Origin of the sequence: Nocardia alni (assembly GCF_019038435.1) — a bacterium.
GTDB lineage: Bacteria > Actinomycetota > Actinomycetes > Mycobacteriales > Mycobacteriaceae > Nocardia > Nocardia alni.
Map to the genome: position 1 here is coordinate 113,659 of NZ_JAGPOX010000003.1, position 57,465 is coordinate 171,123.

At 66.6% G+C, this 57,465-nt stretch carries 52 protein-coding genes and 1 tRNA gene (1 of these 53 only partly in view); 30 read left to right on the top strand and 23 right to left on the bottom strand.

The features are described 5' to 3' along the window. Window positions 1–107 precede the first annotated feature (107 nt). A complete protein-coding gene (locus JZ791_RS02500; protein WP_216892461.1) occupies window positions 108–1,493 on the bottom strand; it encodes an ABC1 kinase family protein in 1,386 nt (461 codons plus the stop codon). 123 nt (window positions 1,494–1,616) lie between these two features. Between JZ791_RS02500 and JZ791_RS02505 the strand changes: the two genes are divergently transcribed. The 7 genes from JZ791_RS02505 to JZ791_RS02535 all read left to right on the top strand — a co-directional run bounded on the left by JZ791_RS02505 (window position 1,617) and on the right by JZ791_RS02535 (window position 8,464). Beyond that, entirely contained in the window at window positions 1,617–2,012 is a 396-nt protein-coding gene (locus JZ791_RS02505; protein ID WP_308162728.1) for a VOC family protein, read from the top strand. A 508-nt stretch (window positions 2,013–2,520) separates the two neighbouring features. Then, window positions 2,521–3,423, top strand: a complete 903-nt coding sequence (locus JZ791_RS02510) for an NADP-dependent oxidoreductase (protein WP_216892463.1) — start codon at window positions 2,521–2,523, stop codon at window positions 3,421–3,423. A 115-nt stretch (window positions 3,424–3,538) separates the two neighbouring features. Further along, entirely contained in the window at window positions 3,539–4,084 is a 546-nt protein-coding gene (locus JZ791_RS02515; RefSeq protein WP_216892464.1) for a hypothetical protein, read from the top strand. Window positions 4,085–4,712: 628 nt separating this feature from the next. Continuing rightward, complete coding sequence (locus JZ791_RS02520) at window positions 4,713–5,363, top strand: GntR family transcriptional regulator (protein ID WP_216892465.1); 651 nt, start codon at window positions 4,713–4,715, stop codon at window positions 5,361–5,363. After that, window positions 5,363–6,601: an MFS transporter gene (locus JZ791_RS02525; RefSeq protein ID WP_216892466.1), complete on the top strand. Its 1,239-nt coding sequence runs from the start codon at window positions 5,363–5,365 to the stop codon at window positions 6,599–6,601. Before JZ791_RS02520 ends, JZ791_RS02525 begins: the two co-directional genes overlap by 1 nt. Window positions 6,602–6,675: 74 nt before the next feature. After that, window positions 6,676–7,380, top strand: coding sequence for an LmeA family phospholipid-binding protein (locus JZ791_RS02530; RefSeq protein WP_216892467.1), 705 nt, complete (start codon window positions 6,676–6,678; stop codon window positions 7,378–7,380). A gap of 298 nt (window positions 7,381–7,678) precedes the next feature. After that, window positions 7,679–8,464: a hypothetical protein gene (locus JZ791_RS02535; protein ID WP_216892468.1), complete on the top strand. Its 786-nt coding sequence runs from the start codon at window positions 7,679–7,681 to the stop codon at window positions 8,462–8,464. A 45-nt stretch (window positions 8,465–8,509) separates the two neighbouring features. Here the strand turns inward: JZ791_RS02535 and JZ791_RS02540 are convergent, their stop codons facing one another. Further along, the gene (locus tag JZ791_RS02540) at window positions 8,510–9,190 is read right to left on the bottom strand and encodes a TetR family transcriptional regulator (RefSeq protein WP_216892469.1); all 681 of its coding nucleotides are present in this window, start codon (window positions 9,188–9,190) and stop codon (window positions 8,510–8,512) included. Between the two features lie 79 nt (window positions 9,191–9,269). Here JZ791_RS02540 and JZ791_RS02545 point away from each other — a divergent pair, with 79 nt between their 5' ends. Beyond that, window positions 9,270–10,130, top strand: a complete 861-nt coding sequence (locus tag JZ791_RS02545) for an SDR family NAD(P)-dependent oxidoreductase (RefSeq protein ID WP_216892470.1) — start codon at window positions 9,270–9,272, stop codon at window positions 10,128–10,130. A gap of 114 nt (window positions 10,131–10,244) precedes the next feature. Further along, window positions 10,245–11,030 (top strand): alpha/beta fold hydrolase, encoded by a 786-nt coding sequence (locus JZ791_RS02550; protein WP_216892471.1) that lies wholly within the window; start codon window positions 10,245–10,247, stop codon window positions 11,028–11,030. Between the two features lie 171 nt (window positions 11,031–11,201). Here JZ791_RS02550 and JZ791_RS02555 read toward each other — a convergent pair whose 3' ends face one another. Continuing rightward, window positions 11,202–12,020 (bottom strand): alpha/beta fold hydrolase, encoded by an 819-nt coding sequence (locus tag JZ791_RS02555; protein WP_216892472.1) that lies wholly within the window; start codon window positions 12,018–12,020, stop codon window positions 11,202–11,204. Window positions 12,021–12,403: 383 nt separating this feature from the next. Here JZ791_RS02555 and JZ791_RS02560 point away from each other — a divergent pair, with 383 nt between their 5' ends. After that, window positions 12,404–13,507 (top strand): NmrA family NAD(P)-binding protein, encoded by a 1,104-nt coding sequence (locus JZ791_RS02560; protein ID WP_216892473.1) that lies wholly within the window; start codon window positions 12,404–12,406, stop codon window positions 13,505–13,507. Between the two features lie 209 nt (window positions 13,508–13,716). Here the strand turns inward: JZ791_RS02560 and JZ791_RS02565 are convergent, their stop codons facing one another. Beyond that, window positions 13,717–14,319 (bottom strand): TetR/AcrR family transcriptional regulator, encoded by a 603-nt coding sequence (locus JZ791_RS02565; protein ID WP_216892474.1) that lies wholly within the window; start codon window positions 14,317–14,319, stop codon window positions 13,717–13,719. A 194-nt stretch (window positions 14,320–14,513) separates the two neighbouring features. On the opposite strand from JZ791_RS02565, the gene JZ791_RS02570 reads away from it, so the two are divergent. Beyond that, window positions 14,514–14,900: a hypothetical protein gene (locus JZ791_RS02570; protein WP_216892475.1), complete on the top strand. Its 387-nt coding sequence runs from the start codon at window positions 14,514–14,516 to the stop codon at window positions 14,898–14,900. Between the two features lie 325 nt (window positions 14,901–15,225). Here the strand turns inward: JZ791_RS02570 and JZ791_RS02575 are convergent. After that, window positions 15,226–15,299 (bottom strand) — tRNA-Arg (locus tag JZ791_RS02575). 187 nt (window positions 15,300–15,486) lie between these two features. Here JZ791_RS02575 and JZ791_RS02580 point away from each other — a divergent pair. The 7 genes from JZ791_RS02580 to JZ791_RS02610 all read left to right on the top strand — a co-directional run bounded on the left by JZ791_RS02580 (window position 15,487) and on the right by JZ791_RS02610 (window position 27,745). After that, window positions 15,487–17,526, top strand: coding sequence for a bifunctional copper resistance protein CopD/cytochrome c oxidase assembly protein (locus JZ791_RS02580; protein WP_216892476.1), 2,040 nt, complete (start codon window positions 15,487–15,489; stop codon window positions 17,524–17,526). Further along, complete coding sequence (locus JZ791_RS02585; RefSeq protein WP_254205094.1) at window positions 17,523–18,470, top strand: serine/threonine dehydratase; 948 nt, start codon at window positions 17,523–17,525, stop codon at window positions 18,468–18,470. The genes JZ791_RS02580 and JZ791_RS02585 overlap by 4 nt, the downstream gene beginning before the upstream one ends. Window positions 18,471–18,636: 166 nt before the next feature. Next, entirely contained in the window at window positions 18,637–19,092 is a 456-nt protein-coding gene (locus JZ791_RS02590) for a single-stranded DNA-binding protein (protein WP_216892477.1), read from the top strand. Between the two features lie 258 nt (window positions 19,093–19,350). Beyond that, window positions 19,351–21,027 (top strand): energy-dependent translational throttle protein EttA, encoded by a 1,677-nt coding sequence (gene ettA, locus JZ791_RS02595; RefSeq protein ID WP_216892478.1) that lies wholly within the window; start codon window positions 19,351–19,353, stop codon window positions 21,025–21,027. A gap of 291 nt (window positions 21,028–21,318) precedes the next feature. After that, entirely contained in the window at window positions 21,319–26,190 is a 4,872-nt protein-coding gene (locus JZ791_RS02600) for an NAD-glutamate dehydrogenase (protein ID WP_216892479.1), read from the top strand. Window positions 26,191–26,648: 458 nt separating this feature from the next. Continuing rightward, window positions 26,649–27,077: an acyl-CoA thioesterase gene (locus JZ791_RS02605; RefSeq protein ID WP_308162729.1), complete on the top strand. Its 429-nt coding sequence runs from the start codon at window positions 26,649–26,651 to the stop codon at window positions 27,075–27,077. After that, window positions 27,077–27,745: a DUF8185 domain-containing protein gene (locus tag JZ791_RS02610; RefSeq protein ID WP_216892480.1), complete on the top strand. Its 669-nt coding sequence runs from the start codon at window positions 27,077–27,079 to the stop codon at window positions 27,743–27,745. The genes JZ791_RS02605 and JZ791_RS02610 overlap by 1 nt, the downstream gene beginning before the upstream one ends. 13 nt (window positions 27,746–27,758) lie before the next feature. Here the strand turns inward: JZ791_RS02610 and JZ791_RS02615 are convergent, their stop codons facing one another. The 3 genes from JZ791_RS02615 to JZ791_RS02625 all read right to left on the bottom strand — a co-directional run bounded on the left by JZ791_RS02615 (window position 27,759) and on the right by JZ791_RS02625 (window position 29,736). Continuing rightward, a complete protein-coding gene (locus JZ791_RS02615; RefSeq protein ID WP_216892481.1) occupies window positions 27,759–28,397 on the bottom strand; it encodes a phosphatase PAP2 family protein in 639 nt (212 codons plus the stop codon). 113 nt (window positions 28,398–28,510) lie between these two features. Continuing rightward, a complete protein-coding gene (locus JZ791_RS02620; protein ID WP_438804476.1) occupies window positions 28,511–28,825 on the bottom strand; it encodes an AzlD domain-containing protein in 315 nt (104 codons plus the stop codon). Then, on the bottom strand, window positions 28,822–29,736 hold the full coding sequence (locus tag JZ791_RS02625) for an AzlC family ABC transporter permease (RefSeq protein ID WP_216892483.1): 915 nt from the start codon (window positions 29,734–29,736) through the stop codon (window positions 28,822–28,824). The genes JZ791_RS02620 and JZ791_RS02625 overlap by 4 nt, the downstream gene beginning before the upstream one ends. 836 nt (window positions 29,737–30,572) lie before the next feature. On the opposite strand from JZ791_RS02625, the gene JZ791_RS02630 reads away from it, so the two are divergent. After that, window positions 30,573–31,145 carry a helix-turn-helix domain-containing protein gene (locus JZ791_RS02630; RefSeq protein ID WP_254205095.1) on the top strand — a complete coding sequence of 191 codons (573 nt, stop codon included), beginning with the start codon at window positions 30,573–30,575 and terminating at the stop codon, window positions 31,143–31,145. On the opposite strand, the gene JZ791_RS02635 is transcribed toward JZ791_RS02630, so the two are convergent. The 3 genes from JZ791_RS02635 to JZ791_RS02645 all read right to left on the bottom strand — a co-directional run bounded on the left by JZ791_RS02635 (window position 31,136) and on the right by JZ791_RS02645 (window position 33,357). Then, window positions 31,136–32,065: an NAD-dependent epimerase/dehydratase family protein gene (locus tag JZ791_RS02635; RefSeq protein ID WP_216892484.1), complete on the bottom strand. Its 930-nt coding sequence runs from the start codon at window positions 32,063–32,065 to the stop codon at window positions 31,136–31,138. The two genes, JZ791_RS02630 and JZ791_RS02635, sit on opposite strands and share 10 nt — an antisense overlap. A gap of 111 nt (window positions 32,066–32,176) precedes the next feature. After that, window positions 32,177–32,539, bottom strand: coding sequence for a hypothetical protein (locus JZ791_RS02640; RefSeq protein WP_216892485.1), 363 nt, complete (start codon window positions 32,537–32,539; stop codon window positions 32,177–32,179). A gap of 104 nt (window positions 32,540–32,643) precedes the next feature. Then, the gene (locus JZ791_RS02645) at window positions 32,644–33,357 is read right to left on the bottom strand and encodes an HNH endonuclease (RefSeq protein WP_216892523.1); all 714 of its coding nucleotides are present in this window, start codon (window positions 33,355–33,357) and stop codon (window positions 32,644–32,646) included. A 412-nt stretch (window positions 33,358–33,769) separates the two neighbouring features. On the opposite strand from JZ791_RS02645, the gene JZ791_RS02650 reads away from it, so the two are divergent. From JZ791_RS02650 to JZ791_RS02670, 5 genes are all read left to right on the top strand, one after another. Beyond that, window positions 33,770–34,162, top strand: coding sequence for a globin (locus tag JZ791_RS02650; RefSeq protein ID WP_216892524.1), 393 nt, complete (start codon window positions 33,770–33,772; stop codon window positions 34,160–34,162). A 228-nt stretch (window positions 34,163–34,390) separates the two neighbouring features. Next, window positions 34,391–35,929, top strand: a complete 1,539-nt coding sequence (locus JZ791_RS02655; RefSeq protein ID WP_308162734.1) for a glycoside hydrolase family 13 protein — start codon at window positions 34,391–34,393, stop codon at window positions 35,927–35,929. Between the two features lie 90 nt (window positions 35,930–36,019). After that, entirely contained in the window at window positions 36,020–36,292 is a 273-nt protein-coding gene (gene ctaJ / locus JZ791_RS02660; protein WP_216892486.1) for an aa3-type cytochrome oxidase subunit CtaJ, read from the top strand. After that, window positions 36,279–36,752, top strand: a complete 474-nt coding sequence (locus JZ791_RS02665; protein WP_308162730.1) for a DUF5130 domain-containing protein — start codon at window positions 36,279–36,281, stop codon at window positions 36,750–36,752. The genes ctaJ and JZ791_RS02665 overlap by 14 nt, the downstream gene beginning before the upstream one ends. A gap of 344 nt (window positions 36,753–37,096) precedes the next feature. Next, window positions 37,097–37,537, top strand: a complete 441-nt coding sequence (locus JZ791_RS02670) for a helix-turn-helix domain-containing protein (RefSeq protein ID WP_216892487.1) — start codon at window positions 37,097–37,099, stop codon at window positions 37,535–37,537. Window positions 37,538–37,567: 30 nt separating this feature from the next. Here the strand turns inward: JZ791_RS02670 and JZ791_RS02675 are convergent, their stop codons facing one another. The 3 genes from JZ791_RS02675 to pepN form a co-directional block, all read right to left on the bottom strand. Next, window positions 37,568–38,158, bottom strand: coding sequence for a ClpP family protease (locus JZ791_RS02675; protein ID WP_216892488.1), 591 nt, complete (start codon window positions 38,156–38,158; stop codon window positions 37,568–37,570). Beyond that, on the bottom strand, window positions 38,155–38,757 hold the full coding sequence (locus JZ791_RS02680; RefSeq protein WP_216892489.1) for a ClpP family protease: 603 nt from the start codon (window positions 38,755–38,757) through the stop codon (window positions 38,155–38,157). The genes JZ791_RS02675 and JZ791_RS02680 overlap by 4 nt, the downstream gene beginning before the upstream one ends. A gap of 413 nt (window positions 38,758–39,170) precedes the next feature. Beyond that, a complete protein-coding gene (pepN, locus tag JZ791_RS02685; RefSeq protein WP_216892490.1) occupies window positions 39,171–41,735 on the bottom strand; it encodes an aminopeptidase N in 2,565 nt (854 codons plus the stop codon). 453 nt (window positions 41,736–42,188) lie between these two features. Here pepN and JZ791_RS02690 point away from each other — a divergent pair, with 453 nt between their 5' ends. Next, entirely contained in the window at window positions 42,189–43,025 is an 837-nt protein-coding gene (locus tag JZ791_RS02690; protein ID WP_216892491.1) for a phosphoribosylaminoimidazolesuccinocarboxamide synthase, read from the top strand. A gap of 588 nt (window positions 43,026–43,613) precedes the next feature. Here JZ791_RS02690 and JZ791_RS02695 read toward each other — a convergent pair. The 3 genes from JZ791_RS02695 to JZ791_RS02705 all read right to left on the bottom strand — a co-directional run bounded on the left by JZ791_RS02695 (window position 43,614) and on the right by JZ791_RS02705 (window position 46,931). Then, complete coding sequence (locus JZ791_RS02695; RefSeq protein ID WP_254205097.1) at window positions 43,614–44,861, bottom strand: RNA polymerase sigma factor; 1,248 nt, start codon at window positions 44,859–44,861, stop codon at window positions 43,614–43,616. Window positions 44,862–45,134: 273 nt separating this feature from the next. After that, window positions 45,135–45,536 (bottom strand): YciI family protein, encoded by a 402-nt coding sequence (locus tag JZ791_RS02700; protein WP_216892493.1) that lies wholly within the window; start codon window positions 45,534–45,536, stop codon window positions 45,135–45,137. 174 nt (window positions 45,537–45,710) lie between these two features. Continuing rightward, entirely contained in the window at window positions 45,711–46,931 is a 1,221-nt protein-coding gene (locus JZ791_RS02705) for an NAD(P)/FAD-dependent oxidoreductase (protein WP_216892494.1), read from the bottom strand. A gap of 227 nt (window positions 46,932–47,158) precedes the next feature. On the opposite strand from JZ791_RS02705, the gene JZ791_RS02710 reads away from it, so the two are divergent. The 5 genes from JZ791_RS02710 (at window position 47,159) to JZ791_RS02730 (ending at window position 51,698) form a co-directional block, all read left to right on the top strand. Then, window positions 47,159–47,800, top strand: a complete 642-nt coding sequence (locus JZ791_RS02710) for a mycothiol-dependent nitroreductase Rv2466c family protein (protein ID WP_438804477.1) — start codon at window positions 47,159–47,161, stop codon at window positions 47,798–47,800. 287 nt (window positions 47,801–48,087) lie between these two features. Next, window positions 48,088–49,224: a lactonase family protein gene (locus JZ791_RS02715; protein WP_216892496.1), complete on the top strand. Its 1,137-nt coding sequence runs from the start codon at window positions 48,088–48,090 to the stop codon at window positions 49,222–49,224. A 201-nt stretch (window positions 49,225–49,425) separates the two neighbouring features. Further along, window positions 49,426–49,629, top strand: a complete 204-nt coding sequence (locus JZ791_RS02720) for a hypothetical protein (RefSeq protein ID WP_216892497.1) — start codon at window positions 49,426–49,428, stop codon at window positions 49,627–49,629. A 124-nt stretch (window positions 49,630–49,753) separates the two neighbouring features. Beyond that, window positions 49,754–51,145, top strand: a complete 1,392-nt coding sequence (locus JZ791_RS02725) for an MFS transporter (protein ID WP_216892498.1) — start codon at window positions 49,754–49,756, stop codon at window positions 51,143–51,145. A 79-nt stretch (window positions 51,146–51,224) separates the two neighbouring features. Continuing rightward, window positions 51,225–51,698, top strand: a complete 474-nt coding sequence (locus JZ791_RS02730) for a ribose-5-phosphate isomerase (RefSeq protein WP_216892499.1) — start codon at window positions 51,225–51,227, stop codon at window positions 51,696–51,698. Window positions 51,699–51,719: 21 nt separating this feature from the next. On the opposite strand, the gene JZ791_RS02735 is transcribed toward JZ791_RS02730, so the two are convergent. From JZ791_RS02735 to JZ791_RS02760, 6 genes are all read right to left on the bottom strand, one after another. Then, window positions 51,720–51,938 carry a hypothetical protein gene (locus tag JZ791_RS02735; protein WP_216892500.1) on the bottom strand — a complete coding sequence of 73 codons (219 nt, stop codon included), beginning with the start codon at window positions 51,936–51,938 and terminating at the stop codon, window positions 51,720–51,722. 52 nt (window positions 51,939–51,990) lie between these two features. Beyond that, window positions 51,991–53,232 carry an NAD(P)-binding domain-containing protein gene (locus JZ791_RS02740; protein ID WP_216892501.1) on the bottom strand — a complete coding sequence of 414 codons (1,242 nt, stop codon included), beginning with the start codon at window positions 53,230–53,232 and terminating at the stop codon, window positions 51,991–51,993. Next, entirely contained in the window at window positions 53,232–53,798 is a 567-nt protein-coding gene (locus JZ791_RS02745; RefSeq protein WP_216892502.1) for an OsmC family protein, read from the bottom strand. Before JZ791_RS02745 ends, JZ791_RS02740 begins: the two co-directional genes overlap by 1 nt. A 45-nt stretch (window positions 53,799–53,843) precedes the next feature. Further along, window positions 53,844–54,419 carry a CoA-binding protein gene (locus JZ791_RS02750; RefSeq protein ID WP_216892503.1) on the bottom strand — a complete coding sequence of 192 codons (576 nt, stop codon included), beginning with the start codon at window positions 54,417–54,419 and terminating at the stop codon, window positions 53,844–53,846. Then, a complete protein-coding gene (locus JZ791_RS02755) occupies window positions 54,416–55,777 on the bottom strand; it encodes an O-acetylhomoserine aminocarboxypropyltransferase/cysteine synthase family protein (RefSeq protein ID WP_216892504.1) in 1,362 nt (453 codons plus the stop codon). The genes JZ791_RS02750 and JZ791_RS02755 overlap by 4 nt, the downstream gene beginning before the upstream one ends. 225 nt (window positions 55,778–56,002) lie before the next feature. Next, on the bottom strand, window positions 56,003–57,465 hold the 3' portion of the coding sequence (locus JZ791_RS02760) for an acyl-CoA carboxylase subunit beta (protein ID WP_216892505.1). 85 nt of this gene lie beyond the right edge of the window; the window shows 1,463 of its 1,548 coding nt (coding positions 86–1,548); its start codon lies off the right edge, out of view; it ends in the stop codon at window positions 56,003–56,005.

A 57,465-nucleotide genomic window follows, 5' to 3' on the forward strand; every position in this document is an offset into this window, starting at 1 on the left:
ACTTTGCTGCGGCTGCAACGCATCTGGTGGTTCTGCATTTGGATGGTTCGGTGCGTGTACGGCGTGGGGCGGCGGACTCGCTCCCGGAGGGTGCACAGGAATAACGCTCAGACCTTCCGGGACGGGTTGCGGCTCGCCCAGGCTTGGTGCTGGCGGCCCAGTTCGGTGGCCGGCTCGTCGCCGTAGAGCCATTCGCGGGAGATTCGGTGCCAGTTCGCGGTGGCGCGTAGTTGGCCGAGGGTGGCGCAGGTCCACAGGTCGACTCTGCGGGAGAACAGGTGTTCCGGCGGCATGTTCTGGTGACGCATTTCGGTGAACTCTTTGACTCGTGGATCGATGATCTGGAGGAAGGCGTCGCAGGCCAGTTCGGGAGTGATCGGCAGGTCGTCGTCGACCAGGCACCATTCTGTCGCGGACAGCAGGTAGGTGTAGCAGTCCTCGGCAGTCACGGTGGATTGGTCCTGGATGACGCCGCGGTTCACCATCAACTGGTAGAGGTCGTCGTATCGGTCCTCGGCGGCGGCGCGTAGACAGGTGGCCTCGAAATCTATGTGCGCCTTGTCCATTCGCTTGTACATGCCGAAATCCACGAATACCACCCGGCCGTCGGGGGCCAGTAGCACATTGCCCGGATGCGGGTCGCCGCAGAATTCGGTGAGCCGGAACATCGAGCCGACGTAGAAGCGGTAGATGATCTCGCCGATGCGGTCGCGGTCGGCTTCCGGAAGCGTGCGTATCGAGTCGAAGCTGATGCCGGGCGAGTATTCGGTCACCAGCACACGGCGGCTGCTGTGCTCCGGAAACGCTTGCGGCACAGTGATGAACGGGTGGTCGGCAAAGATGTTGGCGACGTGGCGCTGGGTCTGCGCCTCGGCGGTGTAGTCGATTTCCCCCTCGAACTGCATGCGAAGTTCGTTGAGCACCCCGGGGGTGAAACCCGGGAGCGCCTGATGCAACATCATCCGCAGCATGCCGAGGTTTCGCAGATCCGCGCGTACGGCCGCGTCGATCCCGGGGTACTGCACCTTGACCGCCACTTCGGTGCCGTCGTGCAGCCTGCCCCAGTAGACCTGTCCGATCGATGCCGCGGCGACGGGTTCCGGATCGAACTCGGCGAACAACGTCCCCAGCGGTGCGTCGAGATCCTCCTCGATGACCTGGCGCATCGCGTCGAACTCGACCGCGGGCGCCTGGTCGAACAGCGCCGACAGCGTGCGCTGAAACGACTCGCGGCGAGAAGGGGGCACGAGATCCATGTCGAACAGCGACAGCAACTGCCCCAGTTTCATCACCAGACCCTTCATCTCGCCGAGCACCTGGACCAGCTGTTCGGCCATTTCCAGGGCCGACTCGTCGGCGAGGCGCGCGCGCACCTGTTCGGACCGGCCGATCATGGACAGTCGGGTACGGCGTTTGCGGACGGCCTGGGCGGCGGCCACGATTCCCACCTTCGACCCGCGGGCCAGTCGTGACGTCGGAACCTGTTTCGCCATATGCGGCGCTCCCCTCGAGCCCTGATTCGTCCGGGCGATGCTACCTCGTTCGCATCGAAAATACCGGCCGCCCTTCGATATTGGAACGATAGAACCGGAATTCTCGAGGTGTACGGTCACGTTGTGCACCTGGAACTGATCGCCATCGTAGTGGCGGAGTACGACCCCGCGATCGACTTCTTCGTCCGGGTCCTCGGTTTCGAGCTGATCGAGGATTCGCCCGCCTTGACGACGAACGACGGCCGGCCGAAGCGATGGGTCGTCGTACGACCACCGGGCGCGACCACCGGCATCCTGCTCGCCCGAGCCGACGGTGACCGGCAACTTCGCGCGGTGGGCGATCAGGTCGCCGGTCGCGTCGGATTCTTCCTCCGGGTAGACGATTTCGACGCGGAGTACCATCGAATGGCAAGTGCGGGTGTGGAATTCGTCGGCGAACCCCGCACCGAGCCATATGGGCGAGTCGTGGTCTTCCTCGACATCGCCGGTAACAGATGGGATCTCCTCGGACCGGCGTGAGCCGGATCAGGAACGAACCGCCCTCCCTCGCTGATCGGACCGTGCGCATCGACGGCTTGATCCACTAGTCGCGCTGGTTCATCCGAGTCGGACAGGTCGCCATCGCGCAGTGCGAATACGGAAATAGTCTGTGCACGTGCATATTTCGCGATATTTACGCCGTTGGCGGCTGTCGCGTCGGGATAGCGGCGGGCGCGGTCGTCTTCGTTCATGGCCGCGCCGATTCCTCCTGGTCTGCTGACGCCGGTGATCAGGATGCGGTGTTCCGCGATCTTCGCGACATGATCGCGCGAGGTAAGGAGTTGACGCCCCAGCGGCAGGTCGAGACGATGCGCCACTACGCCACCGAACCCGTCGCCGATTCGCTCTGATTCCGCCGAGGCGCTCGAGCCGGAAGCAGGCGTCATTCGCGACACGCGGAGCATTGGCGGGGTGCGTGCGGATGGCTGGCAGACTGACGGCGGCCGGCTGTGCCGACGCCGTCCTCGAGTCCAGATCGGAGCGAATCATGAAGGCAGTCCGCTTTACCCGGTTCGGAGGGCCGGAGGTCTTGGAGATCGTTGATCTCCCCGATCGGCATCCAGGACCCGGCGAGGTCCGGATCGCGGTGTGCGCGGCCGGTGTCAACGCCAGCGACTGGAAGAAGCGCCAAGGGCTGATGGACCCGGATCTTCCGCAGACGCTGGGGCACGAGGCGGCCGGCGTGGTCGACGAGCTCGGCGAGGGTGTTATGGATGTGGCCATCGGCGATCGCGTATTCGGCGTCAACGCCGAGGGGATCGCGCAGGCCGAGCTGGCGGTGCTGTCCTATTACGCGCCGATCCCGCCGTCGCTCGACTTCGCCGCGGCTGCCGCGTTGCCCGCGGCCGTGGAGACGGCCACTCGCGCGCTCGACCAGCTCGGCGTCGGGAGTGCTCGTACGGTGCTGATCAACGGCGCGTCCGGGAGCGTCGGTGGTGCCGCGGTCCAGCTCGCGGTCGTGCGCGGGGCGCGGGTGATCGGCACCGCCGGTCCGGCGAACCATGAATACCTTCGCTCATTGGGGGCCGAGCCCGTCGCCTACGGCGAGGGCATGGTCGAGCGGGTTCGCGCGTTTGCGCCCGACGGTGTCGACTTGGCGCTCGACGTCGCCGGAAGCGGGGTCCTGCCCGAGCTCATCGAGCTCGCGGGTGGTGCGGAGCATGTCATCACCATCGCCGACTTCGGCGGCGCTCAGGAGTACGGAGTGCGGTTCAGCCGTGGGGATTCCGGCCGCGCGCTCCACGCGCTGGGCCAGATCGGTGAGTTGATCGATTCCGGACGTTTCTCGCTCCCGGTCGGGCAGACCTTCCCGCTCGCCGAGGTCGCCGAGGCGCACCGGGTGGGTGAACAGGGCGGCGTGCGCGGGAAGCTCGTGCTGCTGGTGGGCTGAGGCGGCGCTACAGCTGATTCCAAGCTGGGACCTAACGGCGACATAGCGTTCGCCGGTTGGCTGGTCATCGGAACATTCCCTACTTGGAAAGGTGTTTCCATGACACAAAACCGCGGTGTCCGCCTCGCGGCGCGAATCGCTGTCGCGGGTGCGCTGGTTGTTACCCCGATCGCGGCGCTGGCTGCTCCGGCGCTGGCTGCTCCGGTATCCCCGGGGTATCAGCAGCAGGGCCCGCAGCCTGGTGGTTGCCAGGGTGCTCCGAACTGCCAGCCCGGTCAGCCGGGTGGGCCGGGGCAAGGACGTCCCGGTCAGCCTGGTGGTCCCGGTCAGGGGCGTCCCGGTCAGCCCGGTGGGCCTGGCCAAGGACATCCCGGTGGGCCCGGGCAGAATCAGCCTGGTCGTCCCGGTCAGCCGGGTCAGCCGGGTCAGCCCGGTGGGCCTGGTCAAGGGCGTCCGGGTCAGCCGGGTGGTCCGGGTCAGGGGCGTCCGGGTCAGCCTGGTGGTCCCGGTCAAGGTCAGCCTGGTGGACCCGGTCACGGTCAGCCGGGTCAGCCCGGTGGTCCCGGTCAGGGACGTCCCGGTCAGCCCGGCGACACCAACCCGCTGCTGCCCCCGGGTAACTGATCTCGTAAGTGCGATCCGCACGTCAACGACTGGGTGAAAGTTCAATGCCGACAACAGCTTCGGTGCTCGTTGTCGGCGCTTACCCTCCAGCGCCGGGTCGATGACGGAGCGACCGCGCACAGTCCGGACCGGTCTTCGGGGAGACCGGTCCTCGACCTGTTCCGCTAACCTTTATGCAGCGCAGGGTAATCAATCGGCTACGAAGCCAGTCACCCTTAGCGACACAATCATTCGTCGAGCAGAACCTGGCCTGAATCGTCGCTCTCGACAGCCTGATTCCCAGTACACGGCCTCGACCAGGCACAGCGGTCACGGCAATTTCGTGATCGGACCGGACCGTCGATAGACCGTTCCGGTTGATGCCATAGCAGTCGGTTCGTCCGTATCCGTCGCGCGCCGGTCTCGATTCAGTGCGCGGCCCCTCGTAGTCCACCGGAAAATCCTTGCTCCAGCAATCCCGAGCGCAGACGCTCGGTATCACCGAGGCGGCAGATGATCGGCGGGCAGGGTGCAGTGTCGGCGAACATGCCAGCCGGATCGGCCTCGCATGTGCCCGCATCCCGTGCAGGACGGTCGTTGTGGGTAGGTACGCAGAGGTAGCGGCCGTTTCGAGGCCGCCGACGGCCGCAACCCCGAAGGATCACCGCAACCTCCCAGCGTCTAAGATGCATCTTGTGTCTAAGACGTATTCATCGGCCGAGCGAGCCTATCGAGAGGTCAAGGAGCGGATCCTGGCCGGGGCGCTGCCGGGCGGGGAGCTGGTCAGCGAGGGGGAGATCGCGGCGGATCTGGGTACTTCGCGTACTCCGGTGCGGGAGGCGTTTCTGCGGCTGGAGACCGAGGGGTGGATGAAGCTGTACCCCAAGCGGGGCGCGTTGGTGGTGCCGGTTCCGATGGGGGAGGCCGAACATGTGCTGCACGCCCGGTATGTGGTGGAGACGGCCGCCGTGCGGGCGCTGGTCGAGGCGGAGCGCGGCACGGTTGCCGGGGCGATGCGCGAGGTTGTCGCGCACCAGCGCGAGCTGGCCGCCGCCGGTGATCTCGACGAGTTCGCCGCGATGGACACCGAATTCCATCGCGTGCTCGTCGTCGCGGCGGGAAATCCATTGCTGACGGGCTTCTACGACTCCCTGCGGGAGCGGCAGCGACGCATGAACAGTGTTGCCTTGCACAGTCATTCGAGCAGCGCCGACCATATCGTGGAGCAGCATTCCCGCCTGGCGGATCAGGTCGCGGCCGGTGATGCCGACGGCTTCGCCGCGTCGCTCGCCGAGCATCTGTCGGGTGTGCACAAGGTGGAATTGAAGGGGTTGTGATGACGAGATCGGCGATCCTGGCCGAGCAACCGGCCGAATCGGGTGTTGCGGCGCGCACATGGTGGGGCGCGGCCGCGGCGATGTTCGCGATCGCTTGGGGCGGAAACGAATTCACGCCGCTGCTGGTGATGTACAAGAGTCACGGGCTGTCGGTGACCACCGTGGATGTGCTGCTGTTCGACTACGTTCTCGGCATCGTGCCCGCGCTGCTGATCGGCGGGCCGCTGTCGGACCGTTTCGGGCGCCGCCGGCTCATGCGCCCGGCGCCGCTGATCGGTGCGGCCGGGTCGGTGTTGCTGGCCGTCGGCGCCGATTCGGTGGCGCTGCTGTCGCTGGGGCGGGTGTTGTGCGGTGTGGCTCTGGGATTGGCGATGGCCGTGGGCGGTAGCTGGGTGAAGGAGTTGTCCCAGCCGCCGTACGCATCCGCGGGCGTCGTCGGCAGCGGCGCGCGCCGGTCGGCGATGAGCCTGACCGCGGGGTTCGCGCTGGGTGCGGGCGCCGCCGGGGTCCTGGCACAGTGGGCGCCCTGGCCGAATACGCTCGCGTACCTGGTCAACGTGGTGTTGTGCGTGATCGCCGCGGTGTGGGTGACGCGTGTTCCGGAGACGGTGTCGCGGCCGTCGAATCCGGGTCGCCTGATCGACGATCTGAAGATTCCGGTATCGGGTCATCGCCGGTTCCTGTGTGTGGCTCTGCCGGTCGCGGTGTGGGTGTTCGCCTCGGTGGGCACGGCGTACGCGGTCCTGCCGACGTTGCTGATGGGCAAGGTCCGTGGGGTGCCGATCGCGTTCTCCGCCGTGCTCACCGTGCTCACCCTGGGCTGCGGGTTCACCGTTCAATCGGTGGCCCGGCGCATCGACCGCCCCGGCACGGCTCGCATCGCGGTGATCGCGCTGACCCTGGTGACCGTCGGAATGGCCGTCGCCGCGTGCGCCGCCGCCACGCTGACGCTGTGGGTGGCGCTGATCGCGGCGGTGATGCTGGGGTGCGGAAACGGCATCGGTCTGGTCGCCGGGCTGCAGGAGATCGAACGCCTCGCGGGTCCCGCCGACCTGGCCGGGCTGAACGCGGTCTTCTACTCGGTCAGCTATATCGGATTCGGCCTGCCCGCTCTGTTCGCGTACCTGAACCAGAGCGCGGGCATCGGATATCCGGTGATGCTGGTGGCCGGCGCGTTGGTGGCAATCGCCTGCCTGACCGTGGTGGCACGCAATTACCGTGCTGTGTCGCATGAGTGACAGACGATCTCCCCGCGCCGCTCGCCGGTCGGTGCAAGACGGCATGATGGGGGAATGGCTGAGCGGGTGAGTGCATGCGTGGATTACTGACATTGATCGTTGTGCTGGCGATTGCGCTGGTTGTCGGCGATCGGGTCGGGGTCGTGCTGGCGCAGAACGAGATCGGCCGCAAGGTCGCCGCCGAGTACAACCTGGCGCGGCAACCGAGTGTGAGCATCCGCGGCATCCCGTTCCTGACGCAGGCGGTCAGCGGCAAGTATCACGACATCGACATCCGGGTCGGCGATTGGAGCGGGCAGGGGATCTCCGTCCATGACCTCGATGTCACGCTGACCGACGTTTCCGCGCCGCTGAGCGACGTCATTCACAACCGGACGTCGAACCTTGTCGCGGCCACGGCGTCGGCGACTGCCCTGGTTCCCTACGACACCGTGCGCGGCTACGCGCCATCGGGAGTGGAGTCGATCACCAACGGCTCGGACGGGTTGCACGTCAGCGGGACGTTCAAGGTCGAGGGGATCCCGGTGCCCGCGACGGTCGTCGTCACCGTCGCACCGACCGACGACGGCATCAAGGTCACTCCGGTCTCGGTGCAGGCCAGGGCCGGCGGGCCGACGTTGTCTCTGTCGGCGCTGCGCCAGGCCCTCACCTTCACCGTGCCGCTGCAGCGACTGCCGCTCGGCGCGCGGTTGACGGCCATCCAGCCGAGCGCCGACGGTCTCGAGGTGACCGCCGTGGCTCACGACGTGCACTTCTCCGACCTACCGGCGGCGTCCTAACCGTCATCGGTTGTCCGCGCGGACAATTGCCGGCTGGTCTCGTGACCCACATGCGCCACACGTACAGATCCGCGCTACCTTGACAGGCGTGCAGCCAGGAGAGGGCGTCGGCGGGGAGTCTGGTCGACATGCGACGCCGGAAGAGGCCCCCTTTTTTCTCGAAGAATGATGGAGTATGGACGGCGTATTCGCGTTGTGGTCGGCACCGAGAGGGACGGATCGGCCCGAGCTTTCCCGGTTGGAACTGCTCGCACTGTGTATGTCGGTATCGGAATGGCGCCGGCACCATGGACCGGCGATGTTGTACTGCGATGAACCGTATGCCCGCTATCTGGAACAACTCGGTCTGATCGACCTGTGGGACAACGTCGATGTTCAGTTGTTCACCTCGATGCGATCGTTGGATGTCGATCCGAAAGCGTATTTCAGCCTGGCACGCATACTCGCCGTCGGCGCCGCCCGGATTCCGTTCACGTCGCTCGACTGCGACTTGATCGTATGGCGAAGCCTGGCACAGGAATTCGATCCCCAAGGCATCGCATTCACCCACTGGGAATCGACCTGGCCTTCCACCTGGTACCCACCGCTGGACGAACTGCGAACGCCGGACGCCTACACTCTCGACCCCGGACGCGACTGGACCCTCAACGCCGCCAACGTAAGCCTGCTCCATTTCGGTGATAAAGCCACCCGGGTACGCGACGCCTACGTCGAGGAGGCGACGCGGTTCATCGTGGGCAACCCGGGCCGAACTCACCACGAGGTCGGCCTGGCGCGAGAGCTGTTGTTCGCCGAACAACGCATTCTCCCGGTCATCGCGCGCGAGCACGGCATCACCCCGACCCCGATAATCAACGCCGTCCATTCACCGCGAGCCGGTGAATTCATCACCCACGACCCGCGATACGGCGAATGGAACAATCTCCACATCGTCAGACAGCCCACCGGGATTACCCATCTGTGGTATCACAAAGCCTGGCGTGAGGATCCCCGGCTGCACGCGGTGGAGTACATTCTCGCCACCAAGCTGAAGTCCGATCACCCGAAAGCCGCCGATATGCTGGCCGCAGCATTGATTCGGTAAGCATCGAACCCTGGTCGAAAGCCATTGCCTTGCAGTCGAAGTCGGCTACCGACCGGCCGCCGCCGGATCCGGTTGTGACTCGTCCGTGCGGCCCATTCCGAGCAAGACGATGTCCACTCGCGTACGTAATGTCTGTCGCAACCAGGCCGCGGAGCGGTCTCCCGCCCCCCAGCGAATGATCGCGTCCACCGTCACGGCCGACAGCATCGCCGCACCCTCTTCCACGTCGACCGCGGTACTCAGCTCGCCGGATTCCTGGCCGTAGCGCACGAGCGCTTCGAAGGCGCTGCTGACTCGGGGCCTCGAGAGGGTGACCTCACCCGCCCGTGCCCTGAAGCCCAAGGCGCCCGCGCGCAACGCGGCTGCCCGCGGCGCACGAACGATGCGCCGGGCCATCGAGGCCGTGGTTTGCTCGATCAGCGAGTGCAGCGGGACGCCGCGCCGAATACCGGTCGCGACCTGGTCCATCATGGCCTCGGCCGTCGCGGCGCTCATCTCGAGCAGGACATCCTCCTTACCGGCGAAGTGGAAGTAGAAGGTCCCCTTGCTGACTCCCGCGGCGCGTGCGATGTCGGCGGCGGTGCTCACCTCGTACGCCTCGTCGAAATCACCCTCGCTCCAGAGCTGCACGGCCGCGCGAATGAGTGCGCGCCGGGTCTCCCGCGATCTCGCGTTGACAAGCGTCGCCCGCTGACGGGGCGCAGGGCGCGTTCGGGCGGGCTCCATTGCGGAAATGATACGCAGCCGTCCCACCGTGCTATCTTCAATTTGAACTCAGTTCAAATAAGAAAGCGGGTGCCGCACCATGGAACGACAGCAAGAACTGGATCTGACCGGCAAGGTTGTGATCATCACGGGGGCCAGCCGAGGCATCGGCGCAACGGCGGCGCTCATGTTCGCCCGCCGCGGCGCGAACGTGGTGCTGGCCGCGCGGACCGTCGAACCCGACAGTTGGTTGCCCGGCACTCTGAACGAGACGCTGGCCAAGATCGAAGAGCTGGGATCCAGCGCGCTGGCCGTGCAGACCGATCTGGCCAGCGAGGCGGATCTCCGGCATCTCGTGGACGCCACGGTCGAGCGGTTCGGCGGGGTGGACGTGCTGGTCAACAACGCCGCGGCCACCGCGGGCGGGTTCTGGGACAAGGGGTTCCTGGAGTTGAGCCGCGAGGATTGGATGTACCAGTTCGACGTCAACGTGCATGCGCCCTTCACGCTCATGCAGTTGGTGGTGCCGATCATGGAAAGCCGCGGCGGCGGGCGCATCGTCAATGTCACCACGGGCAGCGGAGAGGTCTTCCGGCAGCCGGAGGAGCCCCCGAAGCCCGAGAAAGTCGGCGAGTTCAGCCTCGCCGTGCCCGGCTACTACGCCAGTAAGCGGGCTCTGGACCGGCTCGGCAATGTCCTAGCTCCCGAACTCGGGAGGAAGAACATCTTCGTCATCGGCCTGATGCCGGGTCTGGTGGCCACCGAGATCGTGATGCGGCGCGTCGAGGAGTCCGGCCTGGACGACAGCGTGGCCGTGCCCATGAAGGTCCCCGCGCGCATGCTGACCTACTTCTCTTCCTGCGCCGAGCCCCGCGAGTACACCGGCCGCCTGTTCTGGGCCGAGCGTGAACTCGCGGACCTGGGCCTCGATCCGGATGACCGAGCGACGCTGCCGGCCTGAGCGAAACAGGTTGTCGGGCAGACTCTGTGTTGATCACCGGCGATCGGCCCGGTGTGGCCGATCGCTTCCGGTGGTACGCGCCCGGGCGGCGCTCTCACTCGAGAAAGGGCTCAGATGATCACGACCGGAGGCGAGGACGGGCCTGGCGACGATGAGACCTCCGTTTTCGTCGACAATGCCGAGGTGCGCCTCCACGTGCTCGACAACGGCAGACGGTCCGCCGCGCCGCCTGCCGTGGTGATCCCCGGAATGGGCGAGTACGCCGATGAATACGCGTGGCTGCTCGACAGGCTCGGCGACCGCCGGGTCCTCGTGATCGACCTGCGTGGACGGGGCCGCAGCGACACGCCGGGCACCGGCTACACGTGGGAGGACCACATCGGTGACCTACGTGCCGTCATCACCTCGCTCGACCTGGAACAACCGATCCTGGTGGCGTTTTCGCGCGGCTCGTCCTATGCCCTTGGCTACGCATTGCACCATCCGGGCCAGGTCAGCGGTCTGGTCGTCGGCGACTACCACGCGCGACATGTCGGGCTGCGGCCGGAATTCGCCGAGCAGCAGTTGCGATCGGAGATCCGCGGGGTTCCGGTCGCCAGCCGCATGCCCGAGCGCGCCGTCCGCGGCGTGGTCGCGCAGAGCCGTGAGGTGCCTCTTTGGGATCGGCTGCGCGAGCTCCGCTGCCCCGTACTCGTGATCCGCGGCACCCGACGCGGCCGCATCGTTACCGATGAACTCGCCCAACGATGGCAGACCTCCCTGCCCACGGTCGAGATCGCGACCGTCCCCGGCGCAGGCCACGACCTGTGGAGCCGTGATCCCGACTCCTACCTGGCCGCCCTCATCCCTTTCCTGAACCGGTTCCCGACACCACCTTCCGAGGCGGGCCACCAGGCCTGATGTACTCCCAGGTGGCCGAAGCTCCCGAAGGTGAAGTCTTCAGCGAGATAGATGTGGTAGTCGTCGTTGGTCCGGGCTATCAGTCCCGGACTGCACTGGTCGGCCTGGCGACGCAGACACCAACACCACCCAGAGGTTTGTCGCGCTCGGCGATGACTCCGGTTCAATGAGCTATCGTTCGACGAAGTCGAGGATGTCGTCGTTCAATTCCGTTGCATGGGTCACGTACAGACCGTGGCCGGCAGTCGGGTATTCTTTGTAAACGGCATCGGGCTTCAGTTCAGCGGTACGTCGGCTACACAAGTCGATCGGTGCCGACTGATCGGCAACTCCGTGAATTATGAGGGTGGGCACCTGCACGGCGCGTACATCCTCTCGGAAATCGGCGCGGAAAGATTCCAGTGCGACGTGTGCCGTGGCCCATTTCGAGGCGGACAGCAGTCGCGCGATCTCATTGTCGATGAGCGCGGGAGAAACATTATTGCCCAGATGGGTGGCGTAATACCCTTGGGCCCTGTCAGCGAACCACTTCGGGTAGTCCGCATCGAACAGTGCGAGCGTTTCGTCCATTACCGCGTCCGGTGCGCCCTCCGGGTTGTCCTCGGTCAGCTGCAGAGCGGGCAGGGTGGCCGACAACAGCAAGAGCCCGCGAACACGTTCATCGCCATGACGGCGCAGATAGCGTACTGCTTCTCCGCCACCGACTGAATGTGCGACCAAAGTCAGGTCGCGGAGGTCCAACTGCTCGATAAGTCTGGCGGTATCGTCGGCAAGCGTGTCGGGATCGTACCCGGTCGACGCCCGATCGGATTGACCGTGACCTCTGCGTACCGGCATGATGCACCGATAGCCATGGTCGGTGAGGAATGGAACTTGGTATTCCCACTGATCGGCTGTGAGTCCGCGCCCGGAGAGGAATACGATGGGAGCGCCGGAGCCGTAGTCCTCGTAGGCGAGCCTCGTTCCGTCCTTTGTTTCGTAGAATGGCATCGACCGCTCCCTTGATGGTCTGCGAAGTGAGTGTTGCCGCTACACTTGCAGGGTTTCGGAGCACTGTCGATTACGTTGTAGGTAATGCGGCTGGGGAATCGTCCGGGCGCACCGGCTTCATAGTTGACCTTGCCGGCTTGCGGTGCGTCGCCGTTTAGTACTCCAGTCTGGAACGTGCCTCCTGTCGTTTGGTTGCCATTTTTGTAGTGCCAGCCATGTAGCCCGCTGTGATGGTACGACGAGCGACTTGGCTGATCGCTGTCCGCGACGCTCATGGGCTCAGGGTCGCACAAGCGTCGCGTTGTTGACAGCGGTCACATTGAATGAAACACTGCCCTAAGTTACCGTCGGTCACATCTGGCGACGGTGAGGTGCTCGAGATCATGAAGGGAGAACCGATGAAGCGGGCTCGAGTGTTGGTGACGGCGGCTGCCGGCAAGATCGGCAGTGCCGTAGCAACCCAACTGTTGGAACAAGGGGTGCCGACGAGGGTGATGGTTCGGCGCACGGATTCGCGGAGTGAGTCCTTGAAGGCAAAGGGTGCCGAGGTGGTGGTCGGTGACATGCTCGACATTCGGCAGATCCAGGCTGCGCTCGAGGGTGTCGATCGACTTTTTCTCAATCCGCCGTACCACCCGCACGTGCTGTACGGCAGTGTGGCGTTTGCGGTGGCTGCCCGACGCGCGGAGGTGAAGGCCGTAGTCACGTTGAGTCAGTGGCTGGCCAGTCCGGACCATCCGTCGTTGATGACCAGGAGCCACTGGTTGACCGACGAGTTGTTCGAGTTGATGCCCGACACAGCCCACGTCACGGTCAATCCAGGGTTTTTCGCCGACAATTACATGAATCTGGTCCCGACGGCGGCCAACATGGGGGTGTTGCCGTTTCCTACCGGTGGGGGCCTGAATGCCCCGCCCTCGAATGAGGATATTGCACGGGTCGCCGTTGGGGCACTGCTCGACCCGCAGCGACACAACGGCATGGTGTATCGGCCGACCGGGCCGACAGTGCTCTCCGGCCAGGACATCGCGGACGCGATCGGCGAGGCGCTCGGTCGAAAAGTGCGCCATATCGACATCCCGCCGAAGATGTTCGTGAAAGCCGTGCGCGCGGGCGCCAAAGAGCTGGGCTACGACGAGTTCTTGCAATCCTGCCTTTATCATTATCACGCCGAAACCCGACTGGGCACATTCGTTGTCGGCGGACCTACGACGCATGTCCGTGATGTCGCCGGCGTCGAGCCGGAAGACATACTGACGATCGCCCGCCGCTACACCACGGGCCCGGAGTGTCGACGGACAGTAGGGAATTTCGTACGTGTATTCGCGAATTCGCTAGTGGGCGCGGTGACGCCGATGCCGAACTTCGAAAAATTCGAACGGGTCCAGCAGCATCCGAAGCCGGCCTCTCCCCAATTTGCGGGTGAGTCGGACTTTTGGCGAATTGAACACGATCCCGCCGCCCGCAAACAATCCGTACAACTATAACGCAGCACAACTGCGCATCGCGACGGCACAATTGGTCGACCTCGTCACCATCGCCGACGAGGACACGGCCCTCGGCGCCGGCGGCACTGCCAGGTACGTTGCCGATCCGCCGTTCGAGCCATTGAGCAGTCAGTACCCATGATCGACGGATCGGGCTGATCCGCTCGCAGCCGCGAGGACGCTGTGCGGGTTTTTCGCACCATCGGCCGTCAACCCGCAGGCAGTTGAAGCAGGCCGCGTGCGATCAGCTCGAGAACCTCTCCGAGCGCGAACTCGACGTCCGTTCGTGACGTGGACAGAGGGCCGTCGACCAAGAGGCTGGCGAGGCCGTGGACAGCCGACCAGGCGGCGATAGCAGCTCCCGGCCTTCGCTCCGGGGCAAGTAAACCCGCCGACTGTGCCTCGTCCAGAACTTGGCCGAGCACTTCGAACGGTTCGGCCCCGTCAGGCTGCGACCCGAACTTGCCGGTGGTCTGTGGCCCTTCGTCGCTGATGCTGCAATCCGGGTGCGAATCGAATGCCGTACGAAACAATCCGGGTTCGGTCAGGGCGAAGTCGATATACGCGGTGCCGACCGCGGCGAGGCGCAAGACGGGATCATCAGCGTTGTCGATCGCCTGGCGCATCTTCGCAGACAGTTCGCTACGCGCTACGTGTGATACTGCCGCGAGCAGCCCCTCCCGATCGGCGAAGTGACGATAAGCGGCCGAATGAGACACCCCGGCCACCCGAGCCGCCTCCCGCAGGATCACCTTGTCCGGGCCGCCCTCTCGCGCAAATGCAACGCCCGCGTCGATCAGAGCCGACCGCAACGAACCGTGGTGGTAGTGCTTTCGCCGATTCGAGGGACCCGCGACTGAGCTCATACCTCCAGGATTGCACACACGACCCCGATGTTGACCGGCGGTCACATGCAATGTGCCCTCCAATCAGGGATCGGGTTTCGGCAACGCCCTGGCCGAGACGATCAACGGCTTTACAAGAGCGGGCTGATCAGGAATTATGAATGGCCATGCGGAAATTCGTAGCAGACGAGGATTTCATTGCTGCTCCTGTAAAGTCGCCGGTTTCATACGACGTTGTCGAGCAGCTCGATATCAGGGTGGGACGTATTATTTCGGTGGAGGATGTTCCGACCTCGAAAAAGCTGCTTCGCCTGCGGGTCGGCTTCGGCGATCACGAACGCACCGTCATCAGCGGGATGAAAGGTGAGCGGGACAACCACGATGAAATCGTCGGTGAGCAGGCCTTGTTCGTAGTCAACCTGGAACCCCGCGTCATGGCAGGCGAGCGGTCGGAAGCCATGATCCTCGACATCGGCTATGCCGACGGTCTGCTACCGGCTCTCGCGCAGCCTGAACGCTCGCTGCCCGACGGCGCGCGCGCCGGCTAGCAAGCCCGGCCGGTGCCGAGGTGGTGCGAATGAGACACGCCGGTGACGCTGTCCGGCGCAGAACTTCGGTGGCCGGAAACGCGGCTGCAGGCACGCGTTCGAGCGCATTACGTCGGCCCGAATGGCTGGGGCGATCATCCGTCGTTCGGAACGTCTTCTGGGTGTTTGGATCGCTCGGGGCGCGGGTAAGTGTCGGAGCGAGATGGGTGGAGCCTCTGGCCGCACCCGCCGCCACGCACCACAGCACACCATATGGTCGGTTTGGAGGATTTGAAGTCCCGCAGATCAGGGACATTGTTTGGCATATAGCAGGTAACGTGCTAAGCGCCCCCGGCAGGAATCGAACCTGCGACCTAGGGATTAGAAGGCCCTTGCTCTATCCAACTGAGCTACGGAGGCAGTGCGCGGCACCACACACCATGCCCGGTTGAGGGCTTGGTGTCCAGCGAGTTGATTATAGCGACCGTCCAGCTCTGTCTCGGTTGATCACGGGCTTTCGGCGGCGGGTGTCTGCCACGTCACAGTGGGGATTGCCAGGGTCAGGGCGGGGGCGCCGGGGTGGTTGAACCGCACTAGGCTCGTTCGCATGTCGTCACCGCAGGGCCCGTCCACCGAGCCTGAGAGTCAGGCCGTACGGGCGGAGTCCGCGGCGATGTTCCCGGTGCTCACCACCATGGTGGTGGCGGTCGCGGCGTTCGTCGCGCCGCTGATCGTGACCCTCTCCGCGGCGCAGGCGCTGACCCTGCTCGGCATCCCGGACCCGGGGCCGATGACCACCTACGGACTGCCCGCGGTGCGGGCGATCGCCGATCTGTGCGGGGCGCTGACGATCGGCTCGCTGCTGTTCGCCGCGTTCCTGACACCGCCGCAGCGCAACGGACTGCTCGATGTGGGCGGGTATCGGGCGCTGCGCCGCGCCGGGATCTGCGCGCTGGCGTGGGCGGGGTCCGCGGCGCTGCTGGTGCCCCTGACGCTGTCGGACACCACCGGGCAGCCGGTGAGCACTATCTGGCGGCCCGAGCAGGTGTGGGATGCGATCGCCAAGGTCGACGTCGCGGGATCGTGGCGGATCACGGCCATCATGGCGCTGTTGCTGGCGATCGGCTGTCGGCTCGCGCTGCGCTGGGGCTGGACGCCGCTGCTGTTCGCGTGGTCGGTGCTGTGTGTGATTCCGATCGCGCTGACCGGGCATTCCTCCGCCGGTGGCGCGCACGATGTGGCGACCAACAGCCTGATTCTGCATCTGGTGGGCGTCACGATCTGGACGGGCGGGCTGTTCGCGGTGCTGGCGCACGCGGTGCGCGGGGGTGCGCACACCGATCTGGCTACGCGCCGCTTCTCGATCGTCGCGACCTGTGCGTTCGTCGTGGTCGCGATCAGCGGCGTGATCAACGCGTGGGTGCGGGTGCCGCTGAGCGATCTGCTCACCACCACCTACGGGCAGTTGGTGATCGCCAAGACGGTCGCCCTGTGCGTACTGGGCGTGATCGGATTTTTCCAGCGGCGCAAGGCGATACCCGCACTGAACGCCGATCCGACCGACCGTGCGGCGCTCATCCGCTTCGCCGGTGTCGAGGCGCTGATCTTCGCCGCCACCATCGGCCTGGCGGTCGGGCTGGGCCGCACCCCGCCGCCGGATCTGCATACGGTGCCGAGCCCGGTCGAGGTGGAGGTCGGCTACAACCTGGCCGGACCGCCGACCATCGGTCGGTACCTGTTCGACTGGCGGTTCGACCTTATGTACGGCACGTTATCGATCGTGCTGGCCGTGCTGTACCTGGTCGGTGTGCGGCGACTGCGCAAACGCGGCGACGCCTGGCCGGTCGGGCGCACGATTTCCTGGCTGTGCGGCTGTGCGGTGCTGCTGATCGCCACCAGTTCCGGCGTCGGCCGCTACGCGATGGCAATGTTCAGCGCGCATATGACCCAGCACATGATGCTGTCGATGCTGGCGCCGCCCCTGTTCGCGCTGGGTGGTCCCATCCTGCTGGCGCTGCGGGTGCTGCCCGCGGCCGGTAAGAACGGCGCGCCCGGGCCGCGCGAATGGATTATGGCGGCGGTGCACAATCCGGTGTCGCGGTTCATGACCCAGCCGGTGGTCGCGGCGGTTTTCTTCGTTTCCGGCTTCTACGCGCTGTATCTGGGCGGAATCTTCGACAAGATTCTCGGCGACCATGGCGCGCACCTGGCGATGAACCTGCACTTCCTGGTGTCGGGCTACCTGTTCTACTGGGTGGTGCTCGGTATCGACCCGAAACCGCGTCAGGTCCAGCCGATGACGAAGGTCGGCATGGTGTTCGGCTCGCTGCCGTTCCACGCCTTCTTCGGTGTGGCGCTGATGAGTATGACGACGGTGATGGGCGGCTGGTTCTACCGCTCACTGGGTCTGAGCTGGGATCGGGATCTGCTCGGCGATCAGCACACCGGCGGCGGCATCGCCTGGGCCAGCGGTGAGCTGCCGCTGGTCGTGGTGATGCTGGCGCTGCTGATCCAGTGGTCGCGTAGCGACTCGCGCGAAGCCAAGCGCTTCGACAGGGCCGCCGCTCGTGACCACGATGCGGCATTGGCCGCGCACAACGCGATGTTCGCCGAATTGGCCAAGCAGGATCATCAGGAGCGGCGTTGAGCTCAGGCGGCGATGTGGCGCGGCTGTACCGCTCCGATGTGCGGGCCGCGCGGGTGCGGCTGGGGCGATGGGTGCGGCTGACGCCGGTATTCCATACCGAGGTGGACGGCCCGCACGGGCCGGTCAAGGTGACCCTGAAACTCGAGCATCTGCAGCACGGCGGCACCTTCAAACTGCGCGGCAGTCTGAACGCGCTGCTGTCGGACAGCGCGGACAAACGCCCGGTGATCATCGCCTCGGGCGGTAACGCGGGTATCGCGGCGGCGCTGGCCTGCGCCATTCAGGGCCGGCCGTGCACGGCGGTGGTGCCGGAGTCGGCGCCGCATACGAAGATCGCCGCGATGTGGGGATACGGCGCCGAAGTGCTCTGGCACGGAACGACATACGCCGACGCGCACCGCTACGCCGACGAGTTGGCCGCCGAGCGCGGCGCGGTCCAGTTGCACGCGTACGACCTGCCCGCCATCGTGGCCGGCGCGGGGACGGTGGGTCTGGAGATCGAACGGCAGGTCCGCGGCCGCCAGCCGGTGCTGGTGGCGGTCGGCGGGGGTGGGCTGGCGGCCGGGATCGCCGCCGCCCTCGGCCCGCGTGGACGCGTGATCGGAGTCGAGCCCAAGGGCGCGCCCACGCTGCACGCCGCGCTGGCCGCGGGACGTCCCGTCGATGTCGCGATCGACAGTATCGCCGCGGATGCCTTGGGCGCCACCAGGATCGGTGTGATCGCGATGGAGATCGCGCGGCGCTACGCGATTCGGTCGGTCGTGGTCACCGACGATGCGATCGCGATGGCGCGGGAATATCTGTGGCGGGAGTTCCGGATCGTGGTGGAGGCGGCGGGCGCGGTGGCGCTGGCCGCGATCCAGAGTGGCGCATATGTGCCAGAGCCGGGGGAGCGCCCGGTGATCGTGTTGTGCGGGGCGAATACGGATCTGACTTCGCTATAGCGTGTCGACGGTGAGTCGGGCCAATCTATCCACAGGTCGGCGGTTATCCCCAAATTCGGTTCGGCGGTGGCGAATCGGGCGCGGACCGGCAAAGCTGGGAGATGTCCTCGGACCGGGAGAGCAGCGGCCGGGGCAAGGGGTTGTCGAATCATCAAGGGGTGGAACGATGTACGAGGTATTTACGGCCCTGGTCGGCACCGTTGTCACGCATCCGGTCCGGCGCAGCTTGTCGAACGGTGAGCAGTTGGTGACGTTCCGGATGGCCAGTAACGCGCGCCGACGCGTCCAGGACAGCGGTGAATGGGTGGACAACGGGAACCTGTTCGTCACGATCAGCTGCTGGCGCCGGCTGGTCGAGGGTGTCGACGCCGCGCTGCGCCTGGGCGACCCGATCATCGCCTACGGGCAGTTGCGCACGAGCGAGTATCGCGGCAAGGACGGGGGCTCACGGCAGGATCTGGAGATGCGCGCCACCGCGGTGGGCCCGGATCTCGGCCGCTGCTCCGCGACGCTGAACCGGGGCAACCGGAACTCACCCGAGTCCCCGGACGTTCACGCTACGACCGTACGAGCTAGTGCAGGGGAACCGTCGGCAGACCATGCGGCCGCGCCACCGTTGTGACGGATGCTCGTGGGGACAGACGGTGGGGCAACGCGACCGGATAGACGTCCGCCGGATTCTCTGTGGCTGGACTCGTTGTTCGTCGGCGATTTTCCGCAGGTGTCAGGGGGCTGTCCCGACGATCGCAAGAGGCCGGACGGCGCCGTCACAGGCGATGACGTGGGCCATTGTCGACTTGGTCTGAAATCGCCCGCCTAGCTGGGCAGACTCGCTGGCCCGGGTACGCTGCGTCCGTTGGAAACCACTAGGGTGAGGGATATGGCTGAGTTCATTTACCAGATGAGGAAAGTTCGTAAGGCACACGGGGACAAAGTCGTCCTCGACGATGTGAACCTGAACTTCCTCCCCGGCGCCAAGATCGGTGTCGTCGGTCCGAACGGCGCCGGTAAGTCGAGTGTGCTCAAGATCATGGCCGGGCTGGATCAGCCGAACAACGGTGATGCGTGGCTCGCGCCCGGCGCCACGGTCGGCATCCTCCAGCAGGAGCCACAGCTGAACGAGGAGAAGACGGTCCGGGGCAACGTCGAGGAGGGCCTCGGCGAGATCAAGGTGAAGCTGGACCGCTTCAACGAGATCGCCGAGCTCATGGCCACCGACTACTCCGATGAGCTGATGGAGGAGATGGGCAAGCTCCAGGAGGATCTGGACCACGCCGACGCGTGGGATATGGACTCCCAGCTGGAGCAGGCCATGGACGCGCTGCGCTGCCCGCCGCCGGACGAGCCGGTCACCACCCTGTCCGGTGGTGAGCGCCGTCGCGTCGCGCTGTGCAAGCTGCTGCTGTCCAAGCCCGACCTGCTGCTGCTGGACGAGCCCACCAACCACCTCGACGCCGAGTCCGTGCTGTGGCTCGAGCAGTTCCTGTCGCAGTACGCGGGCGCGGTGCTGGCCGTCACCCACGACAGGTACTTCCTGGACAACGTCGCGGAATGGATCCTCGAGCTGGACCGCGGCCGCACGTTCCCCTACGAGGGCAACTACTCCACCTACCTGGAGAAGAAGGCCGAACGCCTCGAGGTGCAGGGCAAGAAGGACCAGAAGCTGCAGAAGCGCCTCAAGGAGGAGCTGGCCTGGGTGCGTTCGGGCGCCAAGGCCCGGCAGGCCAAGAACAAGGCTCGCCTGGGCCGATACGAGGAAATGGCGACCGAGGCCGAGAAGTACCGCAAGTTGGACTTCGAGGAGATCCAGATTCCGGCGGGCCCGCGCCTGGGTAACGTCGTGGTCGAGGTCGAGCATCTGGACAAGGGCTTCGGCGATCGCCAGCTGATCAAGGATCTCTCGTTCACGTTGCCGCGCAACGGAATCGTCGGCGTCATCGGTCCGAACGGCGTGGGTAAGACGACGCTGTTCAAGACCATCGTCGGGCTCGAGTCCCCGGACAGTGGCATCGTGCGCGTCGGCGATACGGTCAAGCTCAGCTACGTCGACCAGAACCGCGCCGGCATCGATCCGAAGAAGACGGTGTGGCAGGTGGTTTCCGAGGGGCTGGATCACATCCAGGTCGGCTCCCAGGAAATGCCGTCGCGCGCCTACGTTTCGGCGTTCGGATTCAAGGGCCCGGATCAGCAGAAACCGGCCGGGGTGCTCTCCGGTGGTGAGCGCAACCGCCTGAACCTGGCGTTGACGCTCAAGCAGGGCGGCAACCTGATCCTGCTCGACGAGCCGACCAACGACCTCGATGTCGAGACCCTGGGCTCGCTGGAGAACGCCCTCGAGAACTTCGCGGGCTGCTCGGTGGTCATCTCGCACGACCGCTGGTTCCTGGACCGCACCTGCACCCACATCCTCGCGTGGGAGGGCGATGCGGACAACGACGCCAAGTGGTTCTGGTTCGAGGGCAACTTCGAGGCGTACGAGGCCAACAAGATCGAGCGTCTGGGCCCGGAAGCGGCTCGCCCGCATCGGGTTACCCACCGCAAGTTGACCCGCGACTGATACCGATTGGTACCGACTGACCGGCACGGCTACCGCGTGGTGACAATCTGACGAACGTGTGATTCGACACATTCGAGTTTGATCGCCAAATTACCGTCGGGGCAACGTCTATCGGGTTTTCCCTGGACGTGCGGTCGTGATTGGGTGAGGTGGTGTCAACCGGGCTGTTCGGAAGGCTGGGCGTCGTCCCAGCATTGGAGGTATTCCGCCTCCGATGCGCGCGGCGCCCAGCTACCCTCGACTCCGGCGTCACTTTGATACGGAACTCGATCCGAGGAGTTGGCGAAGAAAATGACGGTCTCGTCCGAATTGTCCAGTGTCGCGTGGGCTGAGGGTTTGCCGGAGTCGTTGCGGGATGAGCTCGCGGCACTCGAGGAGGCGTACTTTCGACACGTCGATGCCGGCGATGTGGACAGTGCTCTTACCGGAAGCTCGAACCAGGTGTTCCATCGACATCTCGAGTTGGGCATGCAGCGTCGCGCCGGGGAGCGACGAATACGTGTGTACCACCCGGACGACAGCGCCGGACTCGGCGCGGCGGTACAGCTGGTCACCGACGACATGCCGCTGCTGGTCGAGTCGGTCACGGCGGCGCTGACCCGGATGGGGGTCAGCATCACCGAGGTGATCCACCCGATCTTCGAGGTCATTCGCGACGCGGATGGGCGCCTGGAATCCGCTGCCGCGCACGAGGTGGACGGCAACGGGGTGTCCGGGCTGCGCGAATCGTGGATGCATGTGCAACTGCACCCCTCGATCAGCCAGGAACTGCTGCAGCGGATCGAGGATTCGATTCCCGACGTGCTCACCGACGTGCGACAGGTCATCGGCGATACCGAGGCCATGCGTACGGTGCAGGACACGCTGGCCCACACGCTGAGCCTGTCGGCCAAGGACGATACGGCGCCGTTCTCCGCGACCGATCTGGTCGACTGTGCGAACCTGCTGCGCTGGCTGAGCGCCGGGAACTTCACGGTTCTGGGCTACGCCCGCTACGAGCGCACCGCCGGCGAGTCGAAATCCGTTGTGGTGCCGGACAGTTGCCTCGGCGTACTGCGCCCGGACCTGGGCACCGACTTCCATGTCCCGGTCAACGGCGGCAATCAGCCGCTGCTGTTGCTGACCCAGGGCCTGGTCCCCGCGACCGTGCACCGCTCGGTCTACCCCTACTTCATCGGCGTCGCCGATTTCGACGACACCGGCGCCGTGATCGGCAAACACGTGTTCATCGGCGTGTTCACCGTCAGCGCCCTGCACGCGAACGTGCTGGACATTCCGGTGATCGAGCGCCGTGTACGGTCGGTCATCGAGGCCTGCGGATTCGATCTGGATTCGTATTCCGGCCAGGGCATGCTCGAGGTGATCCAGTCCTTCCCGCGCAGTGAGCTGTTCTCCTCGGACGTGGACACGATGCGCCGCACGGCCAGCGCCGTGGCCAACGTCGGCATGCGCAGGCAGGTGCGGCTGTTCCTGCGCTCGGACTCCTTCGGGCGATTCGTGGCCTGCCAGGTCTATCTGCCGCGCGACCGCTACACCACCGCCGCGCGGTTGCACATGCAGGACATCCTGGTGCGCGAGTTCGGCGGTGTCTCCATCGACTATTCGGCACGCGTCTCCGAGAACGAGCTGGCCAGCCTGTATTGCACGGTGCGCCTGGAGCCCGGCACTCCGGTGGACACCTCGGAGGAGAACCGGCTGCGTATCCAGGAGTTGCTGGTTCGCGCCAGCCACACTTGGGACGACGATCTGCGCGAGGAGGTCGCCGCCTCCACGATCCTGGATCCCGCTGTGCTGCAACGGTATTCCAAGGCGCTGCCCGAGGCGTACAAGGAGGATTTCGAGCCCGCTCGCGCGCTGGACGATATCGTCCGGCTCGAGCACCTGGACGCCGACAGCATCGATCAGCACCTGTATCGACGGCTCGAATCCGCGCCCGGCTCCTGGCGTTTCACTCTCTATGTCGGCTGCGGCATCTCGCTGAGCCAGGTGCTGCCGCTGCTGCAGAGCCTGGGTGTGGAGGTCGTCGACGAGCGCCCGTACAAGCTCACGTTCGAGGACGACCGCTGCGGCTGGATCTACGACTTCGGCCTGCAGGCCCCGCCCGATCTGCTGCGGCTGTCGCTGGACCGCGACATGGACGCCGAGTTGGTCGAGACGGCCCACCGGCTCGACGTGCTCGATGCTCGGGAACGCGGTCTGCGCGATCGGTTCACCGAGGCATTCGACGCGCTGTGGTATGGCCGCGCCGAGGCCGACGGGCTGAACGAACTCGTTCTGCGTGCTGGGCTGGGCTGGCGCTCGGTCTCGATCCTGCGGGCGTACTCGAAGTACCTGCAGCAGGCCGACTTCCCCTACAGCCAGGCCAATATCGCTCGCGTGCTGCTGGCGGCGCCCGACGCCGCCCAGCTGTTCGTGCAGCTGTTCGAGGCGATGTTCGATCCGGACTCGGCCTCGCAGGAGGTCGCGGCCGAACTCGAGACCGCGGCCGCCGAGCGGATCAACGAGGTGGTCAGCCTGGATGCCGACCGCATCCTGCGCGCCATCCTGAGCCTGATCAAGGCCACGCTGCGGACCAACTTCTACCGCACCGACGACAACGGTGACCCGCGCGCCTACCTGTCGATCAAGGTGGAACCCCGCGAGATCGCCGAATTGCCCAAGCCCAAGCCGCGATACGAGATCTTCGTGTACTCGCCGCGGGTGGAGGGTGTGCACCTGCGCTTCGGCCCCGTCGCGCGCGGCGGGCTGCGCTGGTCCGACCGCCTGGAGGACTTCCGGACCGAGATCCTGGGCCTGGTCAAGGCGCAGGCGGTCAAGAACGCGGTGATCGTGCCGGTGGGTGCGAAGGGCGGATTCGTGGTCAAGCGCCCGCCCGCCGCGTCCGGGGATCCGGTCATGGATCGGCAGGCGCTGCAGGCCGAGGGCGTGGCGTGCTACCGCACCTTCATCTCCGGTCTGCTGGATGTGACCGACAACGTGGATCACGCGTCGGGCGAGGTGATTCCGCCCGCGCGGGTGGTGCGCCGCGACGGTGACGACACCTATCTGGTGGTGGCCGCCGACAAAGGCACCGCGACGTTCTCCGATATCGCGAATGACGTGGCGCAGAGCTACGGGTTCTGGCTCGGCGACGCCTTCGCCTCCGGCGGTTCGGCCGGATACGACCACAAGACGATGGGCATCACCGCCAAGGGCGCCTGGGAGAGCGTCAAGCGGCACTTCGCCGAAATGGATGTCGACACCCAGTCCCAGGACTTCACGGTCGTCGGCGTCGGCGATATGTCGGGCGACGTGTTCGGCAACGGCATGCTGCTCTCGCGGCATATCCGGCTGGTCGCCGCGTTCGATCACCGGCACATCTTCCTGGATCCGAATCCCGATGCGGCACGGTCGTTCACCGAGCGGGAGCGGATGTTCGCACTGCCGCGCTCGTCCTGGGCCGACTACGACACATCGCTGATCAGCGAGGGTGGTGGCGTCTGGGATCGCACGGTCAAGTCGGTGCCGATCAGCGCCCAGGCCCGCGCCGCGCTGGGTCTGGCCGACGGTGTCACCTCGCTGTCGCCGCCGGAGTTGATGCGGGCGATCCTGCTGTCCCCGGTGGATCTGCTGTGGAACGGCGGCATCGGCACGTACGTCAAGGCAGGCTCGGAGTCGAATGGGGACGTGGGCGACAAGGCCAACGACGCGATCCGGGTGAACGCGAATGCCATGCGGGTCAAGGTGATCGGCGAGGGCGGTAACCTCGGCGCGACTGCCCTGGGCCGGATCGAGTTCTGCGCCAACGGCGGCAAGATGAACACCGACGCCCTGGACAATTCCGCGGGTGTGGACTGCTCCGACCACGAGGTCAACATCAAGGTCCTGCTCGACGGCGTCATCACCGCCGGTGAGCTGCCAGCCGTGGACCGCAACCCGCTGCTGGCATCGATGACCGACGACGTGTCCTCGATGGTGTTGGCCGACAACGTATCCCAGAACTTCCTGATGGGCATGTCCCGCACCGAGGCGCCGCGCATGCTGAATGTGCACATGCGTGTCATCGAGGATCTGGAGGTTCGCCGGGGCCTGGACCGCGAACTGGAGGCGCTGCCGACGGAGCCGGAGATGAAGCGGCGCATGGAGGCCGGGCGCGGACTCACCTCGCCCGAACTGGCCAATCTCATGGCGCACGTGAAGCTCTCGCTCAAGGCCGATCTGCTCGAGACCGACCTGCCCGACAGCCCGTACTTCTCCGCGCGGCTGCCGCAGTACTTCCCGGCGCCGCTGCGCGAGCGGTTCGCCCCGGCCATCAAGCGGCACCGGCTGCGCAGCGAGATCGTCACCACGATGCTGGTGAACGAGATGGTCGACTACGGCGGTATCACCTACGCGCACCGGCTCAACGAGGAGATCGGCGCCAACGCGACCGATTCGGCGCGCGCGTTCGCCGCGGCCGTGCAGATCTTCGACCTGCACTCGGTGTGGGAGCGCATCCGCGGCGCGGACATCTCGGTCGCGGTGAAGGACGAACTCGAACTGGAGACCAAGCGGACCCTGGACCGGGCCTCGCGCTGGCTGCTGAGCAACCGCCCCCAGCCCGTCGCGGTCGGCTCGGAGATCCACCGGTACAGCGACAAGGTGCGCGAGCTCGCCCCGAAGGTGCCGGGTTGGCTGCGCGGTCACCACATCGACACCCTCGAACGGCAGTCGACCGAGCTGATCGGCCGCGGTACGTCGCAAGAGCTGGCGACCGAGGTCTACAACCTGCTGAATCTGTTCCCGCTGCTCGACGTGATCGACATCGCCGATATCACCGAACGCGACGGCACCGAGGTGGGCGCGCTGTACTACGCGCTCAACGAACACCTCAAGATCGACTGGCTGCTGCAGGCGGTCAGCCATCTCGAGCGCGGTGACCGCTGGCATGCATTGGCGCGGTTGGCGTTGCGCGACGATATGTACTCCTCGTTGCGTTCGCTCACCCTCGATGTGCTCTCGGGCGGTGATCCGGAGGAGACCGCCGAGGAGAAGATCGCGTACTGGGAGTCGACGAATCAGGCTCGCCTCGGCCGTGCGCGCGCGGCCCTGTCGGAACTGTTCGTCTCCGGCACCCACGACCTGGCCACGCTGTCGGTCGCAGCGCGTCAGGTTCGCAGCATGGTCGGTGGGTTGTCGAGTTGAGTGCGCTGGCAACCTCTCTTGCTCGGGCGGGTTGTCGGCTTGGCATGCTGTCGGCCGGAGTTGCTGGTCTTGGATACTGGTCGATCGGATACCTCTACGAAAAGGAAAGCTGTGCACTCGTCCGCCCAGTCGGTGGTTTGGCGAGTTGAGTGCGTTGGCGACCTCTCTTGCTCGGGCGGGTTGTCGAAAAGTCGTTGACTCGTCCGTAGAGCGGGACAACTGACGGCCGGTTTGCGCGAATCGCCTGGTGAGGGTGAGCGATGAAACTCACTTTCACCGGGCGACTTCCGCTGTGGAACCCGTCTGAACCGGGACGATGACGCATTCGGGTCAGCCGATCATGGCTCGGTGCTGCGGCCTGTTCGCTTGGTCCACGTCGGCCGACCGGCATACTGGATAACCGAATCGTGCCCGTGGCATCTTCCGCGGTGGACGGCAACCAGAGCGGGAGGTATGGCGTGACGAGTGTCGATTCGCCTCGGCGTTTCCACACCAAGATCGGGGTGCGCTGGTCCGATATGGACGTTTTCCAGCACATCAACCACGCCCGGATGGTGACCTTGCTGGAGGAGGCGCGCATCCCCTGGCTGTTCGAAGACGATCGACCGACGAAGAACCTGCGGGCCGGATGCGTCCTGGTCGATCTGCACGTTCAGTACAAGGGCCAACTGCGCCACGAGGACACCCCGCTGGACGTGTCGATGTGGATCGAGCGGCTGCGCGCGGTGGACTTCACCATCGGCTACGAGGTGCGCGCGTCGGGCACGGCGCAGGATTCGCCGGCGTCGGTGCTGGCCACTACGCAGATGGCCGCCTTCGATATCGACACCCAGCGCCTGCGCCGACTGAGCGAGGCCGAGCGCGCCTACCTGTCCGAGTGGAAGTGATGCCCGGACAAGGGACACTCCAGGTCTCCGACCCCGCCGAACGGGAGAATCTGGCGACCTTCGTAGCGCGGGCGGTGCGCCTGGACCCGGCCGCCGTGATCCGCCTGCGCCGTCGCGGTGATCGATATGTATCGGCATGGGCCGCAACGGGTTTCGAGGCTCTCGCGGTGCGCACCGTCATCGCCGAACTCGGTGTCGAGGATGTCACCGCCGCGGGCGACGTGCTGCTGGCGGGATTGCACGATGCCGCGGCGAACGGCCGCATCGACCTCGGGTACTCGATGGATTCGGCTTGGCGCACCGCATTGCCTCCGGTGTCCGGTTTCGAGCACATCGACGACGTCCCGGCCCGCACCCTGATCGAATTGGCCGAGCGCGGTGCGGAACTGGCCTCCGAACACGGCAGTGGCCACGGCCCCCCGGCCTCGCTGCTGGATCAGACGGTACTCACGGTCACCGGTGGCGGCGATTCGGTCGAGGTCCCGATGCGCGTCGTGTTCGCCCTGACCGCTATGGATTTCATCCCGCACGCGGGCGAGCGAGCCGAGTCTCGCCGCATCGCGCCGGAAGAGATCGTCCGCATCCGTGCCACACGCGCCTGGTTGCGCCTGGACGCGCGCTACGGCTCGGTCGCCCGCCGCCGCGGCCCCGCTCTGCTCGCCCGCTGAGACGATCGGAACGTCATATCCGATCGGCTGATGGCCGGGGTGCGGCGGTGAGCAGTGGGCGCAGGGGGCTCGCGGAAAGCCGGACGACGAGCGGGGTCGCGAAGCGGCGCAACAGGATCGCGGCGAAATAGCCGACGATGACGCCGACCAGCACACCCGCTGCGACATCGTGCGGGTAGTGCGCGCCGACGTACATGCGCGAGAAGCCCATCACCGCCGCGGCGATCAGCGCCCAGATCCCCAGCGCCCGGCTGACCAGGAGCAGCGCCACCGCCATGGCGAAGACCACGACGGTGTGGTTGCTGGGGAACGAGTAGTCGCCGAGCGCGGGGCATTTCTCCAGGAGAAACGCGGTCGGGAAGCGGTAGCAGGGGCGTCGTTCGGCGACGACCAGTTTGATGGCGGAATTGACCACATAAGCGACGACCGCGACCACCGGTACGGCCAACGCGGACGTCATGGCCGCCGCGTCGCGACCCCGGGCCATCCACCAGCCGATGACGATGAACACCACGAACAGCCCGAATCCGACGGTGCCGTACGCACTCATCGGCGTGTTCAGCCACGGCGTATCGCGCGCGAACCGGGTCATGTCGACGTACCAGGAGCCGTCGATGGTCGATGCGTCCAAGCTCAGCGTCTCGGTGGTCATATCCTCGGTTTCGCGGTCGGGTGCGAGCGGATATCACCGCCCGCGCGATGGTCGGGCGGATCCTTCACGGTGGCATATTTCCGCTGAGAAATTACTGAGGTCGACCCGAGGGCTCAGGCGAGGCCGAGCAGGCGCAGCAGGGCGGTGGTCGTCGCGGCCCCGATCGTGATCAGCACCAGCGGCATGCGCCGCCAGGCGAGGATCGTGGCGACGAGGACCCCGGCGGGCAATGCGAATCCGGCTTTGTGGCCCGCCGGGACGAGGGTGGTGACCGCCAGCGCGATCAGCAACACCACCGAGCCGACCTCCAGCAGCCTGGTCAGGCGCGGTGGGAAGGTGAGTCGTCGGCGCAATGTCGGCCCGGCGAACCGGAACGCATACGTCCCCGCGGCGAGCGTGATCGCTCCGGCGATCAAGGACAGATTCACGAGGCGACCTTCCCGACGCCCGCATCCGACGCGCATCGCGCTGCATGCTCGTCGAGGCGTCCTGTGTCGCACCTGACCTCATCAGGGACGCAATCGAGTGGAGTGACCGCGCCCACGGATCGGGCGTCCGCCGGTGAGCGACACTCGAGCTCGGTGGGCGTCAGCGGCCCGGACTCGGCAGGTATGAGCGACCCGGCGGTGTCCGTCGGCCTCGATACCCGCCGCGGGCGAACGCGATCGATGACAGGTCCGACACTCAGCACGAGAAACGCGGCAGGCAGTGCCAGCAGTTCCGGCAGTCCGGACGGCAGGAACGAGGTCGACCCCGCGGCGACGGCCGCTCCGGCCAGCGCGGCGCGGCGGGTGTCGCGGTCGCGCAGAGCGGGCAGCGCCAAGGCGATCAGCACCGCGGGAAAGACGGCGTCCAGACCGAATTCATTCGGATTCGGTACAGCCGTGCCAATGCCCACACCCAGCAGCGCCCCCAACGGCCAGCACACCAGAACACCAAGCCCGGACAGCCAGTACTTGGCACGACTACGTTCGCGATCGGATTCGCTCATAGCCATCGCAACGGCCTCGTCGTTCATCACATGCGTCCCGACAAGCCGCCGCCACCCGGTCCCCAGCACGTCAGGCAACGACAGCCCATACGGCAGATGCCTGGCATTGACCAACAGCCCGGACAACACCGCAGCCACCAGCCCGCCACCAGTGGCAAGGATCCCGACGAACAGAAATTCCGACCCGCCCGCCAGCACCAGCACACTGAGCACCAGCGGCAGCCAAGCCGGCAAATGCGACGTCACCGCAGTAGCCCCATAGGACACGCCGATCACACCAACCGCCAGACAAACGGCCGCGATACCGGTGAGATCACCCCGATCCAGTGTTCGCCATATCGAACGCACGACTTCTATAGTGAACGCAACCGCCAAGATCCGTCAAGGCGCGACGACCGCGGTCAAGAGAGCGGCAAGCCGCCCGGGGCGCCAGAATCGGTTCGGCACGCAGCCGTCGCACGCATGCACGATCGGCAACGGCACTCAGCCGTGCGCTGAGGCCCGGAGAGACGCTTAGTGCTCAGCCGAGCCATGCAGTCGCAAGGGGCGGGCTGCAAGACGCGACAATTGCGGTCGAGAGAGCGGCAAGCTGCCGGGTACGCCCAGAATTGGTGCAGCGCGCAGCCGTCGCACGCATGCCAGACCGGCGTCGGCACTGAGCCGGGCGCTGAAGTCGCACAGAGGCGGGCCGCAAACTTTGCCGGGCACGCCCAGACCCGGTTCGGCACACAACTGCCCGCGCGCGTGCACGATCGGCAACGGCACTCAGCCGTGCGCTGAGGCGTTAGTGCTCAGCCGAGCCATGAAGTCGCAAGAGGAGGGCTGCAAGACGCGACAACCGCGGTCGAGAGAGCGGCAAGCTGCCGGGTACGTCCAGAATTGGTGCAGCGCGCAGCCGCCGGCACGCGTGCATGACTGGTAACGGCACTGAGCCGGGCGCTTGAAGTCGCGGGGAGGCGGGCTGCAAGCTGCCGGGTACGTCCAGAATTGGTGCAGCGCGCAGCCGCCGGCACGCGTGCATGACTGGTAACGGCACTGAGCCGGGCGCTTGAAGTCGCGGGGAGGCGGGCTGCAAGCTGCCGGGTACGCCCAGAATCGGTGCGGCACGCATCCACCGGCACGCATGCGAGACTGGCAACGGCACTTAGTCGGGCGCTGAAGTCGCGGAGAGGCGGGCGAGCACCATGATCGAGCAGGGGAACGTTCGGGAGCAGTCGCCGGTGGAGATGATCGCCGCCGCGTTGCGCCGCGAACGTGACCGGTCGGGTCTGTCGCTCACCGAGGTCGCCCGCCGCGCGGGGATCGCGAAATCGACTCTGTCGCAACTGGAGTCGGGTACCGGTAACCCGAGCATCGAGACGTTGTGGGCGCTGTGCACCGCGCTGGGCATCCCGTTCTCCAATCTGCTGGATCGGCCGCAGCCACAGGTTCAGGTGATCCGCGCCGATGAGGGACCGGTGCTGGCCTCGGCGCACGCCGAGTATCGGGCGACCCTGCTGGCGGCCTGTCCGCCCAACGCCCGGCACGACATCTACCGCATCGCCGCCGAGCCCGGATACCCTCGCGACTCGGATCCGCACCAGCGCGGTGTGATCGAGCATGTGGTGCTGGCCGCCGGCCTCGCCCTGGTCGGCCTCGCCGATTCGCCGGTGGAACTGAGTCCCGGCGATTACATCTGCTACCCGGCCGACCTGCGGCACATCTTCCAGGCCCTGGAGCCCGGGACGTGGGGCATCATGGTCAGCGACTACACCTGAGTTTTCCACCACGCGACGGTCCCCGCGGCGACGTCCGGCAGCGGGGTCGCCTTCAGTCCCAGCCGCGACTCGCTGGCCGTGGAGTCCAGCTGGAACGGACGCTCGAATTGGTAGTTCATCTCCGACAATTCGCGCATCATCTCGTTGAACAGCCCGGCGCCGCGCAGCGTCCACCCCGGCAGCGCAAGGATTTTCGGCGCCGGCCGACCCGCGGCGCTGCCCAGCAGGTCGACCAGTTCGCGGATCGTGACCGCCGGTGCGGTCGGTGCGTGCAGGAAGCTGTTCCACAGCGTGCGGTCCTGGGCGGCGCGGATCATCGCGGCCGCGAGATCGGGCATGTAGGTGAACGAATGCGGCAGGTCCGTGCGGCCGAAGACCTGAACGGCCTTGCCGGCCAGGATATTCGGCACCATCCGGTCACCGGCGTGTGACATGCGCACATGCGGTCCGATGAAATCCGAGGCGGCGACGCTGACCGTCGGAGTGGCCGAGGCGTCGCGGGCGCGCAGCAGTGCCACGCGAACGGCGGGCTTGCCGAAATCCGCTGTGCGCGGGGTGTCTTCGGTCATCGGGCGATCGACCGGGCCGTACGAGTAGAGGCTCTCCGGGAAGACCGCCACGGCCCCGGCCTGGCCTGCGACGTCCAGCACGGTCTGCTCGGTGGCCGGAAGCTCGGCCCACCATGCCTTCGCGGCGTATTTCGAGCCGTGGGTGCAGTGGTACAGCGCGACCGCGCCGTCGACCGCGGCGGCCAGTTGTTCGCGGCGAGTGACATCCACGCGACGGCGCTCGATCAGCGGGTGCTCGGGCCCACTGCCCGATCGGGTCAGGATGCGGACGTTCTTGCCCACGGCGGCCAGTTGCTCGGCCACGGTGGTGCCCACGGGACCCGCGCCGGTGACTACGTGCAGTTCGGACATGGTGTGCTCCTCTCTCATTAGAGAGCATCGCTCTCTATGTTGAGAAAAGCATCCCTCGGAAGCTCCGCAGTGTCAAGAGCGGTGCTCTCTAATGTGATTTGCGCTCGGTGATCAGTTCGCGGCGAACCACCAAGCGGAGGCCAGGTGAACCACCGCGGCCACCGTCGCGCCCGCGATCATGCCCCGATTGCGCTGAGGCACGCCTGCCGCCACATCGCCGAGCTGCGCCAAGCCCGCGACGATCAGAATGGGCACGAGCGACCTCCACTCGCCCATGCCCAGCAGCACGAGCGTGACCACGCCCAGTGGCAGCGCCCGAGCGGCGTACAGCCTGGCGTACAACGAGACCGAAGGTGTCACCGGATCATCGCCACTGGGCATCCGGTCCGGCCGGACCAGACTGATCAGCGCGAACGCCATGGCTATTACCGTAAATAGGGCGTTGACCAGTGCGATTACGACATGTGCTGTCATCGGTGGCTCTCCGTGAATCGTTCCACTGGGTGTACGACACTGCGCCGGGGGGCTCTGAGCGCACGGTATTACGCCGGGACGGTCGCTGTGCGGCGCCGGCCGACCTACGCGGCACCCTCGCCGAGGTACTGCAACCACACCGGATCCAGATCGGCGGTCGTCGACAGCAGCCGCCAGTGCGGTCCCTTCGGCGCGACCATCGGATGATGCACGGTCCAGCCCAGGTCGCTCAGCAGTTTGTCGGCCTTGAGGTGATTACAGGGCGCGCAGGAGGCGACGCAGTTCTCCCACGAATGCGCGCCGCCGCGGCTGCGCGGGATCACGTGGTCGATGGTTTCGGCCTTGCCGCCGCAGTAGGCGCAGCGGTAACGATCGCGGTGCATCAGCGCCGCGCGAGTCATCGGAACGCGCGCACGATAGGGCACCCGGACGTAGTTTCGCAGGCGGATCACCGAAGGCAGGGCGACCGAGGCGCCCGCGGAGTGGACGACCGGGCCCTCCGCGTTATGGTGGATCGCATCGGCCTTGTCGCAGATCAGCAACACGATGGCGCGACGTGCGGACAACGCGGTGAGCGGCTCGTAGGTGGCGTTCAGAAGCAACACCCGGCGCTTGCGCCACGCGGCCTGCGTTGGATTTTCGAGAATGTGATGCTGTGCATCGGCAGGCGAATGCCCGGAGTCGGGAAGATCAGGTTTGGAATACGCAGACAGGACATGCAACGGAGTAGCCCCCGACCCACAGTTGTGGACGTCGGCGGGCTGGAGTTGTCGGTGCGTTCTGGCCTCGTGCGACCGGGCGCCGTGCCGCTGCTTCATGGGAACCCCGAATTCGTGTAGGTCCGGCTCGTATGGTATCTGGGCAGACACTGCCATCCAGTTGACCATGGAACTCGAACCAATGCACGGTGATTTCGCACATTGTCGGGCACGTCCGGGTTAACAACGCATGATGAGGGGTAAACAGCTAGCCCCGAGTCCTGGTCGCAACTCCAGATTGCCCGAACCAGGCGGATCGTGGGACACGATCAGATTTCGATTGGTTGCTCCGTGCCGCCGTATTCCTGGCGCGACCGGCCCTGTCGCACCCGGCGACTATGCTGCGAAGGCAGGGCGATCCAGCCGTCCCGGACCGTGTGGGCGGCGCGATGCGGTCGGAACACTGCGATGAAGGAGCGAGTACGTGGCCGTTGAGCGTGGCATACCCGTGAGCGCGCCGGGGGAGGCGAGCGTGGCCGAGCCGGTGTCCTTCTACGAGGCGGTCGGCGGCGCCGAGACGTTCCACCGGCTCGTGGCCGCATTCTACCGCGAGGTCGCGCGGGACGAGGTCCTACGCCCGCTGTATCCCGAACAGGATCTGGGGCCCGCCGAACGCCGGCTGCGCATGTTTCTCGAGCAGTACTGGGGTGGTCCGCGTACCTACTCCGACGAGCGCGGGCATCCGCGACTGCGGATGCGGCACATGCCGTTCCGGATCGGCCCGGTCGAACGCGACGCGTGGTTGCGCTGCATGCATATCGCGGTGGGCGAGATTCCGGGCGAGCGGATGGACGACGAGCACCGCCGGGCGCTGCTGGATTATCTGGAAATGGCGGCAAATTCGCTGGTCAACTCGCCTCTGTAATATTCGTCACGGATAATCCCGTGCAAATCAGGGGTTTTCCGGACCATTGCGGCGTCTGCCGCTGATTTGCCGAAACGGGACAACACTCCTGAGACTCGGTGCCTTCATTGGAAACCTTTGGCACTATTGGGTGTTGTGACATCCATATCACCCGCGGGCCATGCGACGGATGGTGACGATGCGGCGTCTGCCGGGGCAGACCCGCTCGTCCCATGGTGGCGCTCGGCGGTGTTCTATCAGGTCTATCCCCGCTCGTTCGCCGACTCCGACGGTGACGGCGTCGGCGATCTGGGCGGTGTGCTGGATCGGCTGGGCTATCTCGAGCTGCTCGGGGTCGACGCGCTGTGGATCTGCCCGGTGATGCGTTCGCCGATGGCCGATGGCGGATACGACGTCAGCGATCCGCGCGATATCGACCCGCTGTTCGGTGACGTCGCGCTGCTCGAGGATCTGGTCGCCGAGGCGCACGATCGGCGGATGCGGGTCACCATGGATCTGGTGCCCAATCACACCAGCGACCGGCACCCCTGGTTCGTCGCGGCGCTGGCCGCGCCGCCCGAGAGCCCCGAACGGGCTCGCTACATCTTTCGCGACGGCCGCGGTCCGGGCGGCGACGAGCCGCCCAACAACTGGCCCAGCATCTTCGGCGGCCCGGCCTGGACCCGCGTCACCGGGGCCGACGGCGCCCCCGGACAGTGGTATCTGCACATCTTCGCCGCCGAACAGCCCGATCTGAACTGGGACAACCCGGAGGTGGTCGCCGATTTCGAGCAGACCATGCGGTTCTGGCTGAACCGCGGTGTGGACGGGTTCCGCATCGACGTCGCGCACGGTATGGCCAAACCGCCCGGACTACCCGATATGGCGCGGGTCGAGACCAAGATGCTGGTGCACGACGACAGCGACCCCAGGTTCAACAATCCCGCCGTGCACGACATCCACCGGCGCCTGCGCAAGGTGCTCGACGAATATCCGGACGCGGTATCCATCGGCGAGGTGTGGGTCGACGACAACACCCGCTTCGCGGAATACGTGCGGCCGGACGAACTGCATCTGGCGTTCAACTTCCGCCTGGCCGAGACCGCGTTCGATGCCGCGGAAATCCGTGTGGCGGTGGATAACTCGATCGACGCGGTACGTTCGGTGGGTGCGAGCCCGACCTGGACGCTGTCCAACCACGACATCGAGCGCGAGGTCACCCGTTACGGCGGCACGGGCGTCGGCTTGGACCGCGCGCGGGCGATGATCCTGCTGGAATTGGCGCTGCCGGGTGCGGTTTTCGTCTACAACGGTTCCGAGCTGGGGTTGCCCAATGTGGACGACCTGCCCGATGAGGTGTTGCAGGATCCGGTGTGGGAGCGGTCCGGGCATACCGACCGCGGCCGGGACGGCTGCCGGGTGCCGATGCCGTGGGAGGGGCGCAGGCCGCCGTTCGGCTTCACCACCGCCGAGAAATCCTGGCTGCCGATACCCCCGCAGTGGTCCGAACTTACCGTGGAGACGCAGCTGGAACGGATGGACTCCATGCTGTCGCTGTACCGGATGGCGATCGAGTTGCGCGGTGCGCGACCGGAATTCGCCGGGCTCGGGATCGACTGGTACGGCAGTCCGGCCGACTGCCTGGCGTTCCGGCGCACGGGCGGGCTGGTGTGCGCGCTGAACGCCTCGGCGGTGCCGATTCCGCTGCCGCCGGGCGAGCTGCTGCTGGCCAGTGCGCCGTTGGAGGGCGGGATGCTGCCGGTCAACGCCGCGGCCTGGTTGGTGTAGCGGGGCGGGCCCGCTGCGGCGGAGCGGAGGCAATCAGACATAGCGGCGGGCCGCAGGCACTGCGGCGGGGGCATCGACTACCGTTGGGCTGTGAGCATTCTCGAGACAGTGCTGATCTTTGTCGGCATCCCGGCGGTGATCTACGGGGTGATCGCGGGTTTGTCGTTCCTGTCCAAGCCGTACCCGGGCCAGAAGCCCGCCCACTACGCCCTGGGCGACAAGTGGACATCGGACCCGGTGCTGTGGAGCGCGACCGACGAGGTGACCGTATTCGGCCACCACGTCGACCCGCACGCTGCCCATGCGGCAATCGAATCCGCCGAGTCGGACCTGATCGGAGGCCGGGCAAGTGGCAAGTTCTAATTGGCATTGGCCCGCGGTGGTCGAGGCCGACCTCCCGCACGGCTGGGTCGTCACCACCAGTGGGCGCGTTTCCGGCGTCCACGAGTCCGGTGACGTATTCAACGAGGCGCCGTTCAACGACACCGAGCGGCTGCTGATGGACAACACGCTGACCGAGGCCACCCGCACCACCAAGGTCCGGTTCAACATCTACATCGGCGATCTGGGCGAGGATCCGGCCGCCGGTGTCGACCGGATCTTCGCGACCACTCCGGAGGCCGCGCGGTCGGTGCTCATCGCCGTGTCGCCGAACGAGAAGGCCGTCGAGGTGCGTTCCGGGCGCGACGTCGCCGATCGGGTGAACGACCGCGTCTGCCAGCTCGGCGTGACAGCCGCACTCAGCTCCCTGCGTCAGGGCCAGCTGATCGACGGTCTGGTCTCCGCCGTGCGGGTCATGGCCGCCGCCATCGGCCACCCCTAGCCGATTCGCGACGCGATAACTTCAGACGTGAACCGCACCCCGTGTGTGGACCCACATCGGATTCGTCTTCGGACGAGGATGCGGGTCCGGGCACGGGGTCGCGTGCTTTCGGTTCGACACGGACGCTCGTTCTGTCGCTGAGTTCCGCGCGCGTCCGCCGTCCGGTTCGCCGGCGGACCGTCGCTCCGGTCGCGGGTAGGAGGCCCGCTATGACGATCATGCGTATAGCGGTCGAGAAGTCCGCAGCATCGGAACCGCTGTCGGTATAGGGAACGTCTTGTCGGGTTATCTGCTGTGAGCAGAATCGGGGCGGGATGCCGGCAGGGCGGTCGTAGGCTCGGAGCATGGTCCAGCACCCGCGACTTCATGTGATCCCCGGCGGACGCGACGATCGACCCCGGGTGGCGTCGGCCGAGCCCGGGCGGGAATCGGTTCTGCCGCAGACTGTTCCGCCACGCCGCGAGCCGGGCCCGCAGCCGGTACCCATCGACGAGCCACTGTGGCGAGAGGCGCTGGGGCGCAGGTTTCGCGCGCTGCGCACCGAGCAGGGCGAGACACTCGTCGAAACCGCAGGCCGCGCAGGCGTTTCACCGCAGTACCTGTCCGAGGTCGAACGCGGACGCAAGGACCCCTCCAGCGAGATGATCGCCGCACTGGCCGGCGCCCTCGGCACCACCCTGATCGGCCTCACCGAACAGGTCGTCCGCGACCTGGGTCGGCCACGCCCGACCGCGATCGCCCCACATCGCCGGCCCGGCCCGGCCATGCTGGCTCTGGCCGCCTGAGCCCGCTCAGTCCAAGCCCGGGTACAGCGCTCAGTCGCGCGAGTCCAGGATCCGGTCGACGAGTCCGTATTCGACGGCTGTGTGGGCGGTGAACACACGGTCGCGGTCGGTGTCGTGGCGGAGGGTCTCCACCTCTTGGCCGGTGTGGGTGGACAGGATGGACTCGATTTCGGCGCGCATTCGGACCAGCTCGTCGGCCTGGAGGATGAGGTCCGGGATTGCGCCTTGGCCGCGGGTTGCGGGTTGGTGCAGGACTACTCTGGCGTGGGGCAGCATTGCGCGACGGCCCTTGGCTCCGCCTGCGAGCAGGACCGCGCCGACGGCGATGGCCTGGCCGACGCACGTGGTCGCGACGGGGGAGGTTACGTGCTGCATGGTGTCGTAGACCGCGAGCATGGCGGGTAGGTCGCCGCCCTCGCAGTTGATGTAGAGGTTGATGTCCTGGCCCGGGCTGTCCGCGTCCAAGTGCAGCAGCTGCGCGATGAGGGCGTTGGCCACGCCCGCGTCGATCGGGGTGCCGAGGTAGACGATTCGCTCGGTGAGCAGATGCGAGTAGACGTCCATGACTCGTTCGCCGCGTGGATGCTGGGCGATGACATTGGGAATCGTGTAGCTCGTCATGCGTTGATCCCTACTCGATGCCGTTGCGGCACAACCTGAGTGAAATTCTCGACGATATGGTCGATGAAGCCGTAGGCGCGGGCCTGTTCGGCGGTGAACCAGCGGTCGTGCAGCGAATCCTCGCAGACGCGGTCGAAGGGCTGGCCGGTGTCCTCGGCGATGAGGCTCAGGACCGTGTTGACCGTGTGCCGCAGATCGTCGGCCTGCACCTCCACTTCGCCTGCGCTGCCGCCGATTCCGGCCGAGCCCTGATGCATCAGGATGCGGGCGTGCGGTAGTGCGAACCGGCGGCCCGGCTCGCCCGCCGACAGCAGGAACTGCCCTGCGCTGCACGCCAATCCCAGTGCCAGAGTGGATACCTCGCACGGCACGAGGCGCATGGTGTCGCGAATGGCGAGCATCGCGGGCACCGACCCGCCGGGGGAATGGATCCACAGCGATACCGGTGCGAGCGGATCCTCGGCGGCGAGGGTCAGCAGCTGGGTCATCAGCACGGTGCCGTTGTCGTCGTCCAAACCCCCGTCCAGCACCAGAATTCGCCGCCCGAGCAACTGCTCGCGCATCCGCCAGCTGAACATGGGAACCTTGTCGTCTGTCATGGCTCCACAGTGCACCGCGTTCCCCCGGAAAATCGCCCTGAACTGCCCAGAGCAGATCCGCTCACAGCAGCGGCGAGCCGAAACGCGTCGGCCGAAGACCGTCATCCCGGACGCCTGAGGGCTTCGTGTGAGGGCCCAGGCGGCCGCCGAGCGCAAGGGATGCACGAGCCATCGTGGTTCCGGCGCGTTCGTGGCGGAAATTCACTGGCACACAGCTGGTTACGTCACCTTTCGGTTAAAGGCACGCCGGAATGACGCGGACCGGCTGTGTGGTCGGATGGTGAAGGCCCTACCGCAACCCAGCCCGTGTGACTGTGGATAGTAGAGCAGGCCGACGTCGCGGAGGCCGCCGTGCATGAAGACGGCCCCTCCCGACTGTGCGGGAAGGGCCGTCTTTGATCGGATACTGTCATTCAGCTGGCGTCGAAAGCCCTTGCGCGCAGGGAGCGTTCGATACCGGCCTTGCCCTCGATCACCAGGCGGCGCAGGGCGGGGGGATGCTCGCCGGACAGGAACTTGTCGGCGACCGCGACGGCCTCGTCGGTGATCGCCCAGTGCGGGTACAGGCCGATGACGACGGTCTGGGCGACCTCGCTGGAGCGGCGCTCCCACACCTGGGGGATCTCGGCGAAGTAGCGCTCGACATACGGGGCGAGTAGTTCCGCCTGGCCCGTGGGGGCGAAGCCGCCGACGATCGCGCGGGTGGTGATGTTGGGCAGGGAATCGTCGTTGAACACCGAATCCCAGGCCTTCTGCTTCACCACGGCCTGCGGGCGGGTGGTGGCCGCGGCGGCGGCGTTGCGACGGCCCGCGGCGGTCGGATCGCGATCCAGTTCGGCATCGATGACCGGGGTGGCCTCGCCGTCGGCGTCGATCACGCCGGACGCGGCCAGCGCACTGATCACCCGCCAGCGCAGATCGGTGTCGACCACCAGGCCCGGCAGGCCCGACTGCGCCGGATCGTCGGTCAGCAGCGCGTGCAGGGCGTCGGTGTGCGCCTGCGACAGGCGTGCGGCGGTGAGCGCGTTGACGAAGGCCAGCTGGTGATCCGAACCGGGCTCGGCCGCTCGGGCCAGCTCCAGCAGCCGGTCGGCGTATTCCTTCCAGCCGGTCTGCTGTGCCCACGCCGGATCGGCGTAGCTGCCCAACGCGGTGTTGGCTTGCATCAGAAGACGTTGCACCACACCGATTTCCGATTCCGCACCGACACCGCGCTGCACCAGCGCGACGAAGTCCCGTGCCCGCATCTCGGCCTGGCGGGTCATCTCCCACGCCGCGGACCAGCACAGCGTGCGGGGCAGAGATTCGGCGACATCGGAGATGCGGGTGGCGACCGTGTCCAGCGACTCCGGATCCAGGCGCACCGAGCAGTAGGTGAGGTCGTCGTCGTTGATCAGCACCAGCTTGCCGCGCTGCACGCCGATCAGCTCGGGCACCTCGGTGCGCTCGGCGGCGTTCACGTCGATCTCGACGCGCTTGGTGCGCACCAGCTTTCCGGCTTGGTCGTCGTAGACCCCGATGGCCAGGCGATGTACGCGCCGCTCACCCGCGCCGGGCGCGGCGCCCTCCTGCACCACCGCGAACGAGGTGAACTTCCCGTCGGCGACCTCGAAGTCCGGGCGCAGGATGTTCAGGCCGGTGGTCTTGAGCCACTGCGCGCCCCAACCGGAAAGGTCACGGCCCGAAGCCTTTTCGAGGGCACCGACCAGATCGTCGAAAGTGGCGTTGCCGTAAGCGTGTTCGGCGAAGTAGTCGCGCAGGCCCGCCAGGAACGGCTCGCGGCCCACATACGCGACGAGTTGCTTGAGCACCGAAGCGCCCTTGGCGTAGGTGATTCCGTCGAAGTTCACCTCGACCGCGTCCAGGTCCGGGATGTCGGCGGCGATCGGGTGTGTCGAGGGCAGCTGGTCCTGCCGGTATGCCCACGACTTCTCCACATTCGCGAAGGTGGTCCAGGCGCTGGTGTATTCGGTCGCCGAGGTCTGCGCGAGGACCGAGGCGAAGGTGGCGAACGACTCGTTCAGCCACAGGTCGTCCCACCACTTCATGGTGACCAGATCGCCGAACCACATGTGCGCCATCTCGTGCAGTACGGTCTCGCAGCGCCGCTCGTAGGAGGCACGAGTCACCTTGGAGCGGAACACGTAATCCTCGAGGAAGGTCACCGCGCCCGCGTTCTCCATGGCGCCCGCGTTGAATTCGGGCACGAACAGCTGGTCGTACTTGCCGAACGCGTACGGCACGCCGAAGTTCTCGTGGTAGAAGCCGAATCCCTGCTTGGTCTCGGTGAACAGCCGCTCGGAGTCCATATGCTCGGCCAGGGAGGCGCGGCAGTAGATGCCCAGCGGGATGCTGCCGTGCCCGTCGGTGAAGGTGTCGGTCCATTTCGCGTACGGTCCGGCGATCAGCGCGACCAGGTAGGTGCTCATGCGCGGGGTGGTGGCGAAGGTGTGCACGACCACGCCGTCGGCGGCGTGGGTGGCCGCGGCCGCGCCGTTGGAGATCACCTCCCAGTCCTCGGGCGCGGTGACGGTGATGTCGTAGGTGGCCTTCAGATCGGGCTGGTCGAAGCACGCGAACATGCGCTTGGCGTCGGCTGTTTCGAACTGCGAGTACAGGTAGACCTTGTCGTCGGTGGGGTCCACGAAGCGGTGCAGGCCCTCGCCGGTGTGCGAATAGTCGCAGTCGGCCTCGATGACCAGCTCGTTGCGCTCGGCGAGGCCGGTCAGCGTCAGGCCCTTGGACTCGTCGTATTCGCCGATCTCCACGGCAGTGCCGTTGAGCATTGCCGAACGCAGCCCGGCCCCGACGAAGTCGACGAACGTCTCGGATCCGGGCGTTGCGGTGAAGGTGGCGGTGGAGCGGGAGGAAAATGTCTCCTCGCCCGTCGTGAGGTCGAGCTCGACACGATAGTTCTCGACGCTGATCGTTGCGGCCCGGGCGATCGCCTGCTCACGGGTGAGGTTCGGTGCGGACAAGGACACTCCTTCGCTCGTCGGAGAACATGCAGGGGTGCCGTCCGCGCTCGTGTGCGGGCCGACACTCCCGGTTCGGTGCGTGGTGCGCTCGGACCGGCGACGGCATGGTCGACGCATCACCCGGGTGCGAACACAACGAGCCCAGAATGCCACGTCGTCGGAGAGTCGGGGTGCACACCCGCCTATGACCGGTGTATATCCGCACTTGCGGTGCCCGTTCGCTATGTCTGTGTCCATGCGGCCCCCAGCGCTGCGTTGTCCGAGTTCGGCGGTCACCGGGAGCTTCCAAATCCGGCCTCCCGCTGCATTCCTCGGGCCCAGAAGTCTGGTTTCCGACGAAATGGCCGCAAGAATGCAGCGGGAGGCCGGTTTCGCAGGGCATGCGGCAGGAGACAGACCGGATCGGCAGGGCTATTAGGCTGTGCGGGGTAACCCGGCGGACGAGGAGGACAGGTGCGGCATATCCACGCGGGCAAGGTGCGCGATCTGTACGAGGACGGGGATTCGCTGATCCTGGTGGCCTCGGATCGGGTGTCGGTGTACGACGTGGTGCTGCCGACGCCGATTCCGGACAAGGGCGCGCTGCTCACACAGCTGTCGAACTGGTGGTTCGAATACCTGTCCGGGGTACCGAATCACGTGCTGTCGACCACGGATGTGCCCGCGGAGTTCGCCGGGCGCGCGGTGCGGGTCAAGCCCTTGAAGATGGTGCAGGTGGAGTGCATCGCCCGCGGTTATCTGTCCGGTTCGGGGCTCAAGGAGTACCAGCGCACCGGATCGGTGTCCGGCATCGCTCTGCCGCCGGGCCTGCGCGAGGGTGACCGGCTGCCCGAGCCGATCTTCACTCCCACCACCAAGGCCTCCGAGGGTCACGACGAGCCGATCACCTTCGAGGATGTGGTGCGCCAGGAGGGCCGCGAGGTCGCCGGGAAGCTGCGCGAGCTGACCCTCGAGATCTACTCCCGTGGCGCGGCCTACGCCGCCGAGCGCGGTGTCATCATCGCCGACACCAAGGTCGAATTCGGTTGGGACGGCGATGTTCTCACTCTCGGTGACGAGGTCCTCACCTCCGACTCCTCGCGCTACTGGCCCGCCGCCGAGTGGCAGCCCGGCCGCCCCCAGCCCTCCTTCGACAAGCAGTTCGTCCGCGACTGGTCCACCTCCACCGGCTGGAACAAGGAATATCCGGGCCCGGAGATACCGGCCGACATCGTCAGCGCCACCCGCGAAAAGTACCGTGAGGCATACGAATTGATCACCGGGAAGACGTGGGCTACACCTCGCGGCTGACCGCGGCCTACGCCCTGCCGCACCGACGGTGAGCCCGGCCTCCTCCTGCATTCTGCGGGCTCGACACTCTGGTTTCCGTCGAATCCGTCCGAAAAATGCAGCGGGAGGCCGGTTCTCCCATTCACCTCAGCCTGTACCGGTGGAGGGCTGCGTGGCTGGACTGTGTTTCGTCGAGTCGGCAGGTCGGCCGGTACGAATCGGAGCGTGCCACGTGGTCCTACTGCGCTGGCGGGTTGTGCAAGTCGAGCGGCATGAACAAGATCGGGTATCCACGCTTCGCTCACATGGGTGAGGTGTACGACTGGGGAAGTGAGGGCGAGAACCGCGGTCGGCGACGGACGTCCCCGGTTCGCCTCTCGTGGCAGATCATCGCTGTCGGATACGGGTCGACCGGCTGGGTGGTACCGGAATTCGCCGGTACGAGCCGTGGCGATTCGACGTGCGGGGCGCCATGTGTTCGCTGCCCAGCGGTGCGGTACCGCACGATGTGGCGACGTGTACGAGTGAGTAGTCGCGTTCGGGTGTCGGGCACTGGGCATTGTGCCGGTTGCGGCATGTACGCGCTGCTCAGTGCTCAGTGCTCAGTGCTCAGTGCTCGTTCGAGTTGGTGGTTTCGCGCAGGTGGGCGGCGCGCAGGAGTAGATAGTCGCGTTCAGGGGTGCTGGCGGTGCGGCGTGCGGCAGCGATGTAGAAGGTGATCGCTGTCGGATGGTCGCCGGCCATTTCGTGCAGGTGGGCGCGCACGGCGTCGAGGCGGTGGTTGCCGGACAGGGCGTCGGCGACGGTGTCGGTCAGGGCCAGTCCCGCGACGGGGCCGTGCACCATGGCGGTGGCGACCGCGCGATTCAGGGTGACCATCGGGTTGTCGGACAGGCCCTCGAACAGGTTGTACAGCATCAGGATTCGCGACCAGTCGGTGTCCTCGGGGCGGGGCGCCTCGGCGTGCAGGGCGGCGATCGCCGCCTGGATTCGATAGGGGCCCGCCAGTCCGGCCGCGATCGCGTTCGTCGCCAGTCTGATGCCTTCGAGCAGGCCGGCGCGGTCCCAGCGGGTGCGGTCCTGTTCGGCCAGAGGGATCAGTTCGCCGCTGGGGCCGGTGCGGGCGGCGCGGCGGGCGTCGGTGAGCAGCATCAGCGCCAGCAGGGCGGCGACCTCCGGATCGTGCGGTTGCAGGCGGTGTGCGATACGGGTCAGCCGGATCGCCTCGGTGGCGAGATCGGTGCGGTGCACGGTGGTCCCGGCCGACGGCGTGTGGCCCTCGGTGAATATCAGGTACAGGATGTGCAGCACCTGATCCCGTCGTTCCCGCCAAGCGGATGCCAGATGTTCGGGCGGCATCGCGAAGGGGCGCTCCAGCGTGGCCAAACGCTTCTTGGCCCGCGAAATACGTTGGAACATCGTCGATTCCGGCACCATGAACGCCCGCGCGATCTCTTCGGTACTCAGGCCGCCCACCGCGCGCAGAGTCAGGGCGATCGCGCTCGCGGGTGAGAGTACGGGATGACAGCACAGCAGGAAGAGGGTGAGGGTGTCGTCATGTACGGAGTCGACATCGTCGTCGAACATGTTCCGCGGCGGTACTTCTCGCGCCGCCACCTCGACCTCCCGACTGCGCCGGGCGACATCGGCGCGCAACGCATCAACCATCCGGCGCTGCGCCACCCGAATGAGCCAGGCCCGCGGATTGTCCGGCACACCAGCAGCCGGCCACTGAGTGGCCGCAACCAGCATCGCCTCCTGTACCGCATCCTCGGCAGCATCGAAATCCCCGAATCGCCGAGTGAGCACCCCCAACGCCACCGGCGCGACCTCCCGCAGCAACCCAGGATCAACCATCCGCGATGAACCCGAACTCCTAGGCGGACAAGACATCCGAAACCACCTCGGCATGCTCGGAATCGCCGGTCATACTGGACCGCCGTGCAGTCGAACTCCGAGCGGTGCCAGGAGCGGGCTGCTCGGATATTGCTGTGTCGGGCGCACCGGTGTGTGGCGGGTTGTCCGATTCGGCGGAGAGCTCCGTCGATGATTCGCTCCGCCCAGGGTTGGCCGCGCCGCTGTACTCGGCGCCGTCGTGCGCGAGGTGCGCCGCGTTGGTGGTGGCTGTGCTCACGCGTCGGTGGCGGGAGCGTCCATGACCTGGCGGACCTCGATGCGCTCACCGATCGGCTTGCCGCCGGGGCCGGGGGCGGCCGAGGCCTGGGCGGCGATTTCGATGGCGCGATCGGGGGTTTCGACGTCGACTATCCAGTAGCCGGCCAGGAACTCCTTGGTCTCGGGGAACGGGCCGTCTGTCACCACGGGGGCCGAGCGGCCGTCCGAGCTCACGATGCGCGCGGTGTCCGGGAAGGCCAGGCCCTGGGCGTCGACCAGTTCGCCGGAGGCGCTCAGTTGTTCGCCCAGCGTGTGCTGGAACTCGATATGCGCGGAGATCTCCTCCGGCGTCCATTCGGTCATCGGGGTGTCGCAGTACTCGGCGGGGCTGTAGGTCTTCAGCAGCATGAATTTCATGTCGGGCTCCTCGGGTTGTGGGTCGTGAATCGCTCCGGCGGTCCGGTGTCCCGGCGGTGCGTTCATGGACAGGTCGGAGCCGGACGGGACCATTCGACCTATTATTTTGTGATCTGCATCACAAGTTGACGGTGCGGCCCGGCATCGCCCGACGTGAGTGGTGCCGGGGCGGTGTCACAATTCGGCGGCTGTATCGGCCAGGTGTTGTGGGTCGACAGGCTCACCGGACTGGATCAGCTGCTTGATGCGGTCGGTGACATCCCAGACGTTGACATTCATGCCCGCGAGGACGCGGTTGCCGGAGTCCAGCCAGAAGGCGACGAACTCCCGGCTGTCGAGATCACCGCGGACGACGACGGTGGCCCGCTGGTCCGGCGCGACGTAGCCGGTGTACTCCATGCCCAGGTCGTATTGGTCGGTGAAGAAGTAGGGGATGCGGTCGTAGACGGCCGGTTTGCCGAGCATCGTCTGCGCGGCGACGGCGGGCTGGTTGAGCGCGGTGGCCCAGTGCTCCACCCGGATGCGGCGGCCCAGGACGGGGTGCTGCTGGTCGGCGATATCGCCGACGGCGACGATATCCGGGTCGCCGGTGGCCAGACTCTCGTCGACCAGTACACCGGCGTCCACGGCCAGCCCGGCGTCGGCGGCCAACTCGATGTTCGGCCGAGCGCCCACCGCCAGCAGCACCGCGTCGGCCTCCACCACGGCGCCGTCGTCCAGGCGCACGCCGGTGGCTCGCCCGTCGGCGGTGATGATCTCGGTGACCTTCACCCCGCAGCGCAGATCCACCTCGTGCTGACGGTGCAGATCGGCGAACACCTCGCCCATCTCACGGCCCAGCGCCGCGAGCAGCGGCGTCGACTCGGATTCGAGCACCGTGACCTCGACCCCGGCGGCGCGTGCCGCCGCGGTGACCTCGAGGCCGATCCAGCCCGCGCCGATCACCGCCAACCGCCGAATCGATCCGAACAGGCGCACCAGGGTGTCGGACTCCTCGATGGTCCGCAGCTGGTGCACGCCCTCGGCATCGGCGCCCGGAATGGGCAGCCGCCGGGCTCGCGATCCGGTGGCCAGGGCAAGCCTGTCGTAGCGCAGGGTCGAACCATCCGGTAACGCAACGGTTTTCGCGGCACGATCGATCGACGTCACCGCGGTGGCAAGCCTGATATCGACGCGGTGATCCCGGTACCACTGGCCTGGATGCACGGTGAATTCGCTGAGCTCCTTCTTGCCCAGCAGATGCTCCTTGGACAGCGGCGGGCGCTCGTACGGGAGATGCTCCTCCTCGGTGATCAGTGTGATGGCGCCGTCGAAGTCGTTGTCCCGTAGCGCCTCGGCCAGCTTGCCGGCGGCCAGACCGCCGCCAACGATGACGAACCTGGAATCTGTGGTCATAAGAGAACCCTCCGTGCGACGGTGACCAGGTCGCTTTCGACCCTACTGCGCCTTACCCGCACGCTCGGGAAATATCCGGAACTTCCCGTCGTTGAGCAGTGGTAGTGGTGGAGTCATGCCATCAACCCCAAACTTTGTTGAGAGGATTGCGACGTGAGCGAGCTTGCGAGCGAACCAGTAGAACAGCGCGCATCGCGCACGATGGAGCCGAGCGTCAGCGAGGTGGAATCGTGAGCGATGGGACGAAGGACCGGGTCGATTTCTGGTTCGATCCGCTGTGCCCCTGGTGCTGGATCACCTCCCGCTGGATTCTGGAGGTCGAGAAGGTCCGCGATATCGAGGCCCACTTCCATGTGATGAGCCTGGCGGTGCTCAACGAGGGCCGCGATCTGCCCGAGGGGTACGCCGAGATGATGAAGTCCGCGTGGGGCCCGGTGCGCGTGTGCATCGCCGCCGCGCAGGAGCATGGCGACAAGGTGCTCGCGCCGCTGTACGCGGCGATGGGCACCCGCATCCACAACCGCAAGGACGAATACGACCGCGAGGACCGCGCCGAATCGTTCGCCCTGGTCATCAAGGACGCCTTGGCCGAGACGGGCCTGCCTGCCGAGCTGGCCGAGGCCGCCACCAGCACCGACTACGACGAGGCGCTGCGCGTGAGCCACCACGCGGGCATGGACAAGGTCGGCCCCGACGTGGGTACCCCGACCATCCACATCAACGACGTGGCCTTCTTCGGTCCGGTGATCTCCCGTATCCCGCGCGGTGAGGAAGCCGGGAAGGTGTGGGACGGCGCCGTCGCGCTCGCCTCCTACCCGCACTTCTTCGAACTGAAGCGCACCCGCACCGAAGGCCCGGTCTTCGACTGACGGGTATGCGGTAACGCCGGGGTGGCCGGGATCCGGTTGGGATCCCGGCCATCGTCGTATCGGGACTTGCCCCACGCCGGTGCATGCAAAGGATGCGCACGAGGTACTGGTGGTGAGCGGGAACCGGGACAATCGTTGCGTGCGGCGGTAGAGCCGTGAACGTCGGCTCGCCCGGGCCGCCGGTCCTTTCGCCGCAGAGGCGGAGGGCTGTCCACGGCATGAGCGATTCCATCGGCATTCGCGCAACGGCGGTGCTCCGGGAACCACCGATCGGATCACCACGGCGGATGAGTCGCAGGCGGGTCCTGGGCACGCTGGCGGCGATGGCCGCGGGCGTCCCGCTGTTCGGTTGCTCCCCGGCCGGGCGCGGGCCGGCCGATACGACAGACCTGTTGTATCTCGGTTCGTGGGGCCGATCGGAGATCCGCGCCGCCGCGTTCGATCCGGCGGCAGGCGCACTGACATCGATAGGCGTTGTGGCGCAGGCCAGTTCGAGCTGGTCGACCATGCACCCGAGTTTGCCGATCCTCTATGTCGCCGGTGGTGGGGCGGGCGGGAGCGTCACGGCCTACCGGATAGATCCGCCGACCGGACGACTGACCCGGATCGGCGCGACCATGACCGGCGGCGTCGGTGCCGTCGGTACGGTGTCCTACATCAGCGTGGATCCTGCGACCCTGCTGGTGGCGAACTACGCCGATCATCTCGTCGCCGCGGTCCCGATCGACCCGGATGGCGGAATCGGTGCGCCCGCCTCGATCATGCGGTTCGCCGGTTCCGGTCCGAACAAGCGCCAGGACAGCTCGCATCCACACTGCGTCGTCACCGATCCCAGCGGAAAGTACGTCCTGGTCGCGGATTTCGGCGCCGACCGTGTGTTCGTTCAACGCTTCGATCCCGCGACCCGGACGTTGAGCGAAGGCCCGAGCCCGTATGTTCCCGCGCCCGGATCGGGGCCGCGCCGGCTCGTCTGGCACCCGGATGGCCGGACGGTCTACCTGCTCAACGAGCTCGCGGCCGATATCGAGACCCTGACCTGGGATTCCGGGACGGGTTCGCTGACGCGCCGGCACACGGTGTCCACCGAGACAGCGGCCTTCGCCGGCACCCGCAGCGCCGCCGAGTTGGCGCTGGGCACGGATGCCCGCTACCTGTACGCCTCCGACCGCGGTGAGAACACGCTGGTCGTCTATTCGATCGATCCGCACACCAGCCTGCCGACGCTGGTGCAACGCGTGCCCTGTGGCGGAATCCTGCCGTGGAGCTTCACGATTCACCGCGGTGGGCGGTGGATGTTCGTGGCGAATCAGGGCAGCGGTGCCGTCACCTTGTTCGGCATCGACCCGGGGTCCGGACGACTGGCCGCCGCTGGAAGGTCTCTTGCCGTCCCGGCTGCGGACGGGGTCGTCTGCTTAGCTCGGTGAGCATGATTGTCTTACAATGAAACAGGCAGATAATGCGCGAAGCAGCTTCAGTCAATGTTCGAGCAAGAAAAACTTCTAGACCGCGTCGCTGGATGCTATCCTGACCGATGAAACTTGTAAGACAATCTTTGATCCGTTAAGTACTGGCGATGTGCGACGGGATCGACGGATTTTCATCCCGTACGGGTCGAGGAGGCTGCGATGTCGGTCGATCAGCGCATGCCGATCCGGGGCGAGGTCCGAGCCGGTCCCCGTGTCGACGCCGAGGCGGCGTATGCGCTCCAGCGTGTTGGTCTGCTGCTCGGCGAACGCGACCACGTCCTCGCCGGAGATCGGATGACGATTACCCCGACGTTTCTCGGGCCGGAGCCGTCCGATAGGTATCGCTGGCTCGGCGAACTCTGAATCGCTTGTAGCCCAAGGAAACTCACAGTGTATGGCAAGACGGTGGACGCGCGCCGGTTGGTACCGGAACCACGCGCGCGGGCCGTGACTTCGACAGATGCGATGGGGCATCACGGAGGGCGATATGACCGCGACAGAGGATGATTCGACATCGATGGGCCGCGTCGCGGTGTCAGCGGAGGGTACGTCGACCCTCGAACAGGCCCGCCGGGTTCGCAAGGCGGTATTCGGCGCGGCGTTCGGATTCGGCGTCGACGCCTTCGACATCTACGTACCCACCGTGGCGCTGCTGCCCGCGATGAACTACTTCGCCCCGGCGAGCATGCCGACGAATACGAAGGCCGTGGTATCGGCGTTGATCTTCGTATCGACCCTGCTGGGGCGACCGCTCGGATCGCTGATCTTCGGCGGCATCGCCGACCGGATCGGGCGACGCCGCGTGACCCTGTGGTCGATGTCCGGGTGCGCGGTCTGCACCGTACTGATCGCCCTGCTGCCCGGGTACGCCGACATCGGGACGACCAGCGTCGTGCTGCTGATCGTGCTGCGGCTGGCCGACGGGATCTTCCTCGGCGGCGAGTACACCGGAGCGACCCCGTTGGCCATGGAGGTCGCCCCGGCCGCGCGGCGCGGCTGGTACGGCGGGCTGGTCGCCACCGGCTCCGCCGTCGCCAACTTCGCGATCTCCGTGGTGACGTTCGCGGTGCTGCAATTCGCCCCGGCCGGTGGCCCGGACTCGGCGTTCTCGGTGTGGGGCTGGCGGATACCGTTCCTCGTCGGCGCGCTGCTGTGCGTGGTGTTCCTGCGGTACTACTCCCGTGAGGTCGGAGAATCGCAGACCTGGTTGTCCGCGAAGAAGATTCGCAATCCCGTGCGCGATGTCGTGCTGGGCCGCTCCCGACGGGATTTCGCGCAGGTCTTCGTGCTGATGGCGGGGGTCTGGTTCGCCTCGAGCATGGTCACGGCCATACTGCCCAGCACCCTGCATGAGCAGGCGCATCTGACCGCCCGTGCGGTCACCGGGACGCTGGTGATCGTGCAGGCCATCCACATCGTGATGTTCCCGACCCTCGGCTGGCTCAGCGATCGGGTCGGCAGGCGACCGGTGCTGGTCGGCAACGGGATCGCCGTGGCGGTCGTCTGCGCAACCGCGTATCTGCTGCTGACTACCGGGTGGTGGCGCGGTTATGCGGCAATCCTGTTGCTCACCTTGTTAATTCGAGTGGCAGGCGCCAGCGTGTTCGCGGTGACGCCGTCCTATCTGTGCGAGCGCTTTCCGGCCGCGACCCGTGGCACCGGCTTCGGCCTCGGCTACACGACACCGCTGCTGATCACGTCCTGCTATGCCTACTACCAGAACTGGCTCGGCCACCTGATGCCGCGCGGTGATACCGCCACGGTGCTGCTGATCGTCGCGGGCCTGCTGATCGTCGGCGGCGCACTGCTCGGCCCGGAATCGCGCGGGGTCGATGCGATCGACGCGCGACCGGCCGCGGGAGCCGAGATCACCGGATGACAGCGGGCTTACGCACCTCGCCGGACCGGGCCGCAGCCCCACGGTTGCGGCACTCGAGGGGCCTGACACAATCGCACGCATGCGCGTATACCTGGGTGCGGACCACGCCGGATTCGAACTGAAGAACAACATCAAGGATCATCTGGAGAAGGCCGGGCACGAGGTGTTCGACTCGGGGGCCCACGAGTACGACGCCGTCGACGACTACCCCGCTTTCTGCATCGATGCGGCGCGCAAGGTCGTCGCCGACGACGGCAGCCTCGGCATCGTCATCGGCGGCAGCGGCAACGGCGAGCAGATCGCCGCCAACAAAGTGCCGGGCGCCCGCTGCGCCCTGGCCTGGAGCATCGAGACCGCTCAACTGGCCCGCCAGCACAACAACGCCCAGTTGATGGGCATCGGCGGCCGCATGCACTCGCTCGAGGACGCCCTGGCCATCGTCGACGCCTTCATCGCCACCCCGTGGTCGGGCGAGGACCGCCACCAGCGGCGCATCGACATCATCTCCGACTACGAGAAGTCCGGCCAGGCCCCGGCGATCCCCGCCAACTGACCGCATCGGCGGCGGGGGTCGTCACAGCTCAGACCGGAACGATCTCGAGCATGCTCGGTCGTCGCCGATGCGGTCCTCCGCGCCGAAGAACTCGTCGGCTTCGTCGCGCATCTGGGCGGAGTCCACGTGCGGGAGTCCGCGGTGTCGCTCGACCAACTCCTCAGCGGTGAGGCGTCGTCGCTCGGCATTCATGACGGCGGCAGAGCTGTCACGCGATTCACGCTCGGTGATGACCCGCATACCGCATTTGTAGCCGCATATGGCATAGCGCGGCCAACTGCGGATATTCCTTCTAGGTTGTGCGGGTCTGTTCTGGCTGGCCAGTGGTATCCGATCCTCGCCCGCTCAGATGACCGGCCAGATGGGTAGTCAGGTCCGCGGCGTCGGCGGATGCGCCGTCGATGTAGGTGGATCGGCGTCGGCGCAGGACCGGGAGGCCGGTGACGTACAACCCGGGCCAGTCGACCACCCCGCCGCTGTGGCGCAGTCTGCCGCGTGGGTCGAAGACCGGGAGTTCGAGCCAGGAGTGGTCGGGTTTGATACCCGTCGCCCAGACCACCGACCGGATTTCGCCCGAGGTCAGGTCGAGCAGTAGTGGCGAATCGGGGACGCGGGTGGGCTCGAGGCGTTCGCCGTGTCCACCGGCGTATACGTCGATGGTGTCGAGTAACCGGTCGAGCTTGAGGTCGGCCAGGGCGATGACATTGCGCAGCGAACCGGAGAACTGGGCGTTGCCGTCGCGGATCCCGGCGAATTTTCCGACGAGCCGAATGCCCTGGGCCTGAAGCGCATTGAGGTCGATCGTGCGCTGGCCGCCGGCGAGCTGGAAGGACGCGACGTTGCGGGCCCGGACGATGTCGTCGATTCGGTCCCAGCGCTCGTCGAGGATCCCGGCGGCGTCGAGCCACCACAGGATGTCGCGGTCGCGGTACCGGCGGGGCGCGCGTACGTGCTCGCCCGTGGCGAGGGTGACCGGCCGGCCGGAGCGATGGATCTCCTCGGCGATCTGAATCCCGCTCGCGGCGGCCCCGACTACGAGCACACCGCCCTCGGGAAGCTGACCGGGATTGCGGTAGTCGACCGCGGTGATCGACTCGATCCCGGCGGGAAGGGCGGCGGCGAGCGGGGGGAGTGGGCAGGTGGTGATGCCCGCGGCCAGGACGACCGTGCGGGCCTGCCACTCACCCTGATCCGTGCTGACCGTGAACCCGTCGTCGGCGGCTCGGACGGCGGTCACGGCGGTTTCGGACCGAACGGGCGCCGATGACGCCGCGGCATAGGCGGTGATGAAGTCGGCGACCTGCGCGGCGGCCAGGTAGCCGTCCGGGTCGTCGCCGTCGTAGCCGTGCCCAGGCAGCCGGGTCATCCAGTTCGGGGTGAGCAGCCGCAGCGAATCCCAACGCTGGGTGCGCCAGGAGTGCCCCACCCGGCCGCGCTCGAATACGACATGGTCGATCGAGCGTTCGGCCAGGTGGTGGCTGATCGCCAACCCGTTGTGCCCGGCGCCGACCACGACCGTGGTCGTCGCGGGCATCAGGAGGCGTTGACGTTCACGGTGACGGTGGTCGGGTTGGTGAGCGCGTCGTAGACCGCGGACCGCTTCTGCGACTGCGCGACCAACGCCGCGACATCGGCGGGCGAGGCATCCGCGTCGATGGTGTAGTCGACGGTGATGTTGGAGAACCCGTTGCGCACGTTCGGGTCGGCGCCCAGGATGCCGTGCAGGTCGAAATCGGCCTTCACCGTCGCCTGCGCGGAGTTGAGCTTGATCTGCCGCTGCTGGGCGACCGACGCGACACCGGCGGTCAAGCAGCTGCCCAGCGCCACCAGGACGTACTCGGCGGGTGTGATGCCGTGGTCCTCGGCGGCGAACTGCGGCGGGTGGTCGGCGTCGAAGGTGAACTTCTTGGTGTGCGCCTGTTCGCCGCCCAGACCGTAGAAGGTCTCCACCTCGGTGAGGCTGTGGGTGCCGCGGACCCAGTTCACCGTCGAGCGCCATTCGAACTGGGCGATCTCGGGTGTGTCGGCCAGCGCGGCGCGGGCGCCGAGCAGAGCCTCCACATTGACGCCGTTGTCGACGGCGGGAGCGGTATCAGTCATGGTGACCTCCTGGATGGGTTGGATCGACGAGATGGGTCGGTGTGCTCAGCGGACGGTCTTGCGGGCGGTGATCTGGCCGGTATCGAAGCCGAGCAGGTGTAAACCGCCGTGGAAACGGGCGTGTTCGATCTTCAGACAGCGATCCATCACGACCGTGAGCCCCTTCGCCTCGGCGTCGTCGGCGGCCGGTTCGTTCCAGATTCCGAGCTGAATCCACAGCACCGGAGCCGGCGTGAGTGCGGCGACCTCGTCCACGACGCCCGGGATGTCGTCGGCCTTGCGGAACACGTCGACGATGTCGGGGGTCTCGGGCAGATCCGCCAGCGACGCGTGGATCTTCTGTCCCAGAACGCTGCGACCGGCGGCGTTGGGATTGACGAAATACACGGTGTAATCGGTGGATTGGACCAGATACGTACCCACGAAGTAGCTGGCGCGAGCGGGATTGGTGGAGAACCCGACGATCGCGATCGACCGCGCGCGCCGCAGGATGCCGAGGCGCTGCTTGGCGGTAGGGCCGATCCAGGTTCGCTGGTCGTGCAGTTGCCGCGCGCGGGGAGAATCCGCGGGCAGGGCGCAGGTGAGGCCGTTGGCCAGATGGATGTCGACGACGTCGGTCATCGTGCCTCCTGGAGTTTCGCCGCCGCGTGCAGGGCTTGATCGAGGTCGTAGACGATGTCCTCGACGTCCTCGAGCCCGACGCTGATTCGCACCAGTCCCGGCTCGACGCCCGCGTCCAGCAGTTGTTGCTCGGTGAGCTGGGCGTGCGTGGTGGAGGCGGGGTGGATGACGAGGGTCTTGGTATCGCCGATGTTGGCCAGATGGCTTGCCAGGTCGACGGATTCGATGAATTCGCGGCCCGCGTCGCGGCCGCCCTTGATGCCGAAGCCGAAGACGGCGCCCGGTCCCTGCGGCAGGTATTTGGCCGCCCGCTCGTGGTGTGGATGGCTGGGCAGTCCGGCCCAGTTGACGAAGTCGATCCGTGGGTCGGCCTCGAGCCACTGCGCGACGGCGCGGGCGTTGTCGACGTGGTTCTGTATCCGCAACGGCAGCGTCTCGACGCCCAGGGCGAGCTGCCAGGCCGACTGCGGTGACAGCGCGGGGCCGATATTGCGCAGTTGCTCGGCGCGCAGCCGGGTCAGAAAGGCGTACTCGCCGAAGTTGCCGTTCCAGGTCAACCCGCCGTAATGCGGCACCGGCGCGTCGAACAGCGGGAACCGGGGATTGTGCCAGTCGAATCTGCCCGACTCGACGACCACGCCGCCCAGGGTGGTGCCGTGACCGCCGAGAAACTTTGTGGCCGAATGGATCACGATGTCGGCGCCCCACTCGATGGGCCGGTTCAGATAGGGCGTGGGGATAGTGGAGTCGATGATCAGTGGAATTCCGGCGGCATGCGCCACCTCGGCCAGGCCCTCGATGTCCGCGATCTCCCCGGACGGGTTCGCGACCGTCTCGGCGAAGATCAACTTGGTCCGGTCGGTGATCGCCGCGGCGTAGGCTTCGGGCTCCGAGGAGGCGATGAACGTGGTTTCCACGCCGAACTGCCGCAGCGTGAGGTCGAGTTGGGTGAGCGTCCCGCCGTAGAGTTGCGCACTCGCCACGATATGATCCCCGGCCCCGACCAGTGCGGCGAAGGTGATGAACTCCGCTCCCATCCCGGACGCGGTGGCGACCGCGCCCAAACCGCCCTCCAGGCTGGCGATTCGTTCCTCGAAGGCGGCGACGGTGGGGTTCGCCAGACGTGAGTACACGTTGCCGTACTTCTGCAGGGCGAATCGGGCCGCGGCGTCGGCGGTGTCGTCGAAAACGAAGGCCGCGGACTGGTAGATCGGCAGCGCGCGGGCGCCGCTGACAGCGTCCGGAATATTGCCCGCATGGATCGCCCGGGTACGGAAACCGTATTCACGGTCGACCGCGTGCTTCGGACCCGCCTGGCCGGGCGAAGAATTCGCATGGGTACCGGAATCGACGGTCACGGCTTCGCCTCGCTCGGCTCGGCCGCGACCGGGGTGCTGTGTTCAATTGTGCCCTCGCCGCGCTCGCTCACGCACTCTCCCTGGAACGGAAAACCCCTGTGTCCCGGACAGTTTCCGCGATGTATTCGCCCCTGGACAGGGTTTCGCGCACGGTGAGTTTTTGTGATCCACGGCACATTTTGACAAGCCGGTTGTTCACACCGGCGGATCGAGTGCGCCCGAACGCTAGAGCGGTATCAGGTGATGCTTTCGGGGGCCCTGTCGAACCACCTTGTCGCGCAACAGGTGTAGGGCCTTGCGTATTTCCAGGCGGGTAGCCGAGGGTTCGATCACTCCGTCGATGTAGCCGCGTTCGGCGGCGGTCCACGGGGTGGAGACCGTGGTGTTGTAGAACTCGATCATCTGCTCGCGCAGCGCGGGGCGATCAGCCTCGGGGACGGCCGCCAGCTGGTGGCGCTGGGTGAGGCTGACCGCGGCCTCGGCGCCCATGACGGCGATGCGGGCGGTGGGCCAGGCGAGGTTGATATCCCCGCCGAGCTGTTTGCACCCCATGACCGCGTAGCCGCCGCCGTAGGCCTTGCGCACGACGACGGTGACGATCGGGACGGTGGCCTCGACGACCGCGTAGAAGAATCGCCCGCCGCGCTTGATGACGCCGATCTTCTCCTCCTCCACGCCGGGCAGCACGCCGGGCGTGTCGACGACGAAGATCAGCGGCAGCCCGAACGCGTCGCACAGCCGGATGAAATGCGCCGCCTTGTCCGATGCGCGGGCGTCGATGGCCCCGCTGAGTACCAGCGGCTGATTGGCTATCACGCCGACGGGACGGCCGTCCACGCGCGCGAATCCCGTGATCATGTTGTGCGCGGCGGAATCTCCGACCTCGTGGAACTCACCGTCGTCGAAGATGCGCAGCAGGATGTCGTACATGTCGTATCCGGCGCGGTCGGAGTCGGGGATGATCGCGTCGAGTTCCCTGTCGCTGTCGGTGATCTCGGGTTCCATCCCCGGATTGATCACCGGCGGCTTGTCGAAGCAGTTCGCGGGCATGAAGCTCAAATACTTTCGCGCCCAATCGAATGCGGCGCGTTCGTCGGCAGCGATGTGGTGGATGTTGCCATACTCGGCCTGGTTGAACGCGCCGCCGAGCTCCTCGAGGGTCACCTCCTCCCCGGTGGTCTCGCGAATGATCTCGGGGCCGGTGACGAACATGTAGGCGGATTCGACCGCGACCAGCACGTCGGTATTGATCGGCGAGTACACCGCCCCGGCCGCGCACTTGCCCAGCATCAGCGAGACCTGCGGCACCACACCGGACATCCGCAGCTGCCGGTGGCTCATCGCCGCGTACCAGGCCAGGGAGGTGACCGCGTCCTGCACGCGGGCGCCGCCGGAGTCGTTGATCGCCACGAACGGGCAGCCGACATCGGCCGCGAGATCCATGGCCGCGGCGACCTTGCGCCCGAACATCTCGCCCACCGATCCGCCGTACACCGTCTGATCGTGCGCGATCACCACGACCGGCCGTCCCTCGACCGCCCCGCGCCCGGTGACCACGCCGTCGCCGTACAGCGCGTCGGCGGATCCGTGCTGGCGCACCAGCGCGCCGATTTCGACGAAACTGCCCGCATCGAGCAACATGTCGATACGCTGCCGAGGGCTGGGAATCCCCTTCGATGCCCGTTTGG

Excerpts from the sequence above, each read along its gene's own strand:
- JZ791_RS02725 (WP_216892498.1), top strand. The coding sequence starts at position 49,754 with ATGACCGCGACAGAGGATGATTCGACATCGATGGGCCGCGTCGCGGTG.
- JZ791_RS02745 (WP_216892502.1), bottom strand. The coding sequence starts at position 53,798 with ATGACTGATACCGCTCCCGCCGTCGACAACGGCGTCAATGTGGAGGCT.
- JZ791_RS02610 (WP_216892480.1), top strand. The coding sequence starts at position 27,077 with ATGCCCGGACAAGGGACACTCCAGGTCTCCGACCCCGCCGAACGGGAG.
- JZ791_RS02600 (WP_216892479.1), top strand. The coding sequence starts at position 21,319 with ATGACGGTCTCGTCCGAATTGTCCAGTGTCGCGTGGGCTGAGGGTTTG.
- JZ791_RS02700 (WP_216892493.1), bottom strand. The coding sequence starts at position 45,536 with ATGAAATTCATGCTGCTGAAGACCTACAGCCCCGCCGAGTACTGCGAC.
- JZ791_RS02545 (WP_216892470.1), top strand. The coding sequence starts at position 9,270 with ATGGAACGACAGCAAGAACTGGATCTGACCGGCAAGGTTGTGATCATC.
- JZ791_RS02570 (WP_216892475.1), top strand. The coding sequence starts at position 14,514 with ATGGCCATGCGGAAATTCGTAGCAGACGAGGATTTCATTGCTGCTCCT.
- JZ791_RS02520 (WP_216892465.1), top strand. The coding sequence starts at position 4,713 with ATGCATCTTGTGTCTAAGACGTATTCATCGGCCGAGCGAGCCTATCGA.
- ettA (WP_216892478.1), top strand. The coding sequence starts at position 19,351 with ATGGCTGAGTTCATTTACCAGATGAGGAAAGTTCGTAAGGCACACGGG.
- JZ791_RS02580 (WP_216892476.1), top strand. The coding sequence starts at position 15,487 with ATGTCGTCACCGCAGGGCCCGTCCACCGAGCCTGAGAGTCAGGCCGTA.
- JZ791_RS02560 (WP_216892473.1), top strand. The coding sequence starts at position 12,404 with ATGAAGGGAGAACCGATGAAGCGGGCTCGAGTGTTGGTGACGGCGGCT.
- JZ791_RS02740 (WP_216892501.1), bottom strand. The coding sequence starts at position 53,232 with ATGCCCGCGACGACCACGGTCGTGGTCGGCGCCGGGCACAACGGGTTG.
- JZ791_RS02730 (WP_216892499.1), top strand. The coding sequence starts at position 51,225 with ATGCGCGTATACCTGGGTGCGGACCACGCCGGATTCGAACTGAAGAAC.
- JZ791_RS02630 (WP_254205095.1), top strand. The coding sequence starts at position 30,573 with ATGATCGAGCAGGGGAACGTTCGGGAGCAGTCGCCGGTGGAGATGATC.
- JZ791_RS02510 (WP_216892463.1), top strand. The coding sequence starts at position 2,521 with ATGAAGGCAGTCCGCTTTACCCGGTTCGGAGGGCCGGAGGTCTTGGAG.
- JZ791_RS02555 (WP_216892472.1), bottom strand. The coding sequence starts at position 12,020 with ATGCCATTCTACGAAACAAAGGACGGAACGAGGCTCGCCTACGAGGAC.
- JZ791_RS02535 (WP_216892468.1), top strand. The coding sequence starts at position 7,679 with ATGTTGTACTGCGATGAACCGTATGCCCGCTATCTGGAACAACTCGGT.
- JZ791_RS02550 (WP_216892471.1), top strand. The coding sequence starts at position 10,245 with ATGATCACGACCGGAGGCGAGGACGGGCCTGGCGACGATGAGACCTCC.
- JZ791_RS02675 (WP_216892488.1), bottom strand. The coding sequence starts at position 38,158 with ATGACGAGCTACACGATTCCCAATGTCATCGCCCAGCATCCACGCGGC.
- JZ791_RS02540 (WP_216892469.1), bottom strand. The coding sequence starts at position 9,190 with ATGGAGCCCGCCCGAACGCGCCCTGCGCCCCGTCAGCGGGCGACGCTT.
- JZ791_RS02750 (WP_216892503.1), bottom strand. The coding sequence starts at position 54,419 with ATGACCGACGTCGTCGACATCCATCTGGCCAACGGCCTCACCTGCGCC.
- JZ791_RS02645 (WP_216892523.1), bottom strand. The coding sequence starts at position 33,357 with ATGAAGCAGCGGCACGGCGCCCGGTCGCACGAGGCCAGAACGCACCGA.
- JZ791_RS02670 (WP_216892487.1), top strand. The coding sequence starts at position 37,097 with ATGGTCCAGCACCCGCGACTTCATGTGATCCCCGGCGGACGCGACGAT.
- JZ791_RS02500 (WP_216892461.1), bottom strand. The coding sequence starts at position 1,493 with ATGGCGAAACAGGTTCCGACGTCACGACTGGCCCGCGGGTCGAAGGTG.
- JZ791_RS02680 (WP_216892489.1), bottom strand. The coding sequence starts at position 38,757 with ATGACAGACGACAAGGTTCCCATGTTCAGCTGGCGGATGCGCGAGCAG.
- JZ791_RS02715 (WP_216892496.1), top strand. The coding sequence starts at position 48,088 with ATGAGTCGCAGGCGGGTCCTGGGCACGCTGGCGGCGATGGCCGCGGGC.
- JZ791_RS02635 (WP_216892484.1), bottom strand. The coding sequence starts at position 32,065 with ATGTCCGAACTGCACGTAGTCACCGGCGCGGGTCCCGTGGGCACCACC.
- JZ791_RS02705 (WP_216892494.1), bottom strand. The coding sequence starts at position 46,931 with ATGACCACAGATTCCAGGTTCGTCATCGTTGGCGGCGGTCTGGCCGCC.
- JZ791_RS02735 (WP_216892500.1), bottom strand. The coding sequence starts at position 51,938 with ATGCGGGTCATCACCGAGCGTGAATCGCGTGACAGCTCTGCCGCCGTC.
- JZ791_RS02720 (WP_216892497.1), top strand. The coding sequence starts at position 49,426 with ATGTCGGTCGATCAGCGCATGCCGATCCGGGGCGAGGTCCGAGCCGGT.
- JZ791_RS02640 (WP_216892485.1), bottom strand. The coding sequence starts at position 32,539 with ATGACAGCACATGTCGTAATCGCACTGGTCAACGCCCTATTTACGGTA.
- JZ791_RS02530 (WP_216892467.1), top strand. The coding sequence starts at position 6,676 with ATGCGTGGATTACTGACATTGATCGTTGTGCTGGCGATTGCGCTGGTT.
- JZ791_RS02695 (WP_254205097.1), bottom strand. The coding sequence starts at position 44,861 with ATGGTTGATCCTGGGTTGCTGCGGGAGGTCGCGCCGGTGGCGTTGGGG.
- JZ791_RS02525 (WP_216892466.1), top strand. The coding sequence starts at position 5,363 with ATGACGAGATCGGCGATCCTGGCCGAGCAACCGGCCGAATCGGGTGTT.
- JZ791_RS02590 (WP_216892477.1), top strand. The coding sequence starts at position 18,637 with ATGTACGAGGTATTTACGGCCCTGGTCGGCACCGTTGTCACGCATCCG.
- JZ791_RS02615 (WP_216892481.1), bottom strand. The coding sequence starts at position 28,397 with ATGACCACCGAGACGCTGAGCTTGGACGCATCGACCATCGACGGCTCC.